Origin of the sequence: Arthrobacter sp. efr-133-R2A-120 (assembly GCF_030209835.1) — a bacterium.
Taxonomy (GTDB): domain Bacteria; phylum Actinomycetota; class Actinomycetes; order Actinomycetales; family Micrococcaceae; genus Arthrobacter.
Map to the genome: position 1 here is coordinate 1 of NZ_JARVRF010000040.1, position 46,601 is coordinate 46,601.

Consider the following 46,601-nt stretch of genomic DNA (forward strand, 5'->3'; position numbering starts at 1 on the left):
CCACGCCGCCAGGGTTCCCTGGCCGAGCGAAGCGAGGTTAGGGAGGCGGTGGGGACTAGCCCGGGAAGGAAGGATCTACCGGACCCTTGAGTTGCAGTTCCCAGCCGTTGCCCACTCGTTGGAACACGCCTGCCCCTGACTGTCCGAAGATCTGCTCCGGTCCGTTGCCTGCGCTGATAGTCGTCAGGTTCGGCCATGCCGGTAGCAGCTGCGGCTGGCTCGACGTCAAGGACAACAGTTCGGGAACCACGTTCTCGGTTGACGAGGCTTTCATCACCGCGACCGTCGTGGAATTGACCCAAACCCCTTGATCAACCGGAGCGGAGGCGAACAAGGTGAGGGGTGAAGTCAGATCCTTGGGGGTCCCGTCAGGATTGCGGACAATACCGGTCACCTGCACCGATGACTTGCCGTTCATCTCGGAGATGACCAATGCGCGCGTCCCTTCGCGGGATATCCGGAAGTCCCTCACCACGCGCCCTGCCAGCCATGGCGGCGCCATCGTCACCGTGGGGACGGGCTGGCCCTGGGGAACGTTGGACGGTTTGAACGCCACCACCTCGGTGGCACCGTTGGCTCCCGGGCCTGCCGTCCAGACCCAGTCCTGCGGGCTGAAGGAGGGATGGCTCAGGGTGCTCCTGGTTGTCAGTTGACGGGCGGGTTGGCCCGGAATCATCGAATACAGGACGGTTCCGGCACCGTTGAGGAAGGCCACGGCCTGGGATGTCGGGGACTCTGCGGGAGCGCTCGGATTCAGCCCGGCCACCGGCTGCATGTCCGGGAGGGCCGAGACCCTGTTGTTCTCGTAGCGCACGAGTTCGTCATTGCTGATGGCGATTTGGCGCGCAGGAGCATTCTTCTCAAGCACTGGCGGCAGGACCGAACCGTTGTCCTCCACCCGGACAAGGTCCTGGTCAGCCCGCAACTGAACGTTCACCACGTCCGGCTGGCTACGGAAGGTCAAGGTTAGTTGGTTTTGCATGCGCTGCCGGTCCTCGGCAGAGGCATCCACGAGTTCCTTCGCGGAAAGGTCCACCTGGGCTGCGCCCGACACAACCGGCACGGACTCCCGGGCCAGTTTCATGCCGGAAGGAAAAGCACTGACCACCGCGCCCTGGAGGTAGGGCGCGGGACCGTCAAGCAAGGCGCTGGTCATCGCCTTGACAGTGTTCTTCTTGATGAACCACCGGACGTCCGGAACCGCATACATAAACGTAGGGTCGTAGAAATAGATGGGCTGGGCCGCGTAGATGACTTTGAACGTCTCTTCCGGGATCGCGGTGCCGTCCGGGACCGCTGAGATCCGCCATTCGCCGTCGACCTGTTCCAGGGTCACCGGAATTGTTTCGGTTGTTCCTTCCGGGAACTGCGTCGCGACGCCGTCGGCGTCAACCGAGTAAGCGAGGTCCAACTGGTACTTGAACTCGTTTTCCACACCGGTCTTGACGACTGTCGTCTTGCGGAAAACGAGCGTGCGCTTGTCCGACTTCCAGCTCACGGACAGCGCCTGCGTGAGGTATTGCCGGGCCACCGCGTAGTCGCCTTCGTAACCGCTGCCTGCACCATAGAAGTCTTCGATGATGGACTCGGGAGTGGCTCCGGGGTGTGGCGGCGGAGGGAAGAAGACGGGAGCGTTCGGGTTGCCCGCGCTCTCGTCCTTGCTCTTCCCCACGGGACCGGACCTCGGGATCTGCGCGCAGGAACTAAGGACCACCATGAGGACAGCAAGAACGGCAATCACGGCCTTTAACACGTACGGGCGCCGGGAAAGGTAAAGGCGTTGGGAACTCAAGGTGCCGTCCCCCCTTGGGGTTTGTCGGCGTCGTCGTTTCCGGCTGAAGGCAGTACGGGAGGCAGTACGGGGGGCAGTACAGGCGGCAGTGACGGAGCCTCCTCCGGCTTCGGATCCGCCGCGGAAGCGCGCTCCTGGGGCGGGTCGCCCGCATCCAGAACGAGCATCTGGCGCTCAGGGGCGGCGCCCGGCAAATGGATGTCTGCGGGTTCAAGCTGCAACGGTGATTTCACGATGGTGCCTCCCTTCTTGAGGGGCAGCGTCAGCCGGAAGTTCGAACCGGATCCCTTGCGCCCCCAAGCCTGCAGCCAACCGTTGTGGAGCTTGGTGTCCTCCGCAGCGATGGAAAGTCCCAGTCCGCTGCCACCCGTCGTCCGGGCTCGCGCGGGATCGGCGCGCCAGAAACGATCGAAGACCCGCGCGGCTTCTGCCGGGCTCATCCCTATGCCGAAGTCACGCACGGAGATGGCGACAGCGTCGTGATTGGCCGCAACGGAAACGTGGACGGGCTTCCCCTCGCCGTGTTCGACGGCGTTGAGCAGCAGGTTCCGCAGGATGCGGTCGATCCGGCGGGCGTCCATCTCCACGATGATCCGCTTGTGGCGCGAGGTAAGGCGCACTTCGGAGCCGTACTCCGCGGCAACAGGCGAGGCGCCGTCGATGACATGCGAGACGACCTGGAAGATGTCCGTCGGCTCGGAGTCCAACACCGCGGCTCCGGCGTCGAAGCGTGAAATCTCCAGCAGGTCCGAGAGCAAGGACTGGAAGCGCTCCACCTGGTTGTAGAGCAGTTCCGCGGAGCGCTTGTTGATGGGGTCGAAGTCGTCGCGGGCATCGAACAGCACTTCCGCCGCCATCCGGACGGTGGTGAGCGGTGTCCGCAGTTCATGGGACACATCGGAGACAAACCGTTGCTGCATCTGGGACAACGTGGCCAGCTGCGTAATCTGTTCCTGCAGGCTCGCGGCCATATGGTTGAAGGAGGCGCCCAGCCTGGCCACCTCGTCTTCGCCCTTGACCACCATCCGTTCCTGCAACTGGCCCGCGGCCAGCTTCTCGGAGACGACCGCGGCGTGGCTTACGGGACTCACGACGTTCCTGGTCACGTACCAGGCAATCCCGCCGATCATCAGGATGAGTGCGGCGCCGCCCGCCCACAGCACGTTCTGGATTTCGTCCAGGGTTTGTTGGGCGGTATCCAGGTCATAGAGGAGATAGAGCTCGTAGACCGTGCCGTTGAACGTGACCTTGTTGCCGACGGCGATGCCGGGGTGGTCCTGGTTGCCGACAGGGAACTCAGTGGAAGCCCAGTACTGGTCCTTGCCCGATTCCTGCACCGACTTGCGAAGTGCCGGAGGAATGACGCGGACAGTCAATTGATCCGAGGCCCGCGATTCCACCCACCGGTTGCGCGGCTTGGTTTGTTCGGGCATCGCTTCGAACACGTATCGCCGCTGGATGACCGAGCCGTTGCCCTCCACTGCCTTGAGGGTGTCGTAGACGAGGGTGATGACGCTTGATTGGTCGTTGGCCTGTGAGCCGTCGAAGGTGTCCTGGACTTGCTTGACGTAGTAACGGCTCTCGGATTCGGCCTGCTTCAAACGCTCCTGGAACAGGTTGTTCGCTATTTGGTTCGAGAGGTACGCACCGACCACCGCAAATGACACCATCGACAGTACGATCGTCACCGCGACGGTCCTGAATTCGAGCGAGCGGCGCCAACGGCGCAGCAGCGCGCGCCACAAATACCGGATTCCCGGCCGGATGTGGCGAAGTCCGGTCACTACAAGGCGGGAGACACGCAGTGCCAGAATCAGGGCGCGGCGTGTCCAAATGCGGGTGCGCTCCAGGATCCACGGGAGGTTCAGTGCCCGGGCATCCGTGTGTTCCGGGACAGGATGTCCTGAAGCGGGATGTTTGACCTTGGCCGCCGGGGCCTCTTGGTCAGTGCCGGGCTCGCCGGTGGAAGACTCAGGCGCCTGCTTTATATCCGACACCACGAACCGTCAATACAACTTCGGGAGCTTCCGGGTCACGCTCAATCTTGGACCGGAGGCGCTGGACATGGACATTGACCAGCCGGGTGTCGGCAGCGTGGCGATAGCCCCATACCTGCTCTAGGAGCAGTTCACGGGTGAAGACCTGCCAGGGCTTGCGCGCCAGCGCGACCAAGAGATCGAATTCCAGCGGCGTCAGCGAAATCCGCTCTCCGCCGCGTGTCACCAAGTGGCCCGCGACGTCGATGGTGACGTCGGCAATCCGCAGGGTCTCGGGCGCCTTCTGGTCTCCGGGACGCAGCCGGGCGCGGACCCGGGCCACGAGTTCGGCCGGCTTGAAAGGCTTGGGCACGTAGTCATCGGCACCGGATTCAAGGCCGCGGACGACGTCGGAGGTGTCCGATTTGGCGGTGAGCATGACGATGGGAACGTCCGACTCCCCGCGGATCTGGCGGCACACTTCGATGCCATCCGATCCGGGCAGCATGAGGTCAAGCAGTACCAGATCTGGCTTTGAGGAACGGAAGACCTCCAGTGCTTGCCCGCCGTCCGCGCAAAAAACCGGGTCGAAGCCGTCGTTCCGCAGCACGATGCCGATCATTTCGGCCAGCGCTTCGTCGTCGTCTACTACCAGGATGCGTGCCTTCATAGTTATATATTCCCTTATCACCAGGCCTTTGTCCCGTTGAGCCAGATCACGGCATGGCGCGCTGCAGCCAGCAGGCGATTGGGCTATGAGGCGCGACGGCGGAACTATAGGCTGGGCGAACGGCCCCTTTCGGGGTCCCGTGCATTGCTGCGGACGCATCTTTTGGGGAGGAAAAAGTGTCACAGCCAGATCCGGGGAACCGGCCCGAACAGGGACCGCAGCCACCGTGGGGCGCCCAGCCACCGTGGGGCGCGCCGCAGCCAGGCGCCCAGCCACCGTGGGGCGCGCCGCAGCCAGGCGCCCAGCCACCGTGGGGCGCCCAGCCACAGCCCGGCGCCCAGCCACAGTGGGGCTCCCAGCCGCAATGGGGCGTGCCACAGTATCCGGGGCAAGCGTGGGGCGCGCCGATCGATCCGCGTTGGCCGGGCGGCGGTCCGCCGCCCTATGGCCAGCCCCGCTATGTGGCTCCCCCGAAACCCGGAATCGTGCCCCTCCGGCCGCTCTTCTTCGGTGAGATCATGGACGGCGCCTTCCAGACCATCCGCCGGAACGCCAAAACCATGTTCGGCTCCGCCCTTATTGTCCAGGCGGTCACCGGTGCATTGAGCACGGTGGCCGCGCTGGGCATGCTCGGGATGGTCCGACCTCCCGTAGGAGGATTCACGAGCCAAGACGACGCGATGCGCTATCTTGGCCCGATCATGAGCGCCACTGCCGGGATTCTGGGAATTTCCTTGCTCGCCATGGTGCTCGCCGCCATCCTTCAGGGCGTCATGGCCATCCCCGTCGCCCGGTCGGCGCTGAACCGGCCCACCGGTTTCAAGCAAATGTGGTCCCTGGCCCGCTCCCGTATCTGGCCCCTGGTAGGCCTTGCCTTCCTCTTGCTTGCCGGATCGTTGGTGTTCTTCCTGGTCCTGTTCGTGCTGGCCGCCCTCATCCTGACCGGCTCGGGACCGGCCGGGGCGCTTTTGCTTCTCCCGTTGGGATTCGGTGCGATCGTCGTTTATGTCTGGATCTACACCAAGCTGATGGTGGCCCCCGCCGCGATCACTGTAGAAGAACTCGGCGTCTTCGCCGGTCTCGGGCGCTCGTGGGCGCTGACCACCGGGAACTGGTGGCGGATCTTCGGAATCACGCTACTGGTGGCCTTCATGGTGGGTATCATCGGGTCGGTCATCCAGATTCCCCTGAGCATGGCGTCCGGTGGAGTAACCTCTGTATTCGCACCCCATGCCGGCGCCTCGCAGGTGACCACCACGGCGATTGTCCTGCTTGTGGTTTCGCAGGTCGTAGCGGTCCTCATAAGTGCAGTCGGCTTCGCTTTCCAGACCTCCGTGGCAGCCTTGATCTACATGGACCTGAGGATGCGGCGGGACGGCCTGGACGTGGAGCTCCTCCGACTTCTGGAGTCTGGAGAAGATCCCGACGGCGTTCCGGGCCGGCGCCGGGCACCTCAAGCCGGTCCGCGTCCATGGCCGCCAAACCCCGCTCAGGGTTTCCCCACAGGATGATTGCGGCATCCGCGCCCTTCGCGCTTCCTTTCGCCGCCTCCAAGCCTCCCGTTGATCCGGACCGCGGAGAAGCCCAACGGTGGGCGGTTGAGGAACTGTCCAAACCGCAGTACGCATCTGCCAAACCCAATTGGATCGATCAGATGTGGAACCAGTTCATCGACTGGCTCCGATCTTTGAATGGCAATTCCATCAGCGGGCCAAATATCGGCATGCCGTTGATCGCCGCCTTGGCCGTAGTCCTCATCGTGGTTGCCGTGATTGTGGTCAGGCCGAGGCTCAACGCCCGAAAGAAGACGTCAGCAGAGGTTTTCGACGGCGAGGCAACAGTTGATGCCGATGCCTTCCGCGCCCGGGCATCTGCTGCGGCAAGCCGCGAGGACTGGCAAACGGCCGTCGTCGAACAGTTCCGCGCTGTGGTTCGCTCTGCGGAGGACCGGGCAGTCATCGATATCCAGGTTGGCCGGACAGCGGACGAGGCGGCTGCTCAATTGGGGCGCGCGTTCGGGGCAGCCAGTTCGCGCCTTGAGGAAGCGGCGCGGATTTTCGATGGCGTGAAATACGGGAAGGCAAGCGCCACCGCGTCCGATCACGCCGCGGTGCTGGCATTGGACACCGGGTTATCGGCCATGAAACCTGATTTCGCCGGGCACTCCGCCAACGGTTTCGCGGTGCCGCGATGACTGCGGACACTCAAACACTCCGGTGGTCGGCGCAGTTTCGGGGCTGGATGCGCCGCCAAATGGCCTGGCTCATCATCGGAGCCATCGTCGCGGCACTGGGCATTGCCACCCTGGCCCAATCCCCCGCAAACGCGGACAAGGAACCCCTCTCTCCCAGCAATCCCGCACCGGATGGTGCCATGGCCACGGCCGAAATCCTCCGGCGGCACGGCGTCGCGGTCACGGAATCCGATTCGTTCGCGGCGACAGCCTCCATGCTCGCTGGGAAACCACGCGCCACCGTCTTCCTGTATGACCGCAATGGCTATCTCGGCCCCACCCAGTTGCACAGCTTGCTGCAATCGGCTGCCCGCGTGGTGGTCGTGGCCCCCGGCCTCCGAACCCTTACCGGACTGGGCAGCGAGATCCATAACGCGGGGGTGGTTCCCGACAGCACTTCAACGTTGGGAGCGGGGTGCGTTCAGGCTGATCCACTCGCCGCAGGGGATGTCTCCGGCAAGGGTGGATTCCTTTACAAGGGCGCCGAGGTGACCTGCTACAGGCCGAGTAGCAACGACGGCGGCATGTACGCGGCGAGCGCGGACGGTCGCTTGGTGGTTCTCGGCAGCACAGCCCTGCTCAGCAACGATCTGCTGCAGGAAGAGGGCAATGCCGCCTTGGCCCTCCGAACTCTCGGGCCGACTCCGGATCTCGTCTGGTATCTTCCGGGCCTCGGAGACGTACCAAGCGACGGCAGACCGCCCACGCTGAATGAATTGGCGCCACCGTGGGTTGGCTTCCTGGGATTGTGGTTGGCGGTGGTCGCGTTGCTGGCTGTGCTGTGGCGCGGCAGGCGGCTTGGTCCGCTCGTATTCGAGCCGCTGCCGGTGGTGGTCAAGGCCGTGGAGACCGCCGAAGGCCGCGCCCGCCTCTACCAGGATTCCCGCGCCGTCGGCCAGGCGGCCGATAATCTGCGGTCCGGAACTTTGACCAGGCTTGCCAAGCACTTCCGGCTCGGCCCCGAGGCCGGCGCAGATGCCGTACTCGATGCCGTGGCCCGAAAGGTCGACCGGCCGGCACAGGAGCTGCGTATGCTCCTGCTGGAGCACCGGCCACGCACCGAATCAGAACTCGTCCAATGGGCACAAAGCATCGAAACACTCGAGCAGGAGGCAATAGCCCAATGAGTAATCAAGCACAGAGCAATCAAGCACAGAGCAATCAGGCACAGAGCAATCAAGCAGACGGTTTCACCGACGGCGCCTATGGCTACCCGGGAGGTCCGGCGTCGCAGGAGCCGGCGGTGCAGGCAGCCACCCGGTCCGATCCTGCCCGCAAAGCCCTGCTGGACGTCCGTCACGAAGTCGGCAAGGCCGTCGTCGGGCAGGATGCAACGGTGACTGGCATGCTCATCGCGCTGCTCTGCGGAGGCCACGTGCTGCTTGAGGGCGTTCCGGGCGTTGCCAAGACACTGCTGGTGCGGGCCTTGTCCACGGCGCTGAGCCTGGATACGAAGCGTGTCCAGTTCACTCCGGACCTCATGCCGGGTGACGTCACCGGATCGCTCGTCTACGACTCGCACACCTCGGAATTCACCTTCCGGGAAGGGCCGGTGTTCACCAACATCATGCTGGCGGACGAAATCAACCGAACGCCGCCCAAGACCCAGGCTTCGCTGCTGGAGGCAATGGAGGAGCGCCAGGTATCCGTTGACGGACTCTCCCGGCCCCTGCCGTCGCCGTTCATTGTCGCCGCCACGCAGAACCCCGTCGAGTACGAGGGCACGTATCCCCTGCCGGAGGCCCAGCTGGACCGTTTCCTCCTCAAGCTCTCCATGCCGCTGCCCGGACGTGCCGAAGAGATCGAAGTGGTCCGCAGGCATTCGGAAGGTTTTGATCCGCGCAACTTGCTGGCCGCGGGAGTCAGGCCCGTGGCGGGCGTCGCCGAACTCCAAAATGCCCGCGACGCGGTGGCCGGAGTGACAGTGGCCCCCGAGATCCTCGGCTACATTGTGGACGTCGTGCGGGCGACCCGGGCGGCGCCGTCGTTCCAGTTGGGAGTCTCCCCACGCGGCGCCACAGCGCTGCTGAACACCTCGCGTGCCTGGGCCTGGTTGTCCGGACGCAACTTCGTCACCCCCGACGACGTCAAAGCGCTCTCCCTGCCATGTTTGAGGCACCGTGTGGGGCTTCGTCCCGAAGCCCAAATGGACGGTGTGAGCGTAGACGATGTCCTCGGCAGCATCCTGGCTTCTGTTCCCGTGCCGCGCTGATTGGCCGTGCCCCATGACTGTCCCGTCCACGACCATCCAGGGGTGCTGAATGGCAATCACAGGCCGCTTTGTGCTGCTGGCTTTCGCCGCGTTGGCCCCCTTGGTGCTGTTTCCCGCCTGGGCTACGATCCTTCTCACCACCGCCGTGCTGCTGGCCCTGGTGTTGTCCGACCTCCTGCTGGCCGCATCGCCCGCCAAGATCATGCTTCAGCGGACAGACCTCGGAAATGTCACCCTGAACTCGGAAACGGAATCCGTCCTGACGCTGGAAAACGGCAACCGGCGGACCTTCCGCGGAATGGTGCGCGACGCCTGGCAGCCCTCCGCGGGGACCGTCGCCCCGGTTCAGCGTGTCGAGATCCCGGCTGGTGAGCGGCGGCGAATATCGGTACGGCTGAGGCCAACACGGCGGGGCGACCTTACGGCACCGCACGTAACGCTGCGTTCCTTCGGCCCGCTCGGCCTGGCCGCCAGGCAACGTACCGTGGCCCTTCCCGGCCGCCTGCGCGTCCTGCCGCCGTTCCATTCCAAGCGGCATTTGCCGTCGAAGCTACGGAAACTGCGGGAGCTCGATGGCAAGGCCGCTGTCCAGATCCGCGGGGCGGGCACGGAGTTCGATTCCCTCCGCGATTACGTCCGGGGCGACGACGTGCGCTCCATCGACTGGCGGGCAACCGCCAGGCGCACCGCCGTCGTCGTCCGGACCTGGCGACCGGAACGGGACCGCCGCGTCGTGATCATGCTCGACACCTCGCGCACTGCAGCCGCCCGAATCGACGACGAGCCCCGCCTGGACACGGGGATGGAAGCGGCTCTCCTGCTGGCGGTGCTTGCTGAGCGGGGCGGAGACCGCGTGGACTTCTTCGCCTTCGACAGGCGCGTCCGCGGGCGCGTCGATTCAGCGGCGAAGGGCAACCTCCTCGGCTCCTTGGTGCAGGCCATGGCTCCGCTTGAGGCGGAACTGATCGAGATGGATTGGGCCCAAGTCCCGGCCCAGGTGCGGGCCATTTCGGCGCACCGCTCCCTCGTGGTCCTGTTGACCTCGCTCGACAGCGGCGCCCCCGAAGAAGGACTCATTCCCTTGGTGGCGCAACTGGTACGTCAGCACGTCGTGCTGATCGGATCGGTCCGGGACCCCTTGCTGGGGCGAATGAAGGAAGAACGCACGACGGCGAGCCAGGTCTTCCGTGCCTCGGCCGCCGAACGTGCCCTGCTGGACCGTGAGGCCGTCAGCGCCCAATTGCGCCAGCTCGGGGCGGAGGTAGTCGACGCCGAGCCGTTGGAACTGCCGCCGCTCCTGGCGGATGCGTACATACGGCTGAAGGCTGCCGGGCGCCTGTAGCCTGGCCAGGCACCGAGTCCAGAAATCAACAACCGGAATCCGAGGAAAGCACATGAGCACACCCATCTACGAGTTGGCGCTGGGCGCCAAGTTCCGGCAGTTGCAGCCCGAGCTCCAGGACTACTTTTCCCTTGCCCCGGGCTCCGGATCCTACGGAATCGGCGAGGGCGTGTTCGAGGTGGTCGGTTGCCGGCAGCAGTGGCTCCGCCCACTCCTTGCCACGGTTGCCGGGGAAGAGGCCTTCTTCCCCGAGTACGGCGAGCGCATCCCGTTCCGCATCGAAAATCATGCCCATTTTGATCCGTTCGGACGGTCCAGCCTCACGGCCCGGCGTGAAATCTTCTTTCCCGGGCACACCCGCTTGTTCCACGACACCACCGTCGCGGAGACCACAAGCGAGGGCGGCACGCGCCTGGTCGACTATCTGGGCCGGCATCGAAGGCTGGCCACGGCGTTGGATCTGGATGTGACACCGGAGGGGCGGCTTCGCGGCGTCTCGGGTGATTCGCGTTTGTTCCTGGGTCCGCTGAGGCTCGCCTTGCCGGCTTCCCTTGACGCGAAGGCCTATGCCGAGCAGTGGTGGGACGCGGCAGAAGGCAAGCATCGGATCCAGGTGAAGGTGCTCCAGCCACACGTCGGACTGGTCCTGGTCTACGCGGGATCCTTCGACTACCGTTTGGCGCCGTCGCTGCCCGCGACGGACGGCGCGGCAGCCCCGCGAACCGCCACCGCCGCCGTCGGGCTCCCCCGCTACGCCGAGCCGGACCGTTGGGAACGGCGCGTCTAGAGGGAGCCGGACGGCAGGCTACCCGAGCGCGAGCTGGTTCAGCCCGTCCGCAAGCTGGGTCAAACGGTTCAGAACCTCTTTGGCTCCCGACGGCGAATATCCGGCCAACCCGTCCGACGGCGTGACGCGCACGGCCCCCAGGCTCGACGCCGGTAGGCCGAGTTGGCGCCAAGGCTGCCAGACGGTGTCCACGAGCTCAGCGGTGCGTGGCAGGGTTGCCCTTGGGTTCTCTACGGGCAAAGCGCCGGCCCACAAGCGTTTGCCCGCTTCCACCGCAGTGGCAATCTGTTCCCATTGGCGCGTGGTGAGCGCTTTGAGGGGAACGGCGACGCCGTCGGCTCCGGAGGCGAGGATCTGCTGGATGGGGGCTTCGATCTCCGGAACGGAAACCACAATCTCCGCCACCCCTGCGGCCCGCAGCGCGTCGACCACCAACCGCCAGGCTCCCGTGACTTCTTCGCCAGGGATGGAGCGCAGCGTGCGGTAGCCGCTCGCCGTGGGAATGGTGCCGGCCAACACTGAAGAGATGTCCGGTTCGTCGAGCTGGACCACAATACCGGCGCCGGGCACGGCAGCACGGACTTTCGATACGTGCTCGGCGACGCCGGCGGCCAAAGACTCCGCGATGTCCCTGCGGGCACCGTAGTCAAGAAGGGCGCGCTCCCCATTGTGCAAGTAGAGGCCCGCCGCGAGGCTTAGGGGCCCGCGCAACTGAATCTTGAGATCCTGGGCGGAGGATTCTTCCGAGCCGGCAACGTCGGCCAGGATGTTGATGTCCATAGCGAGGGCGGACTTCGCACGCCGCAGGTCCTTGCCCGGGCGGTCCACCAGGCGCCAGCCGTGCGGTTGCACATCGATGGCCAGCTCGACAAGGAGCGATGCCGTCCGGCCGAGGGCGTCGGAGCCAACGCCTCGGTCCGGAAGCTCGGCCAGGAACGGCAGGTGCGGGCTGCCCAGCTCGCCACGGATGACCCGTGCCGCCTCAGCAGGATCCGTCCCGGGCCAAGGACCCAACGCCGTAGCGGTGACCTGGTTCTGCGCGGTTTCGGCAGGCACGGGTTCAGGCCTGCGCGATGGAAGCCTGGTGGCCTTCGGCGATTGCCTCGTGGTGCCGGATGACCTCACTGATGATGAAATTCAGGAACTTCTCCGCAAAGGCAGGATCGAGGTGCGCTTCTTCGGCGAGCCGGCGGAGCCGCTCAATCTGGGCGGACTCGCGCCCCGGGTCCCCGGCAGGAAGCTTGTGCGTCGCCTTGAGGACGCCCACTTTCTGCGTGGCCTTGAAGCGTTCCGCGAGGAGGAAGACGAGGGTGGCATCGATGTTGTCGATGCTTGAGCGGATGGAGAGCAACTCGTCCATGACGGCCTGGTCCACCCGGCCGGCGAGGGAGCTGGCAGAAGGATCGAAGGAGTCGGCGTCGGGGAGGGCGTGGTTCTGCTCGGTCATTCCTCCAGTCTAGGGTGTGCTGGCCGCCGTCCGAGGGGCAGAATGGGCATGTCCGCGCCGATGATAAGGAGAGCACGCATGAAAATCGCAGTTCTTGGCACCGGAATGGTGGGGCATGCCCTGGCCGGCAAATTGGTGGCGGTAGGCCACGAGGTCATGATGGGTTCCCGGGAGGCCGGCAATCCCAAGGGGACGGAGTGGGCCGCGCAGGCGGGTCCGGGGGCAAGCTCCGGTTCCTTCGCGCAGGCGGCAGCCATGGCCGAGATCGTGGTCAACGCAACCCCGGGCATGGTCTCTCTCGCGGCGTTGAGTGAAGCCGGAGCGGCGAACCTGGCGGGCAAGGTGCTTGTGGATGTGTCCAACCCGCTGGATTTTTCCGCCGGATTCCCGCCGTCGCTGTCCGTCTGCAATACCGACAGCATTGCCGAAACCATCCAGCGCTCCTTCCCCGCGGCGCGTGTGGTCAAGGCCCTCAACACCTTGACTGCTCCCCTGATGGTTGATCCGCTCAGGCTCGCAGATGGTGCCCATGACGTCTTCGTGGCGGGGAACGACGACGACGCGAAAGCCACCGTCGTCGCGCTCCTTCGGGAGTTCGGCTGGCTTCCGGAACACATCCACGACTTGGGCGGGCTCGACGTCGCGCGCGGCCTTGAAATGTGGATGCCGCTGTGGCTCCGGATCTTCGTGCGCCAGCCGAAGGACAAGCTCTTCAACATCAGCATCGTGTCCGAGTAGCCCGGTAGAACGAACATGCCCGCCCTTCGCGGAGAAGGGCGGGCATGTGTTCTTGCGGGTCGCCGCAGGAGGCGGGCTAGATGCCCAGCAGCGCGCGGTGCTCTTCTCGGCGTCGGGCCTGTTCGTCAGGATCCGGCACGGGCAGCGAGGCAATGAGCCTGCGGGTGTAGTCGTGCTGGGGATTGCCCATGATCTGGCTGCCGATCCCTTGCTCCACGAGCTCGCCTTTGTACAACACACCCACCCAGTGGGAGAGGATGTCCACGACGGCGAGGTCGTGGCTGATGAACAGCGCCGCAAAACCGAACTCTTCCTGGATGTCCTTGAACAGTTCCAGGACCTTTGCCTGCACGGAAACGTCGAGGGCCGAGGTCGGCTCGTCGGCGATCAGGAGGCGCGGGTTGAGTGCGAGCGAACGCGCCAGCGAAGCGCGCTGGCGCTGCCCGCCGGAGAGCTCGTGCGGGAAGCGCTCAGCGTACGACGCCGGCAGCTGGACCGATTCGAGCAACTGCGCCACGCGCAGGCGTGCTTGAGCCGGGCTCGGGTGGGTGTGGATGAGCAGCGGTTCCGCAACGCACTCACCGATGGTCAGGTGAGGGTTGAACGAGGCGGCCGGGTCCTGGAAGACGAAGCCGATGTCCTTGCGCAGCGGCTTGAACGTGTGTTCCTTGAAGCCCAGCATTTCGTAGCCGAGGACCTTGAGGCTGCCCCCGGTTGCCCTGTTGAGTCCCGCGATAGCGCGGCCGATGGTGGACTTGCCCGAACCGGACTCGCCGACCAGGCCGAAGACCTCGTTCTCGGAGACCGTGAAGCTCACGTTGTCCACGGCCTTGAACCCGGGCTTCCCGAGGCGGCCCGGATACTCGATGGTGAGGTTCTTGGCCTCAACCAGGATCTTTCCGCCTTGGTGCAGGCGCTCGGTGGCCCCTTCGGACGCTGAGTTACGGCCGAGGTGCGGTACCGCGGCCAGCAGCTTCTTGGTGTAGTCCTGCTTGGGCTCAGCGAAAAGGACCCTTGCGGTGGCCTCTTCGACGACGTCGCCCTGGTACATGACAACGACGCGGTCGGCCAGGTCGGCCACGACACCCATGTTGTGCGTAATGAGCACAATCGAGGTGCCGTACTTGTCCCGCAGGTCCCGGAGCAACTGAAGGATCTCGGCCTGGACAGTGACATCCAGCGCCGTCGTAGGCTCGTCTGCCACGATCAAACCGGGGTTCAAGGCGAGCGCGGCTGCGATGACCACGCGTTGCTTCTGGCCTCCGGAAAGCTGGTGGGGATAGTAGTTGACCCGGATTTCGGGATCGGGGATGCCCACCTTCCGCAGGGCTTCGGTGGCCCGTTTCTTGGCTTCCTTGGCCGAGATGCGGTGTCCGTCGGAGGCGTGTGCCCGGATGCCTTCGGCGATCTGCCAGCCGACCGTGAAGACCGGGTTCAGGGCCGTTGACGGTTCCTGGAAGACCATGGCCACGTCGCGGCCACGGATCTTGCGCAGTTTCGACGCGCTGACGCTGATGACGTTGTTGCCGTTGATCAGCACAGCCCCGGAGCTGATGGCCGTTTCAGGGAGCAGGCCGAGGATGGTCTTGGCCGTGACGGTCTTGCCGGAGCCTGACTCCCCTACGATCGCCAGCACTTCGCCGGCCTTGACCTCGAGGCTGACGTCCTTGACCGCGTAGACGTCGCCGCTGTCCGTGGCAAAGGTGACTTTGAGCCGTTCGATGTCCAGGACAGGCTGCCCGGTTGGCAGCGGTTGGTCCGAAATGTTGCCGATGTTGGTGGTCATGCCTTACCTGCTTCTGGTTCAGGAGCGGTAGTGGCCCCTGTGTTCTTGCCGTCGGTTCCTGCCGCGGCCTTGGAACGGGAGGCCTTGCCTCCGGCACGCTTGCGACCGCGCAGGCGGGGATCGTTGAGGTCGTTGATGCTCTCGCCGACCAAGGTCAGGCCCAGCACGGTGAGGACGATCGCGATACCGGGGAAGACGCCGGTCCACCAAATGCCGGAGGACGCGTCCGCCATGGCCTTGTTGAGGTCGAAGCCCCACTCCGCAGCCGAGGACGGTTCAATGCCGAAGCCCAGGAAGCCAAGGCCGGCCAGGGTCAGGATCGCTTCGGAGGCGTTCAGGGTGAACATCAGCGGTAGCGTCCTGGTGGCGTTCTTGAAGATGTGCCGGGTGATGATCCGGAGGCTGGAAGCGCCCAGGACCATGGCCGATTCCACGAAGGGCTCGGCCTTGAGCCTGATGGTTTCGGCACGGATCACGCGGAAATACTGCGGAACGAACACCACGGTGATCGAGAAGGCGCAGGCGAGGATGCCGCCCCAGAAGCTCGACTGGCCACGGCTGATGACGATCGACATGACGATCGCCAAGAGCAGGGACGGAAAGGCATAAATGGCATCGGCGATGACTACCAGCACCCGGTCCAGCCAGCCGCCGAAGTAACCGCTGAGCAGGCCCAGCGCCACGCCGAGGAAGATGGACATCGCGACGGCGACGACGATCACGGTCACCGCGGTCTGTGAACCCCACAGGACGCGGGAGAGGACGTCATAGCCGCCGACCGTGGTGCCGAGCAGGTGCTTGCTGCTCGGGGCGTCCTGGGTGGGGAACGAACCGGAAGCGTCACTGAGTTGGGAATAGCCGTATGGCGCGATGAACGGCGCGAGCACGGTGGAGAGAAGGAAGAGCCCGGTCAGGACAAGCCCGGTGATGAGCATGCCCCGCTGGAGGCCGACGCTCTTGTTGACATGGGAAATGACGGGAAGTCCGGACAGGAAGGACTTCTTCCGTCCTGAAATTGTTGCGGTGCTCATGTCAGTACCTCACTCGCGGGTCGATCAGCGCGGCGACGACGTCCACGACGAAGTTGGTGAATGCGACGATGACGGCCAGCAGCACCACGATGCCCTGGACCGCCACGAAGTCCCTGGCGTTCAGGTACTGGACCAGTTGGTAGCCAAGGCCCTTCCATTCGAAAGTGGTCTCGGTAAGCACGGCTCCGCCGAGCATCAGGGCGATCTGCAAGCCCATGACGGTGATGATGGGGATGAGCGCCGGCTTGTAGGCGTGCTTCGTCACGAGCCGGAACTCGCTCACGCCACGGGAACGGCCGGCCTCGACGTAGTCCTTGCCCAGGGTTCCGATGACGTTGGTCCGGACAAGGCGCAGGAAGACACCGGCGGTCAGGAGACCGAGGGCAATGGCGGGAAGCACAGCGTGCGACACGACGTCGCCGAGTGCGGTGAAATCGCCGCTGCGCAGGGCGTCGAGCCAATAGATGCCGGTGGGAGCGGCCAGTTGGCCCATGGTCAGCTCAGTGCGGGTGGACACGCGCCCGGCCACAGGGAGCCAGCCGAGCCAAACCGAGAACGTCAGCTTCAGCAGGAGTCCGGAGAAGAAGACCGGAGTGGCGTAGCAGAGGATGGCAAAGCAGCGCAGGAAGGCGTCTGTTGCCTTGTCGCGCCGTTGCGCGGCGATCATGCCCAGCGGGATGCCGACCGCGAGAGCCACGATCAGCGCGTTGATGGACAGCTCAAGGGTGGCTGCACCGAAGGTCGACAGCATTTCGACGACGGGGCGCCGGTCCGTGATGGTGGTGCCGAAGTTGCCGGTGATCAGCTGGCCCAGGTATTCGAAGTACTGGATAATGATCGGCCGGTCGTAACCGGCGTCGTGGATTCGCTGTGCCAGGACATCCGGAGGAAGCCGGCCGCCCTGCGCCGCGGTGATGGGGTCTCCGATGACCCGCATGAGGAAGAAGACCAGAGTCACGAGGATGAAGATCGTGGGAATGATCAGGAAGAACCTGACCACGATGTACCTGCCGAGACCCCCGCCCGCTGATTTACTCTTGGGAGCGACAGCGTCCGGTTCGACGTCGGGCACCTCTATAAGTGTTGTCATTGCTACCTAAAGTTCATTGCCCGCGGATCGCGCGGGGTTTTGCTCAAAATGTGAGGCAATCAGCAATAAGGGGAGGCAAAGCACCTGTTGGCACCCGCCTCCCCCTACCGGCTGCTTACTTTGAAATAGTTCCCAATCGGAACTTGAAGGAAGCGTCAAGCGTCTTGTCGACGCCGTTCACGCCCTTCGCCGAGATGGCAACCTGGGCACCCTGGAGCAGCGGCAAAGTGGAAATGTCCTTTGCCAGAGCGTTCTGGGCGTCCTTGATGGTGGATTCGCGAGCCGACTTGTCCGTAGTGGTCAGCTGCTTGTTGATCAGGTCCGTCACGGCCGGGTCGTTGAAGTGGTTCTTCAAGAAGCCCCCGTTCGGGAAGAACGGGGTCAGGTAGTTGTCGGGGTCGCTGAAGTCAGGGAACCAACCGAACTGGAACAGCGGGTACTCGTCCGCACGGCTGGCCTTGCTGTAGGTCACCCATTCGGTGGACTGCAGGTTCACCTTGAAGAGGCCCGACTTCTCAAGCTGGTCCTTGATCATGGCGTACTCGTCGCCCGAGGACTTGCCATAGTGGTCCGGGTTGTACTGGAGGTTCAGCGTAACGACGTCCTTGACGCCGGCATCGGAAAGGACCTTCTTGGCTTTGTCCAAGCTCGGCTTTCCGTTGTCTCCGTAGGCATCCTTGAACGACTCGTTGGCGCCCAGGAAGCCACTGGGGACGTTGGAGTAGAGCGGCAGGTAGGTGCCCTTGTAGACCTGGTCCGCGATTGCCTGGCGGTCAACGAGGTTGGCGATCGCCTGGCGCACGGCAAGTGCCTTGGCCGGGTCGGCACCGGCTGCCTTGGTGCCGAACGGCATGGTGTCGAAGTTGAAGGTGATGTAGCGGATTTCGCCGCCGGGACCAACGTTGACCTTGACCTTCGAGTCCTTCTTGAGGTCGTCGACGTCGGTGGCGCTGAGGCTTCGGTTCGCAACGTCGATGTTGCCCTGCTGGATGTCCAGCTTCATGTTGGTGGGCTCGGCGTAGTACTTGATCGTGGCGGCGTCGTTGGCCGGCTTGCCCAGGACACCCTGGTAGTCAGGGTAGGCCTTGAGGCTGATGAGCTCGTTCTTCTTGTAGCTGTCGATCGTGTACTGGCCATAGAACGCCTTGGCCTTGATGATGTCGTCATCGGAAAGGAGTTTGTCGGCCGGGAAGACCTGGTGGTCAACAATCGGCGCGGCCGGGCTGCTGAGGATCTGCGGGAACGTCTGGTCGTTGGCGAGCTTCAGCTTGAAAACGGCCGTGTTGGCGTCAGGGGTGGTGACGCTGTCCAGGTTTGCGAGCAGGCTTGCAGGACCGGCGGGGTCGTTGATCTTGAGCTGCCGGTCGAACGAAAACTTGACGTCGGTGGAGTCCAGCGTGTGGCCATTGGCCCACTTGAGTCCGGGCTTCAGCTTGACGGTGTACTCGGTGGGCGACGTGAACGACGCCGACGCTGCCAGGTCGGGAACGGGGTCGGCGCTTCCTGGCTTCGAGTTGAGGAGGAAGGAATATACCTGGTTCATCACCATGAAGGAACCGTTGTCGTACGAGCCCGCGGGATCGAGTGCAGTCACCTTGTCGGTGGTGCCATATGCGATCGGACCGCTGGCAGCTGAAGAAGCCGAACTGCCGCCGCCTGCCGGGCCCGTGCAGGCCGTCAACGCGAATACGGAGATGCCCGCGAACGCGATGGCGCTTCGCAAGGCTTTTTTGTTCAATGCCATCAGTGAACTTTCTGTTCGATGGATACGGCGAACCGCCGTCGGTAATTTCCTAGGAGCACATACTCCTGACTCCACGATTCAATCAGAAGCTTTTCAGGTGAAACGTTTGATTTTGTGAGTTGAGACACAAAATTTACTTTTCTTTTGGCGCGCAGTGGGCTAGGCAGACCGGCGCACGCCGCTTCGAACGGTAGCGAGCGGAAGCCGTTAGCGCTCACAATTTCGCGCGCGACTTTCCGGGGAGCAAGTCACCGGAATTCGCGGGCCTAGAGCTCCGCGCGCTGAAGGGAACGGGCGGCGTCGATGGTTGCCTGGCCCAGGACACGGGTGCCTTGGTACAGCACGATGGTCTGCCCGGGAGCCACTCCACGGAGGGGATCGACAAGAGTCACCACGAGGCCTTCGCGCTCGATGCCGGTGTCGTCGACGTGCCGCTCGACAGATGCCTTGGCAGGAACGGGATCGCCATGGGCGCGCACCTGCGCGTAGCAGTCGAACTCGGCGCCGGTAGCGACCTCGGCAATGGGCAGGCCTGCCCAAGACACCTTGATTCCGCGGATCTCGTCGATGGCCAGCAGGGCTTCGGGCCCGACGACCACCTTGTTTTCCTTGGGCCGGATCTCCAGGACGAAGCGCGGCTTGCCATCAGCGGCCGGAGTGCCCAGCTTGAGGCCGCGGCGCTGGCCGACGGTGAACGCGTTCGCCCCGGGGTGCTCCCCTACCTTGGTTCCAGACTCGTCCACGATGTCGCCCGTGGTCATGTCGATCTTCTCGGCGAGCCAGCCGGCGGTATCGCCGTCCGGGATGAAGCAGATGTCATGGCTGTCCGGCTTGTTTGCCACGGACAGGCCGCGGCGCTCGGCCTCCGCGCGGACCTCGGCCTTGGAGGGAGTCTCCGCCAGCGGGAACATGGAGTGCTTGAGCTGTTCGTGGGTCAGGACGCCGAGCACGTAGCTTTGGTCCTTGGCCCAATCCGCCGCGCGGTGGAGTTCTGGGTTTCCGTCCGCGTCCTGGATGACCTTCGCGTAGTGGCCCGTGCAGACCGCGTCGAAACCCAGGGCAATGGCCTTCTCCAACAGGGCGGCGAACTTGATCCGCTCGTTGCAGCGCATGCAGGGATTGGGAGTGCGGCCCGCGGCGTATTCATCGATGAAGTCCTGGACAACATCTTCCTTGAAGCGCTCCGAGAAGTCCCACACATAGTAGGGAATCCCCAGCACGTCGCAGGCACGCCAGGCGTCGCGGGAGTCTTCGATCGTGCAGCAGCCACGGCTGCCGGTGCGCAGCGTTCCGGGCATGCGGGACAGCGCCAAGTGGACGCCTACGACGTCGTGCCCTGCCTCGACGGCGCGGGCGGCGGCAACGGCGGAGTCGACTCCGCCGCTCATGGCTGCAAGAACTCGCATGCTGGCTTTCTGTTGATGTTGGGGAGAAGAATTGCGGCTGAAGAGAGTGAGCGCGCCCAACTATTCTAGCGCCCGCGGGAATCCGCCCCAAAAATGCCTTGACCACCGTCGAGGACGATTCTAAAGTCAAAACTAACAGTTTTAGATTGCGGCACGCGCGTTCACGCACACGCGGACCGCGCATGCGAACCGCCGACGCCCCGCGAATCGAGTCACCATGGACACCGAACACATCCTTATTGCAGGCGGCGGGCTGGCCGGCGCAACGGCTGCCAAGACATTGCGCTCCGAAGGATTCCAGGGCCGCATCACCGTGGTCTGCGCCGAGAATGAACAGCCCTACTTGCGCCCTCCCCTCTCCAAGGAGTTCCTCCTGGGCAAAGCCGGCGAGGATAGCGTCCCGGTGCTGGCGGCCGGCTGGTACGGGGAGAACGACGTCGGACTCCTCCTTGGCGAGGCGGTCGCGGCTGCCGATCCTGCCGCCCACACGGCACAGCTGCGATCAGGAACCGAGCTTCAGTTCAGCAAGCTCCTGATCGCCACGGGGGCGCAGCCGCGCCGGATTCCGCTCCCCGGTTCCGATCTTGCGGGTGTCATGACGTTCCGGACGTTCGATGATTCGCGCCGACTCAAGGAAGAACTGTCGATCGGAGGCCGGAATGTCGTGATGATCGGTTCGGGTTGGATCGGCATGGAGCTTGCCGCGGCCGCGAGCAGCTACGGCAATACCGTGACGCTGCTGGGCTTGGAAGACGTACCTCTCAGCATGGCCATAGGACCCGAACTGGGCGGCTTCTTCCGCAGCCTGCACGAAAAGCACGGCGTGCAGTTCCGGCTCCCCGCGAGCGCAGCCGAAATCACCGGCGTCGAGGGCAAGGCGAACGCCGTCGTCACCAACTCCGGCGAAGTCCTCGCTGCCGACCTCGTGGTGATGGCCGTCGGCGTCGTTCCGGATACGGCCTTGGCCGAAGCCGCCGGTTTGGATATCCGCAACGGAATCGTGGTGGATTCATCGCTCCGGACCAGCAGTCCGGACGTGTTCGCCGCCGGAGACGTCGCGAACGCCCTCCACCCCTTCACCGGCGATCACCACCGCAGCGAGCACTGGTCCAACGCCCTCAACGGCGGCAAGGTCGCCGCGAAAGCGATGCTGGGACAGGATGCGATGCTGGACGTCGTCCCGTATTTCTACACGGACCAGTTCGACGTCTCAATGGAGTACTGGGGATATCCCACGCTCGCGGCAGGGTCAGTACCCGTCATCCGCGGCGCGTTGGAGGAAAACAGCTTCCTTGCCTTCTGGCTACGGGACGGCGCCATCGTGGCCGGCATGAGTGTCAACCAGCAACGGGTACAAAAGCCCGTCAAGGCACTCATTTCGGGGCGCGTTCCGGTGGACGTGGACCGCCTGACCGATCCTGCCGTTCCGCTGGATCAGTTGTTGCCCGGTACCTAATCGCCCGCCGAGCTGCCTGCAGAACCGCTACCGTGGCCCCGGGCCACGGTGCCCGCGGTCTGGATGCTGGACTCGTGACCGGCCATTCCGGCAAGCTTCGCCCGGGCATACGCGTCCGGCAGGGCCTTGAGGAGGGCGTCGACGTCGGCGTCGTCCGAGGAGTGCCCCAGGCTGAATCGCTGTGCACCCCGGGCGGTGTCCTCATCAAGCCCCATGGCGAGCAAGACGTGAGATGGCCTGGGGACCCCTGCGGTACAGGCGGATCCCGTGGAAGACTCAATACCTGCGAGGTCCAGCAGGAACAGCAAGGAATCGCCCTCGCAGCCAGGGAAGGTGAAGTGCGCGTTGCCCGGAAGCCGGGCGTCTCCAGGCGCTCCGCGCAGCACAGCCTCGGGAATGGCCGCGTGGACCCCCTCAATGATCTTGTCCCGCAAGCCACTGATTCGCTCGCGCTCCGCGGGCAGGTTCCGGGCAACAGACTCTGCTGCGGCGGCGAAAGCAGCGATCGACGCCGTATCCAGGGTTCCCGAGCGGACGTCGCGCTCTTGCCCTCCCCCGTGCTGGACGGGAGTGACCTTGGTGGACCTCCCCAGGAACAGGGCGCCCACACCCACGGGTCCGCCGATTTTGTGGCTCGACACCGACATCGCAGCGAGCCCGGATTCGCGAAAACTGAGGGGAATAGAGCCGAACGCCTGGACAGCGTCCGAGTGCACAGGAATGCCGTGGGCGGCGGCGATTTCCACGATTTCCTTGACGGGCTGGATGCTGCCCACCTCGTTATTCGCCCACATGACGGTGACCAGGGCCACCGATCCCGGATCACGTTCGATCTCCGCCCGCACCGCGTCCAGCCGCACCACGCCTTGGGAATCGACGGGAAGCCACACCGCTTCGGCCCCTTCGTGCCGTTCAAGCCATTCAACCGTGTCCTGCACCGCGTGGTGCTCGACGGCGGAACAAAGGATCCGCTTGCGCCGGCCGTCTTCGTCGCGGCGGGCCCAGTACATCCCCTTGACGGCGAGGTTGTCTGCCTCGGTGCCTCCGGACGTGAAGATGAGCTCGGAAGGATGCGCCCCGGCCGCTGCCGCAATGGCCTCTCGCGCATCTTCCACGGATCGCCGGGCACGCCGACCTGAAGCGTGCAACGATGACGGATTGCCGGTCCGTGCCAGCTCGCGGGTCATGGCAGCGAGGGCGACGGCGGCAAGGGGCGTGGTGGCGGCATGGTCCAGGTAAACAGGCACTACCCAAGTCTATCGAGGCAGGCGGAATCAGGCTCCGGCGGCGGAAGGTGCCTTCCCCGGCCGCTCTCCTCTCCGCGGGACTGATCCGCCGGACGGATCACGATGTCGGAAGGATTCTTGCGCAGCAATGGCCTTCGCGGTCGTCGTCGGCGATCCGGTCCTCGGCAATTCCGCACGCGGCCGCCGCTCCGCTCAGGAAGGCGCCGTTCATGGCGCAGACGACGCTCGTGTGGCTTTCGGCCAGCCGGTGGAACGGGCAATTGACCAAGGAGTAGCCGCCGTCCTCGTCAGCTTCCGGCCTGTAACCATAGTTCGCCAGGACATCTTCGAAATGCGGCTCCGCGCTGCCGGCTTCGCGGCCCCGGGCGTAGGCGGTTTCGAGGAGAGCTTCGCGGGGCGAGCCACCCTTCGCCATCAAGTCCTGGATGGCAGAGGCCATCACTTCCCCGGCGAGATCATAATGGCGCTCCGGAACCGAGGCGCCGATCTCTTCAATGACAGGCGCATACAGCTTCGCAGGGCGCCCGGAACCCGGACCGACCTTGCCGCCAAGCTTGCGGAATTCAACACTGAGGAGCCCGTCACGGACCAACCGGTCCAGGTGAAAGGAGGCCGTGCTGCGGGGAAGCCCAAGAGCCATCGCGGCGTCGTCGCGGCTGACCGCGTCGCTTGCGCCGCAGACGTGCTCGTACAAGCGGCGGCGGTTGCCGTCGTCGAGGGATGCCAGCGCGGAAAGCCGACGCAGCCAAGGAAGTCCGGTCATGCAACCAGCCTAACTCTAAAATCAACACCCATTGCTTAATCCTCCCGTCCTTTCTAAAATCAAACTATCGACTTTTAGAAAGAAGGCATCATGAACACCGCATCATCCCCGGCCCAAGCGAAAACCGGATCGCGCATGGCCCTCGATCCCCAGCGGCAGGCATTCCTGCTCCTCCGGACCGTGTTCACCGTGGCGCCGATCTTTTTCGGCCTGGACAAGTTCACCAACCTGCTGACCCACTGGACGATCTACTTGGCGCCAGTGGCCACTTCTGTGATTCCGGTCCCGGCCCAGACCTTCATGTACATCGTGGGCGTCGTGGAGGTTGTCGCCGGCGTCGCAGTGGCAGTCCGGCCACGCTTTGGCTCGCTCCTGGTAGCCGTGTGGCTTCTGGGCATCATCGTGAACCTGCTGGTGCTCGGCAACTTCTTCGACGTCGCCCTTCGCGACTTCGGCCTGCTCGTGGGCGCACTCGCGCTCAACCGCCTGGCCGTCGCCTCGCGTCACTGACCGGCCGGTCAGGCCAATACCCGCAGGGCGCCCGGAACCACGTCGATGTCCAAGGGAAGGAAGCCGATCCGCTCACCGTCGGCGTAGGCCACCAAGTTCTCGGCGGCAAGCCGCACTGAACGCACCCGGCGGATTTCAACCGCCGGGTGCGAGGTGTGCCGGCCGGAAAAGACCTTCGGGAAGACCGCGAGGAGGGCCAGCCGGGACAGCGGCTTGACGATAAACAGATCCAGCAACCCGTCGTCGGGCGCGGCATCCGGGACGATGCGCATCCCGCCGCCGATCGATTGGGCGTTGGCCACTGAAATCAGCATGGCACCTTCCCGCGACGTCACGCCGTCGGCCGTCACCGTGTAGTTGATCGCCCGGAACGATCCGAGCTCCCGGAGCATCGCCAGGGTGTAGCGGAGTGCTCCGCGGGGCCACCTCCAGGAGTTTGCCCGTTCGTTGACGGCAGCGTCGAATCCCGCGGATACGGCTCCAGCAAACCAAATAGTGCGCCCGCCGGTGGTGATGCGGCCGGCGTCGAGCACCCGCCCACCGTCGGCGAGCGCCGAAACCACACGGGCACAGGAGCCCTCGACATCCTGCAAAGGCAGTCCAAGCATCCGGGCTACGTCGTTCCCCGTACCCACGGGCACAATCCCGAGCGGCAACCCGGTCCTGCCAAGTGAGTTGACGCCCAAATGGACCATGCCGTCGCCGCCAACCACCACCAAGGCTTCGGCGCCTGCGCGAAGGGCTTCGTCTACCGCTTCCCGCAAGGCGTCCATGCTGTTGCGCCGAAGTACGACGACGTCGAGACCCTCGGCGCGAAGGAAGCGGGCGGCTTCGTCCCCTGCTAGGGCATGCCGGCCAAACGCTGCGGCGGGATTGACCGCCAGCACGATCGTTCCGCGTGGCGATCCGTTCAACCGTTCGGGGCCGGGGCTGGGTGGGCCGGGTCTGGGTGGGTCTGGGTGATGATCGGAGCCGGCCGGGGAGTTCACAGCATGAATCATGCCACCGGCAGGCGCGGGATCAGCGGAACTAAAGCCTGGGCCGCCGTCGTTCTCATGGTGGGCTAGCTAGACTTGCCAAGACCGCCGCTCCGCACCGGGACGGCAGGAATTTTCAGAATCCCAGAGAAAGGCCCATGGTTGGCTCAGGGCAGCAGTTCCCACTATCAGATCCTCCGGGTCCCCGTCACTGCGACGGACAAGGAGATCAAAGTGGCCTACCGGAAGGCCGCGAGGAACGCCCACCCGGACCATGGCGGGGATCCTGAGGTCTTTCGGGAGGTCACGCTCGCGTACGAGACCCTGATTGATCCCAAGCGACGCGCGGAGTACGACCGTCGCTATGCGAGCGGCACCTCCGGCAGGGCGAACCCCTTCCCTACGCAAAGGCCGGACTACGGCGGCACCGGCGCTCCGGGGCCGGAAACCCGCGCCGGGGTCCACAGGCCGAATGCCCCGCGCAACACGGCCGGCGACGCCCCCGTCTATGTGCCGCCCTTCGATGATCCCCACGAGGTGCCGCTGCTCTCCAAGGGCGAGGCCGCCTTGCAGATCCACGGGATTCCCCGGAAGCGTGGGATCTTCGGCGCCGAAGCCCGCATTCAGCGCGAAATGCGGACCGTCCAGCTCATCAGCCGCCAAATCCTGCCTGCCATCCCCTCAGCCCGGCTCATCAACGGGCTCCGCTCCCCCTCGGACGACAGCCACATCGATCATGCCCTGCTTGCCGGCTACCGCCTGGCGCTCATCGGTTCCATGCTGCTGCCCAAGGGCGCCTATGCCTGGGACGGCGTGGCGCTCAAGCACGGCGGCCGTTCGGTACCGCCACCCCAGCTCGAGCTGATCGTGCGCCACATGCAGGAGATCTTCCCGGAACTGAATGTGACGGGTTGGGTAGTAGTCCACAGCCCGGACGGCAACCCGCACGAGCCGGTCATCGACCACTACCGGCGCACGGACGTCGACTTCGGTTCGGTCCAGATCGTCAATGCCTCCGGGCTGGCCCGCGGCCTCAAGCAGTTCCTGAGTTCAGGCCCCGTGCCCAACACCGTAGTTGTCCCGGTCCTGGCCCGGCTTCTGCGCGGCATGCACTGAGCCTGCAGGAACAACCCTGTATTTTCGCTGGCTAGGATTGATACGTGTTCCGCATCCTCTTCCACACCCCTGAAATCCCGGGCAACACGGGAAACGCCATCCGGCTCGCCGCCATCACAGGCGCGGAGCTCCATCTCGTGGAGCCGCTGGGCTTCGACTTCTCCGACGCAAAGCTGCGCCGCGCGGGGCTCGACTACCACGACCTCGCGGTGGTCACGGTGCACAAGGACATCGAGGCTGCCTGGGCGGCTTTGCAGCCCGAGCGCGTCTTCGCATTCACGTCCGACGGCGAATCCTCCTATACGGACATTGCTTACGAGGAGGGCGACGTCCTGATGTTCGGACCCGAGTCCGTCGGGCTTCCCGACTGGCTGAAGCAGGACCCGCACGTCACGGCCCGCGTTCGGCTCCCCATGCTGCCGTCCCTCCGCTCGCTGAACCTTGCCAATGCCGCCTCCATCGCGGTGTACGAGGCCTGGCGCCAACACGGTTTTGCGGGCGCGAAGCTCTAGCAGCCCGGCCTAACAGCCCGGACATCCGCATGGTCACCTCGGCGGATCACCCATCCAACGCTCCCCCTGCGCCGAATACCCTGTGCAGGCACCAACAGCCTGGGCAGGCATCTGGCCTGCGAAGCAAGGGGGCCGGTGCAGCGACGGCCGCGGAAGGGGCGCAGGTGACCACTCTCAAGACGCGCGGTGCTTCTGGTACTGCGAAGGTCACGGGCAACCTAAGCTGGACGGTGATGGATACACCGAATGTGCGAGGCCCCGAGGCCCCCGGCCTGATTGCCGGCTCGAACGCGCAGCTTGCGGAATTGCTGGGCTTGATGGCCGACGGCGACCGCGGCGCTTTCAGCGAGTTCTACCGGCTCACGGCGCGGCGTGTCTTCGGTATGGCCAAGCGTGTCTTGGTGGATGCGGGCCTGAGCGAGGATACCACCCAGGAAGTTTTCATCCAGGTCTGGCAGAACGCGGCCAAATTCGATCCCGAGGCGGGCAGCCCGCTCGCGTGGCTCATGACGATCACCCACCGGCGCGCGATCGACCGCGTCCGCTCGGCCCAGTCCGCCACGGATCGCGAGGCGAAATATGGTGCCGCGAGCCAACTCCTTGACCACGATTCAGTGGAAGAAGAAGCCAACAGCCGGCTTGAGGCCGAGGCGGTCACCCGTTGCCTTGGCACCCTGACGGAAACACAATTGGAATCCGTGCGGCTCGCCTACTATGGCGGGCTTACGTACCGGGAAGTCGCCGAACAACTCGGGGCCGCGATTCCGACCATCAAGTCCCGCATCCGCGATGGACTTCTCCGACTCAAGACCTGTCTGGGGGTGAGCTGACATGACCGAACACGATGACAACAAGCAGAACTTCGGGAAGGAAGGCCTCCGCAGGATGTTCGCCGGCGATATAGCCACTGACCTTGCCGAAGGCCGCGTCCTGGAGCTTGCCGAGATCTATGCCCTCGACGCCTTGAGCGACACCGAGCGGGCGGAAATCGACAACTACATTGCCACGGCGCCTGAACGCTCGGCGTTCCTCGAGCGGGTCCGGCAGTCACGCGAAACCCTCGCCACTTCCTTCGCCGACGAGGCCGAACCGCGGCCCGGGCTCTTGCAGGACATCCTGAGGCAGCTCCCGGAACAACCACTCGCACAAGCCGGCGCAGTGTCCGCGCCATCGTCGGTTCCCGAACTGCCTGCCAGTGCCACTATGGAAGTTACCCCCGACGTCGTTGACCTTGCCGCGGCACGGAGCCGACGGGATCGCCGACGCTTCGGCGGCGTCCGTGGTTGGGTGGCAGCCGCTGCAGCGGCCGCGGTCATTGCGCTTGGCGGTGTAGGCGTGGGCGTCTACGTAGCCGGGCAGAACGATCCTGTGAACCAAGTACTGCAAGCCAGCGATGTCCGGCAAGCCACCGTCGATGTCAACGGCGGCGGTACCGCCACCGTGTCCATCTCCAGCTCGAAGAACGCTGTGGTGGTCCGTATGAACGGAGTTCCCGCTCCCCCCGCCGGCAAGGTCTATCAGATGTGGCTTATTCCCAAGGACGGCTCCGACCCTGTATCACAGGGACTCATGGACGCCCAGGCCTTGAGCCATCCGGCGGTTGTCTCCGGCATTTCCAGCGCGGCGGCCATAGGCATCACGGTGGAACCCGTGGGCGGCTCCAAGAAACCGACACTCCCGACGGTCGCAGCAGCGCCTCTCACGTAGCAGCAACGGGACCGTGTCCGGCCAAGGGGTTCCTGACGGCGGGGCTTGACCTTGACGTAACGTCAACTTCTACGCTGGATACATGAAGCAGGACAAGGCAGATACTTGGACCATTTCCGAGCTGGCCAAGGCCAGCAAGGTTTCCTCGCGGACCTTGCGCCACTATGACCAGCTCGGGCTCTTGGAGCCTGCCCACACGGGACACAACGGCTACCGGTACTACGGCCAGCCTGAGCTGCTGCGCCTGCAGCGGATCCTTCTGCTTCGTGAACTTGGCCTTGGGCTCGAGACCATCGGCGAAGTTCTGGATGGCCAGGCCGATCCTGTGGAGGCACTTGCCGTGCACAGGAACTGGCTGCTGGCCGAGCGCGACCGACTGGACCGGATGTCCCGGACGGTCGACGCCACTATCGCAGCACTACGCCAAGGAGAAACCATGACCGCGGAGAACATCTTCAAGGATTTCGACAGCAACCCCTACGAAGCCGAGGCGCGCGAGCGCTGGGGCGATCGGGCCGTCGAGGAGAGCAAGGCCCGGCATTCGGCCATGACAACGGCCCAAAAACAGGCCTTCATGGAGGAGTACGCGGACCTGAACCAGGATCTCGCCCGCTGCTTCGACGCAGCCCTTCCGGCGGACCACCCGGACGTCCAGGCAGCCGTCGGCCGGCATTACAAGTGGATCTGCGCCAGTTGGACGCCAAACGCCGAATCCTACGTAGGCCTGGGACAGATGTACGTGGACGACCCCCGGTTCACCGCCAATTACGACAAGGTCCGGGTCGGTCTGGCGCCCTACCTGCTGGAAGGCATCAAGGTCTACGCAGGGGAAAACCTCAGTTAGGCCGTTCCTCCTGAAAAGCACGACGGCGGCCCGTCCCCACTGGAAACATAGGGGACGGGCCGCCGTCGTACTGGCTGCTAAGCGGCCCCGCTAAATAATCAGCGAGAGCACCATGATGAAGGCGAAGGCGACCACCGAGATGAGCGTCTCCATCACTGACCAGGTCTTGAACGTCTGCCCGACCGTCAGCCCGAAGAGTTCCTTCACGAGCCAGAATCCGGCGTCGTTGACGTGGGACAGGAAGAGCGAGCCGGCACCGATGGCCAAGGCAAGGAGTGCCGCGTGTGTCGGGCTCAGGCTGCTCGCCAACGGAGCCACGATGCCGGCCGCCGTCACTGTGGCGACAGTTGCCGAACCTGTGGCCAGGCGGAGCGCCACAGCCACAATGAAGCCCAGGACCAGTACGGACATATTGGCGCCCTCGGCCCATTTCTTGACGGCGTCACCGACGCCTGCACCGATGAGGGTCTGCTTGAAGCCGCCGCCTGCGCCGACGATCAGCAGGATCGCGGCGATGGGGCCGAGGCTGTTGCCGAGCTTTGCGGTGATCTTGCTGCCGGTGAAGCCGACGGCGTAGCCGAAGGTCACCATGGCCGCGAGCACTGCCAAGGTCATCGCCACGAGGGGCTGGCCAACGAAGTCCAGGACGGTGCGGATCATGGGAGCGTGAGCGGCGTCGGGCCAGACAATGTCCGCGACGGCCTTCAGCAGCATGAGCACGACCGGGAAAATGATGGTCAGCAACGTGACGAGGAAGGTCGGCTGGCGCTTGACCTCGCTGAGGTCGACGGCGTGCTTGGTGTCCACGCCGCCGGCCACCGCGGGGGCATCCACGGGAACCCAGCGCGCGGCCAGACGGGAAAACAGCGGTCCGCAAATGATCACGGTGGGGACGGCCACCAGGAGCCCCAACGCCAGGGTGGTGCCCAGTTCAGCCTTCACTGCACTGACGGCGATGAGCGGCCCGGGGTGCGGCGGGATCAAGCCGTGCAACACAGACAGCCCTGCGAGCGCCGGAATGGCAATGCGCATGAGCTTCATCTGCGAGCGCTGGGTGACCAGGACGATCACCGGAAGCAGCAGGACGAGGCCGATCTCGAAGAACATCGGGAGGCCGATGATGACCGCAACCAAGGTGATCATCCAGACCACCTTGTTGCCCTTGGCCTTTTCAAGCAGGGTATCGACTACCCGGTTTGCGCCGCCGGAGTCCGCCAGGAGCTTGCCCAGCATGGCGCCGAGCGCAATCAGGAGGCCGACCTCCTTGAGGACGCCGCCCACTCCGTCTTCGAAGTTGCTAACGACCTTGTCGAGCCCGACTCCGGATGCCAGGCCGACGAAGGCCGAGCCGAGTACCAAGGAGAGGAAGGGGTGGACCTTGAATTTGGCGATCAGCAGGACGATCAGCGCAATGCCGATGGCCGCGACCACGAGGAGTTGGGTATCGTGCGCGGTCCAGTTCACGCAGCGCCACCGACCGGGTGGGCCTGCTGTGCCTCAAGGCCGAGCCGTTCGATGATTTCGTCTGCCTCTTCGGCCGGAGAAGCGGAGACGCACAGCGAGATGTGGTTCTCATCCTCGGTGGGCGCCTCGAGTGCGTCGAACTGGGATTCCAGCAGCGAGGCAGGCATGAAGTGCCCGTGGCGTGAAGCCAGCCGGTCGGAAATCTTGTCCTTGCTCCCCTGGAGGAAGACGAACACGACGCCCTCGCCGCGCAGGACATCCCGGTAGCGCTTCTTCAAGGCCGAGCACGTGATGATGCCGGGCTTTCCTTCTGCGGTGCGCTCCCTGATCCAATCGGCAATGATGTCCAGCCAGGGCCAACGGTCCTCATCGCTGAGTGCCTGTCCTGCCTGCATCTTTGCCACGTTCGCTTCCGGGTGCAGGTCGTCGCCTTCGGCGAGGTCCCAACCCAGCCGGCCGGCCAAGACGCCGGCCACTGTCGATTTACCGGAACCGGACACGCCCATGATTACCAATACCGGTTGCTGTGCAGTCTTCGCCATCAAAGTCTGCCTTCCTCAATTAAATATGATTTAAACGAGACTAAGCATATGACACAGGTAACACATCAGCAATTTCAGAAACCGGCGATGGTTTGGGATCCGTTGACTTCCACCACATGGAAAGCCTCGGCGCTGCGCCCGTCGGGCATGCCGGCGCGCGAGCCATTGTGCCGGAGCATGCCCCGGACGGCCCGTTCCATGCCTTCCAGATCGGGGTGCTGGCTCGCGTGGATCCGGATCGCGGCCAGTTTCGCGTCTATGTGGTCAGTGACATCCACGAAATAGTTCTCACGGGCTTCTGGACCGGCGAAGAGCCACAGCCATGGCAGTTTGAAGGCCTCGAGACCACCTTCCGCCAGTTCCGGGTAAGCGAAGGGGTTCTCAAGCGCGGGGTACACCGCCCGGGTCACGATCTCCCCCACTGCGAGGTGGTCGGGATGGCTCTTCTGGATCCTGTCCCAATTGCGTTCCGGGTGCATGGCCAGGACGACGTCGGGGCGTATTTCGCGGATGAGCTTCACCACTTGCTTGATGACCTCATGCGTCGGTTCAAGGTAGCCATCGCGCTCATGGAGGTAGTGCACATCGGTCACGCCGACGAGGGCAGCAGCCTGCCGCTGCTCCTCTGCGCGCATGGCGACGATCTCTTCGCGGTGGGCCGGATCGAAGCCTCCGGCGTCGCCGTCGGTCATGACGCAGTAGCTGACCTCGACGCCGGCAGCGGTCCAGGCAGCGATGGTGCCGGCCGCGCCAAAGTCGATGTCGTCCGGGTGGGCGGTAAAACAAAGCACCCGTTCAACGCGCTCCGTGGAGGCGTTGAACGGGCTCTTTGCTGACGTAGCGTCAGAAGACAAAGGGATCAGCCTTTCCGCTTTTTGATCTCTTCGGTGGCCTGCGGAACAACCTTGAAGAGGTCGCCGATGATGCCGAAGTCCGCGATTTCGAAGATCGGCGATTCCGCATCCTTGTTGATCGCGACGATGACCTTGGAGGTCTGCATCCCGGCCTTCTGCTGGATCGCTCCGGAGATGCCCGCCGAGATGTAGAGCTGCGGGGATACGGTCTTGCCAGTCTGGCCAACCTGGTAGTCATGGCCGATCCAGCCTGCGTCCGTGGCGGCACGGGAAGCCCCGAGCGCACCGCCCAACGCGTCGGCAAGTTCTTCCAAGGGACCGAAGTCGCCGTCGACGCCGCGTCCACCGGCAACCACGATCCGGGCTTCCGTGAGCTCAGGACGCCCGCTGGCCGGCTTTTCCGCACGCCCGGTGACACGTGCGGCATTCGCGGTCGCATCGGCCGGGACGTCGATAGTGACGGCCTCAGGGGTCCCCGCCGCGGCCGGGGCCTCGACGTCGACACTGTTCGGCTTGACCGTGAGCACGGCGACGGCGGTGCGCGCCTTGGCCGTGGTCGTGTACGAACCTGCAAGGACCGATTTGTGGGCCGTGCCGTCAGCGTCGACGCCCACGACATCGGTGATGACGCCGGCGTTGAGCTTCACGCCAAGACGGGCCGCGATTTCCTTGCCGTCGGCTGTGTTCTCGAGCAGGACGGTCTCGGCCCCGGAGGCCGCAACTACCGCGGCAAGATACGCGGCTTTCGGGGCAACCAGATAGTCGTCCAGGTCCGTGGCGGACGGACGGTAGAGAACCGTGGCTCCGTGCGCCCCCAAGGCGGCTGCGACGTCGTCGTGCAGTTCGCCGTTGACGGCGACCACCGCTTGCCCGAGGGAATTGGCGATCGTCAGGAGTTCCAGGCTGCTCTTCTTGAGCGCCGCGCCCGGGTTGTCAATGAATACAAGTGCTTTTGCCATGTGCGGGATCCTCTTAGAGCAGCTTCTGGGCGGCCAGGAACTCAACCAGCTTGATGCCGGCGTCGCCTTCGTCGGTGATGATGGTACCGGCAGTGCGCGGCGGCCGCGCCTCCGCGGTCTCGACAGCCGTCAGCGAACCCGCGGCGCCCACTTGCGCGGCATCGACGCCGATGTCGGCCAGTGTAAGTGCCGTGATTTTCTTCTTCTTCGCTGCAAGGATGCCCTTGAAGTTGGGGTATCGCGGTTCGTTGATCTGGTCCGTCACGGATACCAGCGCGGGCAAGGTTGCTTCGACGGTGTCCGCGTGGGCGTCGCCGTCACGGCGCGCGACGACGTGTTCGCCATTGACCTCCAGGGAGGAAGCAAAAGTGACTTGCGGAAGTCCGAGCCGCTCGGCGAGTTGCGCCGGAACCAAGGACGTTTCGCCGTCGGTCGAGGCCATTCCCGTCAGGACGAGGTCCACTGGCGAATCGGCGCCGAGGTACCGGATTGCCGCGGCGAGAGCCAGCGAGGTCGCGGCGGCGTCGGAACCGGCCAAGGCGTCGTCGCTCAAATGCGCTCCCGAGGAGGCACCGATCTGCAAGGACTTCTTGACGGCGTTCACGGCACCGGCGGGACCCATGCTCAAGGCGATGACCTCGTTGCCGGCCTTCGCACCGCCGCGGGCCTCGCTGAGCTGCAGCGCTGCTTCAAGCGCATACTCGTCCAGTTCGGACAGGATGCTCTCGTCGCGGTCCGTGGTGTTGCCTGGGCCGGTGAGGTGTCGGTCGAACTGCGCGTCCGGGACGTGCTTGACCAGAACAACAATCTTCAATGTATCTCCCACTGTGTTCGAGGCAGCCTTCCATACTCGGGGATGGCCAGCAACTAGGCGCATGGCCAAGAGTGCCCGGCGTACGGGCTCGTCCTAGCTAAGCATATTGCGGGACATGTCGGACAACGGCGCCGCGTTAACTCCTGTTGCGTAGATCGCCTGCGCATACAGCAGCAAGGACATACGACGGCGGCGGGCCGCACCCTTGGTGCCGCCCGCCGTCGTCGACTGCTAACTGCTTGCTCGGCTGGAATCCGCCGCTACTGCATGGCTATTACAGGGCAGCTGTTACGGAGCAGCGTCCAAGGTCACGTCGAGCTCCTGCGACTGGCCGCTACGCTGAACGGTCACCTTGACCGTTGCGCCTGCCGGCTGCTCCCGGACAGCCGCAGTGAGCTGTTCTGGATCGGTGATGTCTATACCGGCGAACTTGGTCACGACGTCGCCCACCTTGAGCCCGGCCTTCTCAGCTGCAGAGCCCTTGGTAACAGCCGCGACCTGGGCGCCGACCGAGAACCCGGAGCTGCTGCCTGTTGCCGACTTAGGCTGAACACTGACGCCGAACTGCCCGTGGGTGGCCTTGCCGTTCTTGATGAGTTCCTGCGCAATACGCTTCGCGTTGTTGATCGGGATGCTGAAGCCCACACCAATGTTGCCGCTGGACGAAGACGAGGAACTGCTGCTGCCGGCAGAAGCGATTGCCACGTTGACGCCGATGATCTCGCCCTTGGTGTTGACGAGCGCTCCACCGGAGTTGCCCGGGTTGATCGGCGCGTCGGTCTGGATCACGTTGAGCGAAACGGTGCCCTGGCCCGCACTGCTCTGGCTCTGGCCACCGCCTGGAGGGGCGAATTGGAATCCGCCCTGGCCGCCGTTTTGCGAATTGTCCGAGCCGCCGTTGGGAACAGCCGAGGACGCCACGCTGATGGTGCGGTTGAGAGTGGACACGATACCGTCGGTGACCGTGCCGGGCAGGCCAAGCGGAGCGCCGATCGCGATCGCATTGTCCCCGACGTTGATCTTGCTGGAATCACCCAGGGTAGCCGGCACGAGGCCGGAAGCGTTGTCCACCTTGATAATGGCGAGATCCGACAGCGGGTCCGTACCCACTACCGTCGCCTTCAGGACGCGTCCATCGCTCAGCCGCACTTCAATCGCAGCGTTTGCGCTGGCACCGTCAAGGGTCACCACGTGGGTGTTGGTCAGGATGTGGCCCTGGTCGTCGAGGATGATGCCCGAACCGGTGCCGCCCTGGCTTCCGCTTGAGGCCATGATGGTCACGACGCTCGGCGTAGCCTTGGCCGCGGCTGCGGTGATCGCGTTGACATTGTCCGTGTTGTTGACAATCACGGTTCCCGTCTGGCCGCTGCTGGCCGCCGCCGGAGCCCGGTTGCTGAGCAATTGATCGCTGGCGGCCACCACGCCTCCGCCCACGAGACCGGCTGCCAGGATGCAGGCCACCAAGGTCCCGACGCCGAAGACCGGCTTGCGCTTCGGGCCGCCCGGGTGAGCCGGGAACTGCTGCGTGGGATAGTGCTGCGCCGGGTTCGGTCCCCCGTAGAAAGGCTGGTGCTGCGGGTAAGGGTGCTGCTGTCCCGCGCCGTGTTGGGGCGCGCCGTGCTGAGCATGGATCTGCTCGGTAGCGTTTTCGGCCGGGCCCTGGGCCCAGGGGGCGGGGGCTACCGGGGTCGGTGCAGTGTATTCGGGCTTCGCCGTGAAATCCTGACCCGGCTGGTATGCCGGCAGCGGGGCCGTAGGCTGGGAATTGGCTTGCTTGTCCGCCTCCGCCTTGCCGGTGCCCTCAGGACCATGGTTTTCGGGGCCATTGTTCTCAGGCGCGGCGCCCTGTGCTGGGTTCTCCGTCATGGGACTTCCTTTCTTCCTCGTCCCCTTAACTATCGTCGCTCTTGCTGGATCAAGAGTCGACGTTCGCTGGGAGCTTGCTGAACGCCGTCATCGGATTGGCCCTGTGCCGTCGAATGGCGCCGACTAGCCCCTCAACGCTGGAGAAGGGCAGATCTCTCCCCGTTTCGCTGGCGGCATATTTACCGCTGTGGACGCTTCAAAAGGTGCACCATAGTATCAAGTGGAATTGCCACAGCGACCTGCCGCTTGACAACCATGCGTGGGGGCGCTGATGCATTCTGTTTCGATTGCTCCGGCCCGGACCAGTCGCAGACGTGCTGAAGGGTTGCACATGCGGTCAATGTTGAAACGTGTACTCGCCGTCATCGGCCTGGCCGGATTGCTGGTCTTCCCGGCCACCGCAGCCTGGGCCGCAGACCCGGTGACCATTCCGTCCGGCCAGAACATCGTGGACAACGCGAACGTCCTGGGCAACCGCAAGGGCGAGGTCCAGGATGCAATCCAGAAGCTCCTGAAGGACCACAAATACAACTTGTATGTGGTCACGGTGGATTCCTTCGACAACCCCTCATCGCCCGCAGCCTGGGCCACGGCAGTGGCCAACAAGAAGGGTATGGGCAAGGCTGACGTCATTCTGGCCATCTCCACGGCCGGTCAGTACTATTTCGCACCCAATTCGGCCAGTGCGATCTATTCCAAGCGGTCAACCATTTCGTCCAATGCCATCGCGGCCAACCTGGGCGCAGGCAAGCGTGACTTTGCCCAGGCGGCCATCGACACCGCGGCCGCCGTCGGCGACGCCGCCAGCGGAGGCAGCGGCACGGTTCCGAGCGGCAACTCGGGTGCAGTCGTTTTGATCGGCGCCGGCGTTGTCGCGGCCGGCGGTGTGGGCACGTACCTGTACTTCCGCAACCGACGCAAGAAGAGCCAGGCATCCAGCGTCAGCTACGGCCCGCAAGGGGAACAGCTCGATCCTCTCGCGTCCTTGAGCATCCCGGACTTGCGGCGCAAAGCCGGCTCCCTGCTCATCGAAGCGGACGACACCATCAAGTCCAGCGAGCAGGAACTCGGCTTCGCCCAGGCGCAATACGGCGATGCCGCCGTCGGGAACTTCACCAAGGCCTTGCTGGAAGCAAAGAACCACATGACCGAGTCCTTCAAGCTGCAGCAACAGCTCGATGACCACATCCCGGACACCGAAGAGCAGCAGCGCAGTTGGCTTGGCGAAATCATCCGGCGCTCGGACGCGGCCCTTGAGTCGCTCCGGGAGCAGAAAGCAGATTTCGACTCCCTGCGCGAGCTCGAGAAGAACGCGCCGCAGGCTTTGGCCACTGTTGCCGCCGGCGCCAACGAAGCCGAGGCAAAGATCAGCAGCGCGGAGCAATCGCTCAACGGCCTGCGCGAGAAGTACGCAGACAGCGCACTTGGCCACGTGAGCGACAACATCACCCAGGCCAAGGACCGGCTTGCCTTCGTTCAAAACGCAACAACGACGGCGCAGGAAAAGCTCGCCGCAGGTGAGAGGAGCCTCGCCGCTGTGGCCGTCCGCGCCGCAGAAGAAGGTCTGCACCAGACCAACGTGCTGATCGACGCGATCTCCAAGGTGGCGGGCAACCTCGCCGAAGCCCGGAATTCGCTGGAGGGCGCCGTGGTGGAGACTAGCCAAGACCTGGCCCAGGCCAAGGCGATGATCCAGTCCGGCGAACACCCGGAGCTGGCTGGCCCTGTAGCCGGCGTCGAAGCCGCTCTGGCGCAAGTCAAGATTGAAATCCAGGGCGGGAAGATCGATCCCATTGCCACCCTGGACCGGGTAGAGAAGGCACACCAAGCCTTGGACCAGTCCCTCTCGGGAATCCGTGACCAGCAGGAACAGGCAAGGCGCGCGCAAGCCGCGCTCCAGCAGACCATTATGGCTGCCCAGTCCCAGATCAGCGCTACATCGGACTACATCGCGGCGCGACGCGGCGGCGTTGGGCCCGAGGCCCGTACCCGTTTGGCCGAAGCGCAACGGAATCTCGACTACGCCCTGTCCATTTCCCGCAATGACCCAGTCACCGCACTGACGTACGCCCAGCAGGCCCAGTCCCTCGCTGCACAAGCCGCGCAACTGGCCCAGTCCGACGTCGATCAGTTCGGCGGCTTCGCCAACCAAGGCTACGGCCGCGGCGGCATGTTCGGTGGTGGAGGCAGTGGTGGCGGCCTCGGCGGAGCGATCCTCGGCGGCATCCTCATCAACTCCATCCTCCATGGCGGCGGAGGCGGCTGGGGCGGCGGAAACAACGACGGCGGAGGCGGAGGCTTCTTCGGCGGCGACGGCGGTGGGGGCGGAGGCTTCTTCGGCGGCGACGGCGGAGGTGGGGGTGGAGGCGACTTCGGCGGCGGCGACTCCGGTAGTTTCTAGCTCCCAAAGACTAGGTGGAGGCCTGTTCCCCACGTAGAGCGGTACAAGAACTGATCACTGGATTCAGTGGGCACCACTGAGCAGGACGAAAGGCAACACCATGGTTAAGCAGTCCATTTTCGGGCGGATCGCACAGCTCGCCAAGGCGAACATCAATGCCTTGCTCGACCAGGCTGAGGACCCGCAGAAGATGCTGGACCAGATGGTCCGCGACTACTCGAACAACATCGCCGAGGCCGAGTCCGCCGTGGCGCAGACCATCGGCAACCTCCGCATGCTGCAGGCTGACTACAACGAGGACATCAAGAACGCCCAGGACTGGGGCAACAAGGCCCTCGCAGCCTCCCGCAAGGCGGACGAGTACCGTGCAGCCGGCAACGCGGCCGACGCCGTGAAGTTCGACAACCTTGCCAAGGTAGCCATCCAGCGCCAGATGTCGGCCGAGAACGAGGCCAAGGCAGCGGAGCCCAACATCGCGTCCCAGTCGGAGGTCGTGGACAAGCTCAAGAGCGGCCTTGACCAGATGAAGGGCAAGCTCAACGAGCTCACGAGCAAGCGCAACGAGCTGGTTGCCCGCTCCAAGACGGTTGCTGCCCAGACCCAGGTGCACGACGCCCTCAAGAGCATCGACATCATGGACCCCACCAGCGAGGTGGGCCGCTTCGAAGAGAAGATCCGCCGCGAAGAGGCCAAGGTCCTCGGGCAGCAGGAGCTGGCAGCCTCCAGCCTGGACGCACAGTTCAACCAGCTTGAGGACCTCGGAGAGCAGACGGAAATCGAGGCCCGCCTTGCGGCCTTGAAGTCCGGCGGATCGAAGGCTGCTATCGGCGCCGGCGCCACTGCGCAGGAAGATGACACAGTGGACGAAGCCGACTTCGACAAGCTCTAGTCCCGCCAAACGAATGGCCGGGCCTTCACTTCACGTGAGGCCCGGCCATTCGTGCTTTAAGCTCCTACGGCGAGCCGTCCAACAATGAGCCGCATGATTTCGTTGCTACCCTCCAGGATCTGGTGGACTCGCAGGTCCCTAGCAATCTTCTCGAGGCCGTATTCCGACAAGTAGCCGTAGCCGCCATGCAGCTGGATGGCCTTGTTTGCCACGTTGAAACCGGCGTCTGTAGCTACGCGCTTCGCCATTGCGCACAACCTCACGGTGTCCGGGGCTCCACGATCCAAGGCGTCCGCGGCCCGGAGGACCAAGGTCCTGGCGGTTTCGAGTTCCGTATCCATGTCGGCGATGTCAAACAGCAGGGACTGCTGGTTGATAAGCGGGCCACCAAAAGCCGAGCGTGACTTGAGGTAGGCGATGGACTTCTCGAGGGCCGCCTGGCCACCTCCCAGCGAACAAGCGCCCATGTTGACCCGGCCTCCGTTGAGGCCCTTCATGGCGATGCCGAATCCGCTGCCTTCCTCGCCAAGTCGGTTCGTCACAGGGACCCGTACGTTCTCGAAGATGACCTGCCGGGTGGGCTGGGCATTCCATCCCATTTTCTTTTCATTCGGGCCGAAGGACAGGCCTGCCGCGTCCGCAGGCACAACTATTGCGGTGATGCCTTGGCTGCCCGTGTCCGCGGTCCGTGCCATGACGACATAGACACTGGAAACTCCGGCGCCCGATATGAACTGTTTGGTGCCGTTAAGAACGTAACTGTCGCCGTCGAGCACTGCCTTGGTGCTCAGCGCGGCGGCGTCCGAGCCGGCTCCCGGCTCCGTGAGGCAATAGCTGCCCAGCGCTTCCATGGACGCGAGCTGCGGCACCCATTGGGCCCGCTGCTCATCGTTGCCGAAAGCGTCGATCATCCAGACCACCATGTTGTGGATCGAGATGTAGGCCGCGATGGTGGGATCTGCCTTGGACAGCTCCTCGAAGATCAGCGCCGCATCCGTGCGGGATAGCCCCGAGCCGCCGAATTCTTCCCGGACATAGATGCCTCCCATGCCAAGTGTCCCCGCTTCACGCAGGACATCCACAGGGAAATGCTTGGTCTCGTCCCATTCTGCGGCGTGCGGCGCAATGGCCGTTGTGGCGAAGTCGCGAACCATCTCCACCACCGCTTGCTGGTCCTCTGTGAGCTCAAACATTGGCACTCCTTTTCCCGGGTTGTCCGGCTATTGGTAGCGGTTTATTTGCTGACTTTGCCCATCAGCGAAGCGACGGGGCGAAGGAACAGCGGCCTCGCGAGGAACCACGCGCCCACAATCACCAAGAGGGATACGGCGAAAATGCCGAAACCAACCCAGTTGATATCGTCGCTGCTGCCGTACATGTGGTTCAGGTTGCGCAGCGCCCCTGTGGCGAGGACCAAGGTGACGTGCACGATGGTGAAGAGCACGAAGTACACCATCACTGGGAAATGCACTGCCCGGGCCAGTTCGATGGGATAGATCTTGTTCACCGTGCCGGCCTTCTTCGGCCACGCCGAAGACGTGCGCAGGCCAGTGATGATGGCAAGCGGGGCGGCGATGAATACCGTGACGAAGTAGGTCAGCAACTGCAGGGCGTTGTAGTTCACCCAGCCGTCCTCAGTGGGCCAGTTCAGGGAAGCGTACTGGAGGGCAGCGGAAATGGCGTTCGGGAAGACATCCCAGCTGGTGGGGATGATCCGCATCCATTGACCGGTGGCAAAGATCACGATGATGAAGACGATGCCGTTCAGCACCCACAGGGCATCCAGGGTCAGGTGGAACCACAGGTCCAGGCTGATCTTGGTCGGCGCATTCTTGGTCCGGATGAATCCTTTGTTGTTGCGGGTCCATTGGGCTGGCGGCCTCTTGGCTGTGCGGACCTGCCAACCGGATCGGACGATAAGCACCATGAAGAAGACATTGAGGAAGTGCTGCCACCCGAGCCATGCCGGGAAACCTACAGGGGCACTCTCCGGGAGGCTGGATGCGCCCGGGAAGTCGTGCAAGAACGACTGCACACCCGACAGGCCCGTCAACCATTTGGCCAACAAGACGATGAGCAAAAGTGCAAGCAGCACGCCTGGAACCACCCAGAGGGGTTGGGACCATTTGCTCTTGGCTGCTGTCGACTTTTTGGCGGGGGTGGACATCTTCTCGGACACCTCTCGGAAGAACTTTGCAATCAGGGACGCATCAAGCTAACAGGCTTTGGACCGAAGCGGCCAAAGCCTGTTACGCCGTCAGTTGGAACGGGCTTTGACGGCCTCGATGAGTTTCGGAACCACCGTGAAAATATCGCCCACGATTCCGAAGTCGGCCACCTCGAAAATGGGCGCGTCCTCGTCTTTGTTAATGGCCACAATGGTCTTCGCGGTCTGCATGCCCGCGCGGTGCTGGATGGCTCCGGAAATTCCCAATGCGATGTACAGCTGCGGGGACACGCTCACACCGGTCTGGCCTACCTGGGCCGTCTGGGAAACGTACCCGGCGTCGACGGCGGCGCGTGACGCACCGATCGCCGCCCCCAGCGTGTCGGCGAGCTGTTCAACCAGGACAAAGTTCTCGGACGAGCCCAAACCCCGCCCGCCCGAAACCACCGTGGCGGCACTCCGTAGCTCAGGCCGGACGGAGACGGCGACGTCGTCGTTGAACCGGTCAATGACTGCGGCACCTTCTGTCCTGACTTCGAGGGACACAATGTCCACTCCTGCTGTGGCTGCGGGAGCCTGGCCTTCGATCGCCCCCTGCCGGATGGTCAGGATGGGCAGCCCGCCTTCCACCACGGACTCGACCGTGTAGGCCCCGCCAAATACCGAATGCTGGGCAACAACCGTTCCGTTGTCGCCACGAACCTGCACGACGTCGGCGAGCACGCTTCCGCCGACCCGCACGGCAAGCTTTGCAGCAGCTTCGCGGCCGTCCACCGAGTTCGCGGTCAGGACGGCAGCCGGCCCATAGGCGTCGACGGCCCCGCTCAGGGCGTCCACTGCGGGTGCCACCAAAACAGTGCCGGCGACAGCTGTCACCGCCGAGTAGATCCTTGCCGCGCCCAGCTCACCCAGGCGCGCGACGTCGTCGTCCGCCAGGGGTGCAGGCGACACGACGACGGCGACCGGCGAGCCCAGCGTGGCTGCGGCAGCCAGCAGCCCTCGGGCGGAAGCGGCAATCTCGCCGCGGTGGGAAACTTCAATGAGCGCCAAGACGTTTGACATTTCTTTTCCTCCCTCAGACCAGGCGATTCGCGACGAGGAACTCGGCCAACTCGTCGGCCGCGGTCCCATCATCGATGAGTTTTCGTCCGGCCGCGCGCGGCGGCCGCTCAACGGTGGAGACCACAACGGTGCGGCTGGTACCAGTCGGGACTCCGAGCTCGGCGACGGACAACGTGGTGACGGGTTTGCGCTTGGCCGTCAGGATGCCCTTGAAGTTGGGAAACCGGGCCTCCGGGAAACGTTCGGTCACGGTGAGGATGGCAGGCAGTCCCGCACGGACATCGAGGGTTCCACCCTCTCCCTGGCGAACGCCCCGTACGCCGTCGTCGGCGATTTCCGCGGAGATCAATGAACCCAACAGTGGCAGCTGGAGATGTTCGGCAACCATGGCGGGCACGACGCCGGCGCGGCCATCCGTCGATTCGTTGCCGGCCATCACCACGTCAAATCCGGTTGACCTCAACGCCGCCGCCAGCGTGGCGGCTGTTCGACCGGTGTCGGCGCCGTCCAGGGAATCATCCATGATGTGAACCCCTGAATCGGCTCCCATGGAAAGGGCCTTGCGCAAGGACTGGGTAGCGCCATCAGGACCCATCGTCATTGCCACTACTTCGGTGCCTTTGCTGGCATCCTTGATGCGCAAGGCGGCTTCGAGGGCGCGCTCGTTGATTTCATCGACCACGGAGTCGGCGGCCTCGCGGTCGAGCTGGCCCGTTGCCAGGTCGAGCTTTCGCTCCTCGGCCGTATCCGGCACTTGTTTGACGAGCACGACGATCTTCATTCAACAGCTCCCTCGATGCAAATGGCTGACGCTTGGAATCGAGAATACTAGGAACTCCTAGTATTTACCATGGAGCGAAGGAAGGAGTGCTTGGAACTCCTATCGATTCTGCCTGGATTTTTCGACCCGGGCATTACCGACCCGGGCATGGCGATGCGGCCCAGCGCCAGGTATCAGGCTTTCAAAGCGGTTGGTCTAGCCCTGGCGAATGCCGAGGGTGTTCCCGTCGGGATCACGGAACCATGCGCCACGGGCGGGGCCGAGCTGGGCGATGTGCCCTGTTGTGGCAAGGGGACCCTCCGTGTAGTCGAGGAACTCTACGCCCTTGGCGGCCAGGTCTTGGACGACCGCCTCGATGTCGTCGACTTCGAAGTGGGCCAGGGTGTGCTCGGTGGTAGTAGGCGGACGCTTGAAGACTGAGATCTCACTGACGGGGCCGCAGCGGTACCGCACGCCTATCGGAGTTTCCCAGAGGAAGGTCAGCCCCAGGACGCCGCCGTAGAATTCCTTCGCCCGATCCAGATCCGTGACCGGAATTGTCGCCACGACCATCGTTGCATTGATCATCTCGGGCCTCCTCAGGCTGGCCCGTTCCGTCAGGATGAAGGGGCCATTCGGCCCAAGTGTCATCCTCCAGGAGCTGGACTGTCAACGCTTCAAGCGTTCGGATCGCTGTGCGTCACGCCGGGCCTTGCCTCAAAGCCACGCGGAGCATACGCCCGTCGCCGTCGTCGCGAAGCATCGCCCACTAGTTGTGTCCTGAGGGTCCAGGGGATGAGTTGCTGCTTCGCACGGCCATCACCACGCGGACAAGCACCGACAACGCTATAACCACGACGATTCCGGCGAAGTTCGGCTGGAATTCCAAGGCCAGTGCCCCGTTTTCGGTTCCGGCAGTCGCCCAAAAAAGACCCGGCAGCGTCGCGCGGGAGTCCGTCGAAATGGCGATCACGCTAGTCGCCAAGCACAGGATGAACGAGAGTGCCAATCCCACCGCGATTCCGCCCATGGCCGCACCAATAATTTTCGATGTCTTGTTCATCGAACCTCCTCCTCCTCCTCAAGTCGGTCGACGCCGAGCGCAGTCTGAAATCCCATGATGAAACTTTGTTTCCCCGCCCAAGAAGCTAGCGCGATATTTCGCCTCTCAGCGGTCGAAGTGGTCGAAATCCGTACAGATTTGCCAAAAATCAGTGTGTTTTTGGGCAATCTCAGTGTGGATCTCGACCCTTCTACGTGTGAAAAAACGTTTCACTCGGATCGGCCCGCATAGCCGTCCAAGGCCGTGTCCGAGACCTCCTGGGGAAGGAGTGGCGACTGTCTCCAGTGCGCCTACTTCACGATCGACAAGGCTGCAAATAGCGGGTCAAACGAAGCCACCGTCGGATTCTGCTGGATCATTCTCTTTGCCAACGTTGCCGGTCCCGTGATTCCGCGGGCCCGGAATTTGTCTATTCGAATGATTGAGCAGAATCCGACATCCCAGCGGAGGCGATCCCGGGACGGACATGACCAAGCCCAGGGCCGAGCGCTACAGCAAAAGCTGGGCGACACGCCAAATCCACGTCGACACCCGCATTCAGGTGTCGACAGGGATCTAGCGCATCCCCGGGTAATTTGCGCCTGACTTGGCTCACGGGTCGCGGTTTCGCGGGCGGTCGACGCGCTGGCCTGCGGTGATGTCAGTGAATTGGTGCTTTTTCACGCACTAACGGGTTTTGTTCTAGTGTCACGGTGTGGCGTTCATCAGGAGGGTGCGGACGGCCTCGGGAGCGACGGCAGTCCAGATTGCCGAGTATTTGCGCGGCCGTCAGCGAATCGTGGAGCACGTCGGCTCAGCGCATACGGAGGCCGAGCTCGGCATGCTGCTGGAGCGTGCCCGTGAGCTGCTGGACAATCCCGCCCAGGGCGTTCTCGATCTCGGTGTCGAGCCCACCCCTGCGGTGAAAGGCCTGATTGTGCCTGCCGCGCCGGGTTTGTTCGAGACGGCCGACGTGGTGACGTCGGCAGGTCGTGACGGTCCGGGACGCGTGGTGGGCACGGACTCGCGGATCCTATTCGATGCGCTGGCGGGCGTGTTCACCGCCTTGGGGTTCGATGGTCTCGGTGACGAGATCTTCCGGGACCTGGTGATTGCCCGGGTCGTGGAGCCGACATCGCTGCTGGATGCGGGCAGAGTCCTGCGGGACCTGGGCCGGGCCCCGGCCAGTTACGCGACGATGAAACGCACCCTCGGCCGGGCCGCTGCGGGAAAGTACCGCGACCGGATCGCGACCTGGTGCTTCCAGCACGCCAGCACCAGCGGGGACATCTCCCTGGTGCTCTACGACGTCACCACGCTCTACTTCGAGGCCGAGAAGGAAGACGAGCTGCGCAAGGTCGGGTACTCCAAGGAACGCCGCGTCGACCCGCAGATCGTCGTCGGTCTGCTCGTGGACCGCGGCGGGTTCCCCCTGGAGATCGGCTGCTTCGAGGGAAACAAGGCCGAGACCGCGACCATCGTCCCGATCATCAAGCAGTTCCAGGCCCGCCACGGCCTGGCCGACATGGTCGTCGTCGCCGATGCCGGCATGCTCTCGGCCTCGAACCTGCGTGAGCTGGACGAGGCGAACCTGCGGTTCATCGTCGGTTCCCGGATGACCAAGGCCCCGGCCGACCTGACCTCGCACTTCCGCTGGCACGGCGACGCGTTCACCGACGGGCAGCTGATCGACACGATCACCCCCAGGACCGGCCACCGGAACGAGAACAACCCGGACCTGCGCGCCGAACCCGTCTGGGACCCAGCCGTCCACTCCGGTTCATGGCGTGCCGTGTGGGCCTACTCCCGCAAGAGAGCGGTCCGCGACGCCACCACCCTCACAGCCCAGGAGAACCGGGCCCGCGAGGTCATCGAGGGACAGAAAACTGCCCGGACCCCGCGCTTCGTCAAGACCGCCGGCGGCAAACGCAGCCTCGACGAGGCGTCACTGACACGGGCCCGGCAACTGGCCGGGCTCAAGGGCTACGTGACGAACATCCCCGCAACGGCCATGGCCGCCGGGGAAGTCATCGGTTCCTACCACGAGCTGTGGCACGTCGAGCAGTCTTTCCGGATGAGCAAGACGGACCTGAGGGCCAGGCCCATGTTCCACCGCACCCGCGACGCGATCGAGGCACACCTGACCATCGTGTTCGCGGCCCTGGCCCTCTCCCGGACCGTTCAGAACAGAACAGGCCTCGCCGTGCGTAACGTCATCCGACAACTCCGGCCCCTGCGCTCAGCAACCATCACCATCAACGGCACCACCCAAAGATTCGCGCCCGACATTTCCACCGAACAGCAAGCCATCCTCGACGCGATCCATGGCCCAAAAGTCTCGCACTGATATGTAGCTACGGCTGTCAAGAGTGCATGGATGAGCGGCCCCTGGGGT

Annotated in this window: 42 protein-coding genes; 17 read left to right on the forward strand and 25 right to left on the reverse strand. The window is 64.2% G+C overall.

What is annotated here, in order from left to right:
- Positions 1 to 55 precede the first annotated feature (55 nt).
- The 3 genes from QRN52_RS18015 to mtrA are packed head-to-tail and all read right to left on the reverse strand — an operon-like array spanning position 56 to position 4,438.
- The gene (locus QRN52_RS18015; RefSeq protein ID WP_502869728.1) at positions 56 to 1,753 is read right to left on the reverse strand and encodes an LpqB family beta-propeller domain-containing protein; all 1,698 of its coding nucleotides are present in this window, start codon (positions 1,751 to 1,753) and stop codon (positions 56 to 58) included.
- Between the two features lie 35 nt (positions 1,754 to 1,788).
- Positions 1,789 to 3,792: an MtrAB system histidine kinase MtrB gene (gene mtrB / locus QRN52_RS18020; protein ID WP_284754740.1), complete on the reverse strand. Its 2,004-nt coding sequence runs from the start codon at positions 3,790 to 3,792 to the stop codon at positions 1,789 to 1,791.
- A complete protein-coding gene (mtrA, locus tag QRN52_RS18025) occupies positions 3,764 to 4,438 on the reverse strand; it encodes an MtrAB system response regulator MtrA (protein ID WP_059387541.1) in 675 nt (224 codons plus the stop codon). Before mtrA ends, mtrB begins: the two co-directional genes overlap by 29 nt.
- 176 nt (positions 4,439 to 4,614) lie before the next feature.
- Here mtrA and QRN52_RS18030 point away from each other — a divergent pair, with 176 nt between their 5' ends.
- The 6 genes from QRN52_RS18030 to QRN52_RS18055 are packed head-to-tail and all read left to right on the forward strand — an operon-like array spanning position 4,615 to position 11,012.
- The gene (locus QRN52_RS18030) at positions 4,615 to 5,949 is read left to right on the forward strand and encodes a DUF7847 domain-containing protein (protein ID WP_284754742.1); all 1,335 of its coding nucleotides are present in this window, start codon (positions 4,615 to 4,617) and stop codon (positions 5,947 to 5,949) included.
- Positions 5,946 to 6,632, forward strand: coding sequence for a DUF4129 domain-containing protein (locus QRN52_RS18035; protein WP_284754743.1), 687 nt, complete (start codon positions 5,946 to 5,948; stop codon positions 6,630 to 6,632). Before QRN52_RS18030 ends, QRN52_RS18035 begins: the two co-directional genes overlap by 4 nt.
- A 59-nt stretch (positions 6,633 to 6,691) precedes the next feature.
- A complete protein-coding gene (locus tag QRN52_RS18040; RefSeq protein ID WP_284754744.1) occupies positions 6,692 to 7,798 on the forward strand; it encodes a DUF4350 domain-containing protein in 1,107 nt (368 codons plus the stop codon).
- Entirely contained in the window at positions 7,795 to 8,883 is a 1,089-nt protein-coding gene (locus tag QRN52_RS18045) for an AAA family ATPase (RefSeq protein WP_284754745.1), read from the forward strand. The genes QRN52_RS18040 and QRN52_RS18045 overlap by 4 nt, the downstream gene beginning before the upstream one ends.
- A gap of 49 nt (positions 8,884 to 8,932) precedes the next feature.
- A complete protein-coding gene (locus QRN52_RS18050) occupies positions 8,933 to 10,225 on the forward strand; it encodes a DUF58 domain-containing protein (protein ID WP_284754746.1) in 1,293 nt (430 codons plus the stop codon).
- A 52-nt stretch (positions 10,226 to 10,277) separates the two neighbouring features.
- Positions 10,278 to 11,012, forward strand: coding sequence for a DUF4166 domain-containing protein (locus QRN52_RS18055; protein ID WP_284754747.1), 735 nt, complete (start codon positions 10,278 to 10,280; stop codon positions 11,010 to 11,012).
- 18 nt (positions 11,013 to 11,030) lie between these two features.
- On the opposite strand, the gene QRN52_RS18060 is transcribed toward QRN52_RS18055, so the two are convergent.
- Positions 11,031 to 12,068, reverse strand: a complete 1,038-nt coding sequence (locus QRN52_RS18060; protein ID WP_284754748.1) for a uroporphyrinogen decarboxylase/cobalamine-independent methonine synthase family protein — start codon at positions 12,066 to 12,068, stop codon at positions 11,031 to 11,033.
- 4 nt (positions 12,069 to 12,072) lie between these two features.
- The gene (locus QRN52_RS18065; RefSeq protein WP_284754749.1) at positions 12,073 to 12,459 is read right to left on the reverse strand and encodes a chorismate mutase; all 387 of its coding nucleotides are present in this window, start codon (positions 12,457 to 12,459) and stop codon (positions 12,073 to 12,075) included.
- Between the two features lie 78 nt (positions 12,460 to 12,537).
- Between QRN52_RS18065 and QRN52_RS18070 the strand changes: the two genes are divergently transcribed.
- Positions 12,538 to 13,197, forward strand: a complete 660-nt coding sequence (locus QRN52_RS18070) for an NADPH-dependent F420 reductase (RefSeq protein WP_350225163.1) — start codon at positions 12,538 to 12,540, stop codon at positions 13,195 to 13,197.
- 76 nt (positions 13,198 to 13,273) lie between these two features.
- On the opposite strand, the gene QRN52_RS18075 is transcribed toward QRN52_RS18070, so the two are convergent.
- From QRN52_RS18075 to mnmA, 5 genes are all read right to left on the reverse strand, one after another.
- The gene (locus QRN52_RS18075; RefSeq protein WP_284754750.1) at positions 13,274 to 14,983 is read right to left on the reverse strand and encodes an ABC transporter ATP-binding protein; all 1,710 of its coding nucleotides are present in this window, start codon (positions 14,981 to 14,983) and stop codon (positions 13,274 to 13,276) included.
- Positions 14,980 to 16,014 (reverse strand): ABC transporter permease, encoded by a 1,035-nt coding sequence (locus QRN52_RS18080; RefSeq protein WP_284754751.1) that lies wholly within the window; start codon positions 16,012 to 16,014, stop codon positions 14,980 to 14,982. Before QRN52_RS18080 ends, QRN52_RS18075 begins: the two co-directional genes overlap by 4 nt.
- A gap of 1 nt (position 16,015) precedes the next feature.
- Positions 16,016 to 17,104 (reverse strand): ABC transporter permease, encoded by a 1,089-nt coding sequence (locus QRN52_RS18085; RefSeq protein ID WP_284754752.1) that lies wholly within the window; start codon positions 17,102 to 17,104, stop codon positions 16,016 to 16,018.
- A gap of 115 nt (positions 17,105 to 17,219) precedes the next feature.
- The gene (locus tag QRN52_RS18090; protein WP_284754753.1) at positions 17,220 to 18,848 is read right to left on the reverse strand and encodes an ABC transporter substrate-binding protein; all 1,629 of its coding nucleotides are present in this window, start codon (positions 18,846 to 18,848) and stop codon (positions 17,220 to 17,222) included.
- Positions 18,849 to 19,114: 266 nt separating this feature from the next.
- Complete coding sequence (gene mnmA / locus QRN52_RS18095) at positions 19,115 to 20,236, reverse strand: tRNA 2-thiouridine(34) synthase MnmA (protein ID WP_502869729.1); 1,122 nt, start codon at positions 20,234 to 20,236, stop codon at positions 19,115 to 19,117.
- A gap of 235 nt (positions 20,237 to 20,471) precedes the next feature.
- On the opposite strand from mnmA, the gene QRN52_RS18100 reads away from it, so the two are divergent.
- Positions 20,472 to 21,710, forward strand: coding sequence for an NAD(P)/FAD-dependent oxidoreductase (locus tag QRN52_RS18100; RefSeq protein ID WP_284754755.1), 1,239 nt, complete (start codon positions 20,472 to 20,474; stop codon positions 21,708 to 21,710).
- Here QRN52_RS18100 and QRN52_RS18105 read toward each other — a convergent pair.
- Both QRN52_RS18105 and QRN52_RS18110 read right to left on the reverse strand, forming a co-directional pair.
- Entirely contained in the window at positions 21,707 to 22,957 is a 1,251-nt protein-coding gene (locus QRN52_RS18105; protein ID WP_284754756.1) for a cysteine desulfurase family protein, read from the reverse strand. The two genes, QRN52_RS18100 and QRN52_RS18105, sit on opposite strands and share 4 nt — an antisense overlap.
- A 97-nt stretch (positions 22,958 to 23,054) precedes the next feature.
- A complete protein-coding gene (locus QRN52_RS18110; protein WP_284754758.1) occupies positions 23,055 to 23,720 on the reverse strand; it encodes a helix-turn-helix transcriptional regulator in 666 nt (221 codons plus the stop codon).
- A gap of 90 nt (positions 23,721 to 23,810) precedes the next feature.
- Between QRN52_RS18110 and QRN52_RS18115 the strand changes: the two genes are divergently transcribed.
- On the forward strand, positions 23,811 to 24,230 hold the full coding sequence (locus QRN52_RS18115) for a hypothetical protein (protein ID WP_284754759.1): 420 nt from the start codon (positions 23,811 to 23,813) through the stop codon (positions 24,228 to 24,230).
- 8 nt (positions 24,231 to 24,238) lie between these two features.
- Here the strand turns inward: QRN52_RS18115 and QRN52_RS18120 are convergent, their stop codons facing one another.
- Positions 24,239 to 25,117: a diacylglycerol/lipid kinase family protein gene (locus QRN52_RS18120; protein ID WP_284754760.1), complete on the reverse strand. Its 879-nt coding sequence runs from the start codon at positions 25,115 to 25,117 to the stop codon at positions 24,239 to 24,241.
- 252 nt (positions 25,118 to 25,369) lie between these two features.
- On the opposite strand from QRN52_RS18120, the gene QRN52_RS18125 reads away from it, so the two are divergent.
- From QRN52_RS18125 to QRN52_RS18145, 5 genes are all read left to right on the forward strand, one after another.
- Entirely contained in the window at positions 25,370 to 26,323 is a 954-nt protein-coding gene (locus tag QRN52_RS18125; RefSeq protein WP_284754761.1) for a J domain-containing protein, read from the forward strand.
- A 44-nt stretch (positions 26,324 to 26,367) separates the two neighbouring features.
- Complete coding sequence (locus QRN52_RS18130) at positions 26,368 to 26,835, forward strand: tRNA (cytidine(34)-2'-O)-methyltransferase (RefSeq protein ID WP_059387528.1); 468 nt, start codon at positions 26,368 to 26,370, stop codon at positions 26,833 to 26,835.
- A gap of 233 nt (positions 26,836 to 27,068) precedes the next feature.
- Complete coding sequence (gene sigK / locus QRN52_RS18135; protein WP_390279352.1) at positions 27,069 to 27,665, forward strand: ECF RNA polymerase sigma factor SigK; 597 nt, start codon at positions 27,069 to 27,071, stop codon at positions 27,663 to 27,665.
- A gap of 1 nt (position 27,666) precedes the next feature.
- On the forward strand, positions 27,667 to 28,542 hold the full coding sequence (locus tag QRN52_RS18140; RefSeq protein ID WP_284754763.1) for an anti-sigma factor: 876 nt from the start codon (positions 27,667 to 27,669) through the stop codon (positions 28,540 to 28,542).
- 82 nt (positions 28,543 to 28,624) lie between these two features.
- Positions 28,625 to 29,386, forward strand: coding sequence for a MerR family transcriptional regulator (locus tag QRN52_RS18145; protein ID WP_284754764.1), 762 nt, complete (start codon positions 28,625 to 28,627; stop codon positions 29,384 to 29,386).
- Positions 29,387 to 29,476: 90 nt separating this feature from the next.
- Here the strand turns inward: QRN52_RS18145 and QRN52_RS18150 are convergent, their stop codons facing one another.
- From QRN52_RS18150 to QRN52_RS18175, 6 genes are all read right to left on the reverse strand, one after another.
- Complete coding sequence (locus QRN52_RS18150; RefSeq protein ID WP_284754765.1) at positions 29,477 to 30,850, reverse strand: GntT/GntP/DsdX family permease; 1,374 nt, start codon at positions 30,848 to 30,850, stop codon at positions 29,477 to 29,479.
- On the reverse strand, positions 30,847 to 31,392 hold the full coding sequence (locus QRN52_RS18155; protein ID WP_284754766.1) for a gluconokinase: 546 nt from the start codon (positions 31,390 to 31,392) through the stop codon (positions 30,847 to 30,849). The genes QRN52_RS18150 and QRN52_RS18155 overlap by 4 nt, the downstream gene beginning before the upstream one ends.
- 74 nt (positions 31,393 to 31,466) lie before the next feature.
- The gene (locus QRN52_RS18160; RefSeq protein WP_284754767.1) at positions 31,467 to 32,246 is read right to left on the reverse strand and encodes a PIG-L deacetylase family protein; all 780 of its coding nucleotides are present in this window, start codon (positions 32,244 to 32,246) and stop codon (positions 31,467 to 31,469) included.
- Positions 32,247 to 32,251: 5 nt separating this feature from the next.
- Complete coding sequence (locus QRN52_RS18165) at positions 32,252 to 33,205, reverse strand: electron transfer flavoprotein subunit alpha/FixB family protein (RefSeq protein WP_284754768.1); 954 nt, start codon at positions 33,203 to 33,205, stop codon at positions 32,252 to 32,254.
- A gap of 13 nt (positions 33,206 to 33,218) precedes the next feature.
- Positions 33,219 to 34,019, reverse strand: a complete 801-nt coding sequence (locus tag QRN52_RS18170; RefSeq protein WP_269992800.1) for an electron transfer flavoprotein subunit beta/FixA family protein — start codon at positions 34,017 to 34,019, stop codon at positions 33,219 to 33,221.
- Positions 34,020 to 34,307: 288 nt separating this feature from the next.
- Positions 34,308 to 35,885, reverse strand: coding sequence for a S1C family serine protease (locus QRN52_RS18175; protein WP_284754769.1), 1,578 nt, complete (start codon positions 35,883 to 35,885; stop codon positions 34,308 to 34,310).
- A gap of 331 nt (positions 35,886 to 36,216) precedes the next feature.
- Between QRN52_RS18175 and QRN52_RS18180 the strand changes: the two genes are divergently transcribed.
- Both QRN52_RS18180 and QRN52_RS18185 read left to right on the forward strand, forming a co-directional pair.
- Entirely contained in the window at positions 36,217 to 38,286 is a 2,070-nt protein-coding gene (locus tag QRN52_RS18180; protein ID WP_284754770.1) for a TPM domain-containing protein, read from the forward strand.
- A gap of 100 nt (positions 38,287 to 38,386) precedes the next feature.
- Positions 38,387 to 39,175: a PspA/IM30 family protein gene (locus QRN52_RS18185; protein ID WP_284754771.1), complete on the forward strand. Its 789-nt coding sequence runs from the start codon at positions 38,387 to 38,389 to the stop codon at positions 39,173 to 39,175.
- 56 nt (positions 39,176 to 39,231) lie between these two features.
- Here the strand turns inward: QRN52_RS18185 and QRN52_RS18190 are convergent, their stop codons facing one another.
- From QRN52_RS18190 to QRN52_RS18215, 6 genes are all read right to left on the reverse strand, one after another.
- Complete coding sequence (locus QRN52_RS18190; RefSeq protein ID WP_284754772.1) at positions 39,232 to 40,368, reverse strand: acyl-CoA dehydrogenase family protein; 1,137 nt, start codon at positions 40,366 to 40,368, stop codon at positions 39,232 to 39,234.
- A 41-nt stretch (positions 40,369 to 40,409) separates the two neighbouring features.
- Positions 40,410 to 41,342: a cytochrome b/b6 domain-containing protein gene (locus QRN52_RS18195; protein WP_284754773.1), complete on the reverse strand. Its 933-nt coding sequence runs from the start codon at positions 41,340 to 41,342 to the stop codon at positions 40,410 to 40,412.
- Between the two features lie 90 nt (positions 41,343 to 41,432).
- A complete protein-coding gene (locus QRN52_RS18200; protein WP_284754774.1) occupies positions 41,433 to 42,404 on the reverse strand; it encodes an electron transfer flavoprotein subunit alpha/FixB family protein in 972 nt (323 codons plus the stop codon).
- 13 nt (positions 42,405 to 42,417) lie between these two features.
- On the reverse strand, positions 42,418 to 43,185 hold the full coding sequence (locus QRN52_RS18205; RefSeq protein WP_284754775.1) for an electron transfer flavoprotein subunit beta/FixA family protein: 768 nt from the start codon (positions 43,183 to 43,185) through the stop codon (positions 42,418 to 42,420).
- Positions 43,186 to 43,380: 195 nt separating this feature from the next.
- Positions 43,381 to 43,752: a VOC family protein gene (locus QRN52_RS18210; protein WP_284754776.1), complete on the reverse strand. Its 372-nt coding sequence runs from the start codon at positions 43,750 to 43,752 to the stop codon at positions 43,381 to 43,383.
- A gap of 181 nt (positions 43,753 to 43,933) precedes the next feature.
- Positions 43,934 to 44,227 carry a hypothetical protein gene (locus tag QRN52_RS18215; protein WP_284754778.1) on the reverse strand — a complete coding sequence of 98 codons (294 nt, stop codon included), beginning with the start codon at positions 44,225 to 44,227 and terminating at the stop codon, positions 43,934 to 43,936.
- A 694-nt stretch (positions 44,228 to 44,921) separates the two neighbouring features.
- On the opposite strand from QRN52_RS18215, the gene QRN52_RS18220 reads away from it, so the two are divergent.
- A complete protein-coding gene (locus QRN52_RS18220; protein WP_284754779.1) occupies positions 44,922 to 46,553 on the forward strand; it encodes an IS1634 family transposase in 1,632 nt (543 codons plus the stop codon).
- Positions 46,554 to 46,601 lie beyond the last annotated feature (48 nt).

Excerpts from the sequence above, each read along its gene's own strand:
- mnmA (WP_502869729.1), bottom strand. The coding sequence starts at position 20,236 with ATGAGCGGCGGAGTCGACTCCGCCGTTGCCGCCGCCCGCGCCGTCGAG.
- QRN52_RS18165 (WP_284754768.1), bottom strand. The coding sequence starts at position 33,205 with ATGGCAAAAGCACTTGTATTCATTGACAACCCGGGCGCGGCGCTCAAG.
- QRN52_RS18145 (WP_284754764.1), top strand. The coding sequence starts at position 28,625 with ATGAAGCAGGACAAGGCAGATACTTGGACCATTTCCGAGCTGGCCAAG.
- QRN52_RS18055 (WP_284754747.1), top strand. The coding sequence starts at position 10,278 with ATGAGCACACCCATCTACGAGTTGGCGCTGGGCGCCAAGTTCCGGCAG.
- QRN52_RS18090 (WP_284754753.1), bottom strand. The coding sequence starts at position 18,848 with ATGGCATTGAACAAAAAAGCCTTGCGAAGCGCCATCGCGTTCGCGGGC.
- QRN52_RS18155 (WP_284754766.1), bottom strand. The coding sequence starts at position 31,392 with ATGGCGAAGACTGCACAGCAACCGGTATTGGTAATCATGGGCGTGTCC.
- QRN52_RS18100 (WP_284754755.1), top strand. The coding sequence starts at position 20,472 with ATGGACACCGAACACATCCTTATTGCAGGCGGCGGGCTGGCCGGCGCA.
- QRN52_RS18065 (WP_284754749.1), bottom strand. The coding sequence starts at position 12,459 with ATGACCGAGCAGAACCACGCCCTCCCCGACGCCGACTCCTTCGATCCT.
- mtrA (WP_059387541.1), bottom strand. The coding sequence starts at position 4,438 with ATGAAGGCACGCATCCTGGTAGTAGACGACGACGAAGCGCTGGCCGAA.
- QRN52_RS18140 (WP_284754763.1), top strand. The coding sequence starts at position 27,667 with ATGACCGAACACGATGACAACAAGCAGAACTTCGGGAAGGAAGGCCTC.
- QRN52_RS18075 (WP_284754750.1), bottom strand. The coding sequence starts at position 14,983 with ATGACCACCAACATCGGCAACATTTCGGACCAACCGCTGCCAACCGGG.
- QRN52_RS18115 (WP_284754759.1), top strand. The coding sequence starts at position 23,811 with ATGAACACCGCATCATCCCCGGCCCAAGCGAAAACCGGATCGCGCATG.
- QRN52_RS18205 (WP_284754775.1), bottom strand. The coding sequence starts at position 43,185 with ATGAAGATCGTCGTGCTCGTCAAACAAGTGCCGGATACGGCCGAGGAG.
- QRN52_RS18215 (WP_284754778.1), bottom strand. The coding sequence starts at position 44,227 with ATGAACAAGACATCGAAAATTATTGGTGCGGCCATGGGCGGAATCGCG.
- QRN52_RS18070 (WP_350225163.1), top strand. The coding sequence starts at position 12,538 with ATGAAAATCGCAGTTCTTGGCACCGGAATGGTGGGGCATGCCCTGGCC.
- QRN52_RS18185 (WP_284754771.1), top strand. The coding sequence starts at position 38,387 with ATGGTTAAGCAGTCCATTTTCGGGCGGATCGCACAGCTCGCCAAGGCG.
- QRN52_RS18195 (WP_284754773.1), bottom strand. The coding sequence starts at position 41,342 with ATGTCCACCCCCGCCAAAAAGTCGACAGCAGCCAAGAGCAAATGGTCC.
- QRN52_RS18200 (WP_284754774.1), bottom strand. The coding sequence starts at position 42,404 with ATGTCAAACGTCTTGGCGCTCATTGAAGTTTCCCACCGCGGCGAGATT.
- QRN52_RS18175 (WP_284754769.1), bottom strand. The coding sequence starts at position 35,885 with ATGACGGAGAACCCAGCACAGGGCGCCGCGCCTGAGAACAATGGCCCC.
- QRN52_RS18190 (WP_284754772.1), bottom strand. The coding sequence starts at position 40,368 with ATGTTTGAGCTCACAGAGGACCAGCAAGCGGTGGTGGAGATGGTTCGC.
- QRN52_RS18210 (WP_284754776.1), bottom strand. The coding sequence starts at position 43,752 with ATGATCAATGCAACGATGGTCGTGGCGACAATTCCGGTCACGGATCTG.
- QRN52_RS18035 (WP_284754743.1), top strand. The coding sequence starts at position 5,946 with ATGATTGCGGCATCCGCGCCCTTCGCGCTTCCTTTCGCCGCCTCCAAG.
- QRN52_RS18110 (WP_284754758.1), bottom strand. The coding sequence starts at position 23,720 with ATGACCGGACTTCCTTGGCTGCGTCGGCTTTCCGCGCTGGCATCCCTC.
- QRN52_RS18040 (WP_284754744.1), top strand. The coding sequence starts at position 6,692 with ATGGCCTGGCTCATCATCGGAGCCATCGTCGCGGCACTGGGCATTGCC.
- sigK (WP_390279352.1), top strand. The coding sequence starts at position 27,069 with ATGGATACACCGAATGTGCGAGGCCCCGAGGCCCCCGGCCTGATTGCC.
- QRN52_RS18080 (WP_284754751.1), bottom strand. The coding sequence starts at position 16,014 with ATGAGCACCGCAACAATTTCAGGACGGAAGAAGTCCTTCCTGTCCGGA.
- QRN52_RS18180 (WP_284754770.1), top strand. The coding sequence starts at position 36,217 with ATGCGGTCAATGTTGAAACGTGTACTCGCCGTCATCGGCCTGGCCGGA.
- QRN52_RS18045 (WP_284754745.1), top strand. The coding sequence starts at position 7,795 with ATGAGTAATCAAGCACAGAGCAATCAAGCACAGAGCAATCAGGCACAG.
- QRN52_RS18085 (WP_284754752.1), bottom strand. The coding sequence starts at position 17,104 with ATGACAACACTTATAGAGGTGCCCGACGTCGAACCGGACGCTGTCGCT.
- QRN52_RS18050 (WP_284754746.1), top strand. The coding sequence starts at position 8,933 with ATGGCAATCACAGGCCGCTTTGTGCTGCTGGCTTTCGCCGCGTTGGCC.